Annotated in this window: 53 protein-coding genes (2 of these 53 cut by a window edge); 28 read left to right on the forward strand and 25 right to left on the reverse strand. The window is 58.8% G+C overall.

Translation table 11 applies throughout. The features are described 5' to 3' along the window. The 4 genes in view from E6W33_RS06250 to E6W33_RS06265 are tightly spaced (at most 43 nt apart) and all read right to left on the reverse strand, a layout consistent with a single transcriptional unit that may run on beyond the window. Positions 1-209, reverse strand: the start of a protein-coding gene (locus E6W33_RS06250; RefSeq protein ID WP_136415426.1) for a DHA2 family efflux MFS transporter permease subunit. The gene continues 1,372 nt to the left of window position 1, outside the view; the window shows 209 of its 1,581 coding nt (coding positions 1-209); the start codon lies at positions 207-209; its stop codon lies beyond the left edge, outside the window. 9 nt (positions 210-218) lie between these two features. After that, positions 219-1,421, reverse strand: coding sequence for an HlyD family efflux transporter periplasmic adaptor subunit (locus E6W33_RS06255; protein WP_136415428.1), 1,203 nt, complete (start codon positions 1,419-1,421; stop codon positions 219-221). A gap of 27 nt (positions 1,422-1,448) precedes the next feature. Continuing rightward, positions 1,449-2,948, reverse strand: coding sequence for an efflux transporter outer membrane subunit (locus E6W33_RS06260; protein WP_136415430.1), 1,500 nt, complete (start codon positions 2,946-2,948; stop codon positions 1,449-1,451). Between the two features lie 43 nt (positions 2,949-2,991). Continuing rightward, positions 2,992-3,435, reverse strand: a complete 444-nt coding sequence (locus tag E6W33_RS06265; RefSeq protein WP_136415432.1) for a MarR family transcriptional regulator — start codon at positions 3,433-3,435, stop codon at positions 2,992-2,994. 175 nt (positions 3,436-3,610) lie between these two features. Here E6W33_RS06265 and E6W33_RS06270 point away from each other — a divergent pair, with 175 nt between their 5' ends. From E6W33_RS06270 to E6W33_RS06280, 3 genes are all read left to right on the forward strand, one after another. Next, entirely contained in the window at positions 3,611-4,996 is a 1,386-nt protein-coding gene (locus tag E6W33_RS06270; protein WP_136415434.1) for a replicative DNA helicase, read from the forward strand. Between the two features lie 70 nt (positions 4,997-5,066). Beyond that, positions 5,067-5,693 carry a DUF47 domain-containing protein gene (locus E6W33_RS06275; RefSeq protein ID WP_136415436.1) on the forward strand — a complete coding sequence of 209 codons (627 nt, stop codon included), beginning with the start codon at positions 5,067-5,069 and terminating at the stop codon, positions 5,691-5,693. 55 nt (positions 5,694-5,748) lie between these two features. Then, positions 5,749-6,756 (forward strand): inorganic phosphate transporter, encoded by a 1,008-nt coding sequence (locus E6W33_RS06280; protein WP_136415438.1) that lies wholly within the window; start codon positions 5,749-5,751, stop codon positions 6,754-6,756. Positions 6,757-6,828: 72 nt separating this feature from the next. On the opposite strand, the gene E6W33_RS06285 is transcribed toward E6W33_RS06280, so the two are convergent. From E6W33_RS06285 to E6W33_RS06330, 10 genes are all read right to left on the reverse strand, one after another. Next, positions 6,829-8,484, reverse strand: coding sequence for a PhoH family protein (locus tag E6W33_RS06285; RefSeq protein WP_211097241.1), 1,656 nt, complete (start codon positions 8,482-8,484; stop codon positions 6,829-6,831). Positions 8,485-8,687: 203 nt separating this feature from the next. Further along, complete coding sequence (locus tag E6W33_RS06290; RefSeq protein WP_136415440.1) at positions 8,688-9,164, reverse strand: peroxiredoxin; 477 nt, start codon at positions 9,162-9,164, stop codon at positions 8,688-8,690. A gap of 96 nt (positions 9,165-9,260) precedes the next feature. Next, positions 9,261-10,220, reverse strand: coding sequence for a polysaccharide deacetylase family protein (locus tag E6W33_RS06295; protein WP_136415442.1), 960 nt, complete (start codon positions 10,218-10,220; stop codon positions 9,261-9,263). Beyond that, positions 10,220-11,275, reverse strand: coding sequence for a bifunctional UDP-4-keto-pentose/UDP-xylose synthase (locus E6W33_RS06300; RefSeq protein ID WP_136415444.1), 1,056 nt, complete (start codon positions 11,273-11,275; stop codon positions 10,220-10,222). Before E6W33_RS06300 ends, E6W33_RS06295 begins: the two co-directional genes overlap by 1 nt. Continuing rightward, on the reverse strand, positions 11,272-12,222 hold the full coding sequence (locus E6W33_RS06305; protein WP_136415446.1) for a formyltransferase: 951 nt from the start codon (positions 12,220-12,222) through the stop codon (positions 11,272-11,274). Before E6W33_RS06305 ends, E6W33_RS06300 begins: the two co-directional genes overlap by 4 nt. Further along, positions 12,219-13,193: a glycosyltransferase gene (locus E6W33_RS06310; protein ID WP_136415448.1), complete on the reverse strand. Its 975-nt coding sequence runs from the start codon at positions 13,191-13,193 to the stop codon at positions 12,219-12,221. Before E6W33_RS06310 ends, E6W33_RS06305 begins: the two co-directional genes overlap by 4 nt. Before the next feature lie 13 nt (positions 13,194-13,206). Beyond that, positions 13,207-14,334, reverse strand: a complete 1,128-nt coding sequence (locus E6W33_RS06315) for a DegT/DnrJ/EryC1/StrS aminotransferase family protein (protein WP_136415450.1) — start codon at positions 14,332-14,334, stop codon at positions 13,207-13,209. Positions 14,335-14,371: 37 nt separating this feature from the next. Continuing rightward, a complete protein-coding gene (locus E6W33_RS06320; protein ID WP_136415452.1) occupies positions 14,372-14,743 on the reverse strand; it encodes an EamA family transporter in 372 nt (123 codons plus the stop codon). After that, positions 14,740-16,413 carry a glycosyltransferase family 39 protein gene (locus E6W33_RS06325; RefSeq protein ID WP_136415454.1) on the reverse strand — a complete coding sequence of 558 codons (1,674 nt, stop codon included), beginning with the start codon at positions 16,411-16,413 and terminating at the stop codon, positions 14,740-14,742. Before E6W33_RS06325 ends, E6W33_RS06320 begins: the two co-directional genes overlap by 4 nt. 21 nt (positions 16,414-16,434) lie before the next feature. After that, positions 16,435-16,806, reverse strand: coding sequence for an Mth938-like domain-containing protein (locus E6W33_RS06330; RefSeq protein ID WP_136415456.1), 372 nt, complete (start codon positions 16,804-16,806; stop codon positions 16,435-16,437). A 189-nt stretch (positions 16,807-16,995) separates the two neighbouring features. Between E6W33_RS06330 and E6W33_RS06335 the strand changes: the two genes are divergently transcribed. Continuing rightward, a complete protein-coding gene (locus E6W33_RS06335) occupies positions 16,996-18,225 on the forward strand; it encodes a pyridoxal phosphate-dependent aminotransferase (RefSeq protein ID WP_136415458.1) in 1,230 nt (409 codons plus the stop codon). A 73-nt stretch (positions 18,226-18,298) separates the two neighbouring features. Next, entirely contained in the window at positions 18,299-19,609 is a 1,311-nt protein-coding gene (locus E6W33_RS06340; protein ID WP_136415460.1) for a homoserine dehydrogenase, read from the forward strand. A 122-nt stretch (positions 19,610-19,731) separates the two neighbouring features. Here E6W33_RS06340 and E6W33_RS06345 read toward each other — a convergent pair whose 3' ends face one another. Beyond that, a complete protein-coding gene (locus E6W33_RS06345; RefSeq protein WP_136415462.1) occupies positions 19,732-20,307 on the reverse strand; it encodes an XRE family transcriptional regulator in 576 nt (191 codons plus the stop codon). A 166-nt stretch (positions 20,308-20,473) separates the two neighbouring features. Between E6W33_RS06345 and kbl the strand changes: the two genes are divergently transcribed. From kbl to crcB, 7 genes are all read left to right on the forward strand, one after another. Next, positions 20,474-21,682 (forward strand): glycine C-acetyltransferase, encoded by a 1,209-nt coding sequence (gene kbl, locus E6W33_RS06350; protein WP_136415464.1) that lies wholly within the window; start codon positions 20,474-20,476, stop codon positions 21,680-21,682. A gap of 12 nt (positions 21,683-21,694) precedes the next feature. Further along, positions 21,695-22,681, forward strand: a complete 987-nt coding sequence (locus E6W33_RS06355) for an NAD-dependent epimerase/dehydratase family protein (RefSeq protein ID WP_136415466.1) — start codon at positions 21,695-21,697, stop codon at positions 22,679-22,681. A 117-nt stretch (positions 22,682-22,798) separates the two neighbouring features. Further along, positions 22,799-24,259 carry a threonine synthase gene (thrC, locus tag E6W33_RS06360; RefSeq protein WP_136415468.1) on the forward strand — a complete coding sequence of 487 codons (1,461 nt, stop codon included), beginning with the start codon at positions 22,799-22,801 and terminating at the stop codon, positions 24,257-24,259. Between the two features lie 21 nt (positions 24,260-24,280). Beyond that, positions 24,281-25,522 carry a gephyrin-like molybdotransferase Glp gene (glp, locus tag E6W33_RS06365; RefSeq protein WP_136415470.1) on the forward strand — a complete coding sequence of 414 codons (1,242 nt, stop codon included), beginning with the start codon at positions 24,281-24,283 and terminating at the stop codon, positions 25,520-25,522. A 6-nt stretch (positions 25,523-25,528) separates the two neighbouring features. Continuing rightward, the gene (moaD, locus tag E6W33_RS06370) at positions 25,529-25,786 is read left to right on the forward strand and encodes a molybdopterin converting factor subunit 1 (RefSeq protein ID WP_136415473.1); all 258 of its coding nucleotides are present in this window, start codon (positions 25,529-25,531) and stop codon (positions 25,784-25,786) included. 4 nt (positions 25,787-25,790) lie between these two features. Beyond that, entirely contained in the window at positions 25,791-26,270 is a 480-nt protein-coding gene (gene moaE, locus E6W33_RS06375) for a molybdopterin synthase catalytic subunit MoaE (protein WP_136415476.1), read from the forward strand. Then, the gene (gene crcB, locus E6W33_RS06380; RefSeq protein WP_136415478.1) at positions 26,267-26,641 is read left to right on the forward strand and encodes a fluoride efflux transporter CrcB; all 375 of its coding nucleotides are present in this window, start codon (positions 26,267-26,269) and stop codon (positions 26,639-26,641) included. The genes moaE and crcB overlap by 4 nt, the downstream gene beginning before the upstream one ends. On the opposite strand, the gene E6W33_RS06385 is transcribed toward crcB, so the two are convergent. Further along, positions 26,638-27,180 carry a hypothetical protein gene (locus E6W33_RS06385; RefSeq protein ID WP_136415480.1) on the reverse strand — a complete coding sequence of 181 codons (543 nt, stop codon included), beginning with the start codon at positions 27,178-27,180 and terminating at the stop codon, positions 26,638-26,640. The genes crcB and E6W33_RS06385 overlap by 4 nt on opposite strands. Before the next feature lie 99 nt (positions 27,181-27,279). Between E6W33_RS06385 and clpB the strand changes: the two genes are divergently transcribed. Then, positions 27,280-29,877 carry an ATP-dependent chaperone ClpB gene (gene clpB / locus E6W33_RS06390; protein ID WP_136415482.1) on the forward strand — a complete coding sequence of 866 codons (2,598 nt, stop codon included), beginning with the start codon at positions 27,280-27,282 and terminating at the stop codon, positions 29,875-29,877. A gap of 60 nt (positions 29,878-29,937) precedes the next feature. On the opposite strand, the gene E6W33_RS06395 is transcribed toward clpB, so the two are convergent. Then, the gene (locus E6W33_RS06395) at positions 29,938-30,729 is read right to left on the reverse strand and encodes a helix-turn-helix transcriptional regulator (RefSeq protein WP_136415484.1); all 792 of its coding nucleotides are present in this window, start codon (positions 30,727-30,729) and stop codon (positions 29,938-29,940) included. 116 nt (positions 30,730-30,845) lie between these two features. On the opposite strand from E6W33_RS06395, the gene E6W33_RS06400 reads away from it, so the two are divergent. The 4 genes from E6W33_RS06400 (at position 30,846) to E6W33_RS06415 (ending at position 33,641) form a co-directional block, all read left to right on the forward strand. After that, positions 30,846-32,081 (forward strand): MFS transporter, encoded by a 1,236-nt coding sequence (locus tag E6W33_RS06400; RefSeq protein ID WP_136415486.1) that lies wholly within the window; start codon positions 30,846-30,848, stop codon positions 32,079-32,081. A 104-nt stretch (positions 32,082-32,185) separates the two neighbouring features. Beyond that, on the forward strand, positions 32,186-32,680 hold the full coding sequence (rraA, locus tag E6W33_RS06405; protein ID WP_136415488.1) for a ribonuclease E activity regulator RraA: 495 nt from the start codon (positions 32,186-32,188) through the stop codon (positions 32,678-32,680). 8 nt (positions 32,681-32,688) lie between these two features. Next, positions 32,689-33,348 carry a Crp/Fnr family transcriptional regulator gene (locus E6W33_RS06410; RefSeq protein ID WP_136415490.1) on the forward strand — a complete coding sequence of 220 codons (660 nt, stop codon included), beginning with the start codon at positions 32,689-32,691 and terminating at the stop codon, positions 33,346-33,348. 92 nt (positions 33,349-33,440) lie between these two features. Then, positions 33,441-33,641, forward strand: coding sequence for a DUF2892 domain-containing protein (locus tag E6W33_RS06415; RefSeq protein ID WP_136415492.1), 201 nt, complete (start codon positions 33,441-33,443; stop codon positions 33,639-33,641). A 2-nt stretch (positions 33,642-33,643) separates the two neighbouring features. Here the strand turns inward: E6W33_RS06415 and E6W33_RS06420 are convergent, their stop codons facing one another. Beyond that, complete coding sequence (locus tag E6W33_RS06420) at positions 33,644-34,567, reverse strand: LysR family transcriptional regulator (RefSeq protein ID WP_282183683.1); 924 nt, start codon at positions 34,565-34,567, stop codon at positions 33,644-33,646. A 99-nt stretch (positions 34,568-34,666) separates the two neighbouring features. Between E6W33_RS06420 and metE the strand changes: the two genes are divergently transcribed. Next, entirely contained in the window at positions 34,667-36,970 is a 2,304-nt protein-coding gene (metE, locus tag E6W33_RS06425; protein ID WP_136415496.1) for a 5-methyltetrahydropteroyltriglutamate--homocysteine S-methyltransferase, read from the forward strand. 8 nt (positions 36,971-36,978) lie between these two features. Here the strand turns inward: metE and E6W33_RS06430 are convergent, their stop codons facing one another. Next, a complete protein-coding gene (locus tag E6W33_RS06430; protein WP_136415757.1) occupies positions 36,979-38,037 on the reverse strand; it encodes a DMT family transporter in 1,059 nt (352 codons plus the stop codon). Positions 38,038-38,517: 480 nt separating this feature from the next. Between E6W33_RS06430 and aceA the strand changes: the two genes are divergently transcribed. Further along, positions 38,518-39,828 (forward strand): isocitrate lyase, encoded by a 1,311-nt coding sequence (gene aceA / locus E6W33_RS06435; RefSeq protein ID WP_136415499.1) that lies wholly within the window; start codon positions 38,518-38,520, stop codon positions 39,826-39,828. Positions 39,829-40,013: 185 nt separating this feature from the next. Here the strand turns inward: aceA and E6W33_RS06440 are convergent, their stop codons facing one another. Both E6W33_RS06440 and E6W33_RS06445 read right to left on the reverse strand, forming a co-directional pair. Then, complete coding sequence (locus E6W33_RS06440) at positions 40,014-43,238, reverse strand: MASE3 domain-containing protein (RefSeq protein ID WP_136415501.1); 3,225 nt, start codon at positions 43,236-43,238, stop codon at positions 40,014-40,016. 136 nt (positions 43,239-43,374) lie between these two features. Then, positions 43,375-43,638 carry a hypothetical protein gene (locus tag E6W33_RS06445; protein ID WP_136415503.1) on the reverse strand — a complete coding sequence of 88 codons (264 nt, stop codon included), beginning with the start codon at positions 43,636-43,638 and terminating at the stop codon, positions 43,375-43,377. A gap of 128 nt (positions 43,639-43,766) precedes the next feature. On the opposite strand from E6W33_RS06445, the gene E6W33_RS06450 reads away from it, so the two are divergent. The 6 genes from E6W33_RS06450 to E6W33_RS06475 all read left to right on the forward strand — a co-directional run bounded on the left by E6W33_RS06450 (position 43,767) and on the right by E6W33_RS06475 (position 50,014). Continuing rightward, positions 43,767-44,210 (forward strand): MarR family transcriptional regulator, encoded by a 444-nt coding sequence (locus E6W33_RS06450; protein ID WP_247869538.1) that lies wholly within the window; start codon positions 43,767-43,769, stop codon positions 44,208-44,210. Positions 44,211-44,233: 23 nt separating this feature from the next. Further along, positions 44,234-45,442, forward strand: coding sequence for a multidrug effflux MFS transporter (locus tag E6W33_RS06455; protein WP_282183681.1), 1,209 nt, complete (start codon positions 44,234-44,236; stop codon positions 45,440-45,442). A 111-nt stretch (positions 45,443-45,553) separates the two neighbouring features. Beyond that, positions 45,554-46,471 (forward strand): 23S rRNA (adenine(2030)-N(6))-methyltransferase RlmJ, encoded by a 918-nt coding sequence (gene rlmJ / locus E6W33_RS06460; protein ID WP_136415505.1) that lies wholly within the window; start codon positions 45,554-45,556, stop codon positions 46,469-46,471. Between the two features lie 182 nt (positions 46,472-46,653). Further along, positions 46,654-47,934, forward strand: a complete 1,281-nt coding sequence (locus E6W33_RS06465) for an EAL domain-containing protein (RefSeq protein WP_136415507.1) — start codon at positions 46,654-46,656, stop codon at positions 47,932-47,934. Between the two features lie 52 nt (positions 47,935-47,986). Next, complete coding sequence (greB, locus tag E6W33_RS06470; RefSeq protein WP_136415509.1) at positions 47,987-48,538, forward strand: transcription elongation factor GreB; 552 nt, start codon at positions 47,987-47,989, stop codon at positions 48,536-48,538. 138 nt (positions 48,539-48,676) lie between these two features. Next, complete coding sequence (locus E6W33_RS06475) at positions 48,677-50,014, forward strand: DUF3422 domain-containing protein (RefSeq protein WP_136415511.1); 1,338 nt, start codon at positions 48,677-48,679, stop codon at positions 50,012-50,014. 18 nt (positions 50,015-50,032) lie between these two features. Here E6W33_RS06475 and E6W33_RS06480 read toward each other — a convergent pair whose 3' ends face one another. The 4 genes from E6W33_RS06480 to E6W33_RS06495 are packed head-to-tail and all read right to left on the reverse strand — an operon-like array spanning position 50,033 to position 54,144. Beyond that, complete coding sequence (locus E6W33_RS06480; RefSeq protein WP_136415513.1) at positions 50,033-52,303, reverse strand: bifunctional (p)ppGpp synthetase/guanosine-3',5'-bis(diphosphate) 3'-pyrophosphohydrolase; 2,271 nt, start codon at positions 52,301-52,303, stop codon at positions 50,033-50,035. A gap of 37 nt (positions 52,304-52,340) precedes the next feature. Continuing rightward, entirely contained in the window at positions 52,341-52,544 is a 204-nt protein-coding gene (rpoZ, locus tag E6W33_RS06485) for a DNA-directed RNA polymerase subunit omega (protein ID WP_136415515.1), read from the reverse strand. Positions 52,545-52,566: 22 nt separating this feature from the next. After that, a complete protein-coding gene (gene gmk, locus E6W33_RS06490; protein WP_136415763.1) occupies positions 52,567-53,211 on the reverse strand; it encodes a guanylate kinase in 645 nt (214 codons plus the stop codon). An 18-nt stretch (positions 53,212-53,229) separates the two neighbouring features. Continuing rightward, positions 53,230-54,144: a YicC/YloC family endoribonuclease gene (locus E6W33_RS06495; protein ID WP_247869539.1), complete on the reverse strand. Its 915-nt coding sequence runs from the start codon at positions 54,142-54,144 to the stop codon at positions 53,230-53,232. 97 nt (positions 54,145-54,241) lie between these two features. Here E6W33_RS06495 and E6W33_RS06500 point away from each other — a divergent pair, with 97 nt between their 5' ends. The 3 genes in view from E6W33_RS06500 to rph are tightly spaced (at most 12 nt apart) and all read left to right on the forward strand, a layout consistent with a single transcriptional unit that may run on beyond the window. Beyond that, positions 54,242-55,249 (forward strand): serine/threonine-protein kinase, encoded by a 1,008-nt coding sequence (locus tag E6W33_RS06500; RefSeq protein WP_136415517.1) that lies wholly within the window; start codon positions 54,242-54,244, stop codon positions 55,247-55,249. A gap of 12 nt (positions 55,250-55,261) precedes the next feature. Further along, positions 55,262-56,194, forward strand: coding sequence for a PP2C family serine/threonine-protein phosphatase (locus E6W33_RS06505; RefSeq protein WP_136415519.1), 933 nt, complete (start codon positions 55,262-55,264; stop codon positions 56,192-56,194). Between the two features lie 9 nt (positions 56,195-56,203). Further along, positions 56,204-56,642, forward strand: partial view of a ribonuclease PH gene (gene rph / locus E6W33_RS06510; RefSeq protein ID WP_136415521.1) — the 5' portion only. Its footprint extends 296 nt past the window's final position; only the first 439 of its 735 coding nucleotides appear in the window; its start codon is at positions 56,204-56,206; its stop codon lies off the right edge, out of view.

Raw genomic sequence — 56,642 nt, forward strand, 5'->3', positions numbered from 1 at the left:
CATGTGCCCTGGCTGGGTGCCACGCCGAGTGCGCCGGCGATGGTCGGAATCGAGACATTGGCAATCGTAATGTCAAGAATTTCCATGAAGGTGGACAGCGCCGCCGCAATGGTCAGCAGCGCGAGCGCAGGGCCTGTCAGCGGCGCGATTGCTGGAGGCGGCGCTGGCGGCCCGCCCGGGGAATGACTGGAGTTTGTTGGCGACGACATCCGCGTTCCTTATTTCAGATTGGCGGCGACGATCGCGTCGATGCGCGCTTTTGCCTTGGCTTCGACCGCATCTGCGGCTGCGACATGAGCAGTCATCGCATTTGCCGTTCCCGTAGCGCTGCCGACGGGAGCTCCTTGCTGATCGTGCAAATCGACCTCGGCACGCATGGAAAGTCCGATACGCAACGGATGTTCAGCCAACTGCTTTGGATCAATCGAAATGCGTACCGGAACGCGCTGCACCACCTTGATCCAGTTGCCGGTTGCATTCTGTGCCGGCAGCAAAGCGAAGGCGGAGCCGGTACCGGCGGCGAGACCAACGAGCTTGCCGTCATATTTGACCTTGCTGCCATACAGGTCCGATGTCAGCGCGACCGGTTGACCGACGTGCATCTCGCGCAATTGCGATTCCTTGAAATTGGCGTCGACCCAGAGTCGGTCGAGCGGCACGATCGCCATCAACGGCGCGCCGGGCGTGATACGCTGGCCGACCTGCACGCTGCGCTTGGCAATCTCGCCCGAGACGGGTGCATACAAAGTGGAGCGCGACTGTGCCAGCATGGCCTCATGCACGCGTGCGGCGGCGCGTTGCACGTTCGGATGACTGGCAACACTGGTGCCCTCCGTCAGTGCGCGGCCCGAGGCGAGCTGCTCCTTGGCAGCATCAAGCGCTGCCTGCGCGGCATTGACTGCGCTTTCGGCGTGGCGGATCTCTTCTCCAGAGACGGCTCCCGAGCCAGCCAGTGCCTTGCGGCGGCTGAGGTCGTCTTTGGCTCTTGCCAACTCCGCTTCGCGCACCGACAGATTGGCCTTCGATTGTGCCTGTGCTGCAAACAGGGTACGCACCTCCCGCACCGTCTGCGCGAGCTGTGCTTCGGCCTGCGCCAGTGCGACCTCCGCATCCGCAGTGTCGAGGCTGATGAGCGGCTGTCCGGCCTTGACGATATTGGTGTCGTCAGCATGGATCTTGGTGACGGTGCCGGCGACTTGTGGAGTGACTTGCACGACATTGCCTTGCACGTAGGCGTTATCCGTGTCCTCGTAATAGCGCGATACCAGCGCCCAGTAACTGCCATAGGTGATCGCGGCAATGGCGAACACGGCGGCGATCGTCAGCAGAATTTTCTTGCGCTTTGGCGAGCCCGCGGGCTGTGCAGGCGAGGCTGGCGGGGAAGCTTGGGCGTTGCTTGATGAATTGGGTACTGCGCTCATGATTTCTCCTGATTTCGTATCTCGTTGTTATTGCTTTTGCGACTGCTGCGCACTCGATAGCTGCGGCGCACGCGCATCGTCGGAAAAACCGCCGCCCAGCGCGCGGATCAGGCCGATATGCAGGTCGTCACGTCGTGCACGAATATTGGCGAGCGCGCGGCGTTGGGCCAGCAGTTGGGTTTCCACAGTCAGCACGGTCAGATAGGGAGACAAGCCGCCTTTGTATCGCAGCATGGCCAGGCGATGCGCCTCCTCGGCAGCTGCCAGGGCTTCCTGTGCCGCCGCTTCCTCGCGGCTCAAATCCGCCACCCGTGTCAACTGTTCCGCGACGTCCTGTGCTGCGGTGAGCACCGATTGGTTGTACTGCGCAACAGCAGCATCGATATCGCTCGCTTTTGCCGCATAGTTCGCACGCAGGCGTCCGCCGTCGAAAATCGGCAAGCGGATCGCCGGGCCGACGCTGTTGATCAGGCTGCCGCTCGTCAGAAGCTCGCCGAGCCCGATGGACTGAAAACCGATCAGTGCATTGAGATTGACGTTGGGATAGAACTGCGCCTTGGCCGCTTCCGCTTCGCCGATCGCTGCGACGATATGCGCCCTTTGCGCAGCAAGTTCAGGGCGACGCCCGAGCAAATCGAGTGGCAAAGTCGCGGGAACGGCAAATGGCGCTGCCTTCAATGTCGGGCGCTTGATGGTTTCGGCCGCGGCGGGCATGTCACCGACCAGCGCGGTAACTTGCAGGCGGGTGACCTTGATTGAAGTAACAAGCTGCTCAAGCTCGATGCGCAAAGCGGCTTCATTGGTTTCTGCCTGTTTGACTTCGACCTGCGTGTCGAGGCCGTTCGCAACGCGCTGGTTGACCAGCCTATGGATTGCACGGCGCTGATCCTGCGTCGCAAGCAGGATATCCTGCAGTTCGTATTGTGCCGCTAGTTGCGCGTAGGCGCGTGCAACGGAGCTTGTCAGCGCAAGGCGCGCCGCGTCACGGTCGAAACTGGCTGACTTGAGTTGTGCTTGCGCCGAGCGGATCAATGCGTCGTTCTTGCCCCACAGGTCGAGATCGTAGCCGAAGTTCAAGGCTGCCTGCCCCTGACTGATGTATTCTCCGCCTTTGCCAAGGGGCGGGCGGGGGATCAGGTAGTTCTCGGATTGGCGGCCGTAGCTGAGGTCGACGCCAGCGTTGAGTTGCGGTGCGCTGCTGGACCGGACGAGATTGGCAGCAGCCTGCGCGCGTACGATACGCGCCTGCGCGACGGCGAGCGTCGGACTGTTGTCCAGTGCGTGTTGCATCAATTGATTCAGCTGCGCGTCGCCAAAGGCGATCCACCAGCCGTCCTGCGGCCAGGCGTCGACGCTTTGCGCAACGTTTGCCCGGTCTCCCAATGCAAGGCTGTCGAGTGGCTTGACTTGCGGCGCCACCGGCTGGAATCCGGCACACGCTGTCAACAGCGAAATTGCAGCAAGGGTGCCGAGCCGGGCATGTCGGTGCGTGATGTTCGGGTGAAGCACGCGGAGAAATCTGGTCATTTGTCTTCTTCTCTGGTTTTGTGATGCAGTAGTCCAAGCTTGCTCACGAATTGGCGGCCATTCGGCGCAGGAAGTCCTTGAACTGGGCGATTTCCGCTGCGGAGAAGCCGCGCAAATGGTGGTTCATCGCATCCACAACCACCTGCGTCATTTGGTCCGCGAGCTGCACGCCTTTTTCGGTCAATGCAACTTCAACCACGCGGCGGTCTTCGCTGCTGCGCGTTCGTCGCACGAATCCTTTTTCTTCCAGCCGATCCAGCATGCGCGTCATTGCGCCGGTATCGGTCATCAACTCACGCGCCAGATCGGCGGCGGTATTGGACAAGCCATGAGCCAATCTCAGGAAAATGCTGAGTTGTGCGTGTGTCATGTCGAATTCCGCGAGAGCACGATCCACAGTCAGGCTTAACTGGCTGCCGGCCCGCTTGAGCAGGTAACCGATGCTTTCACTCGGCGTGAAATTCTTCAGGGTGTATGGGTGAGACATGAGGAAAAGCCAATGAGACAGGATGGCGAAATATAGCTGCCTAGGCAGTCAATGTCAAGGCAGATAGTGCCATATCAGCTAATTAGAAATCTGAAAATAGTTTGTTTCAGGGCAATACCGAATATTCCCGAGTGTGCTGTGCTGCAGCGTAAGGTGAGCAGGTATAATGCGCGCCATGAATACCCGCTCCGATCCTCAACTGGATTCCCTTCGCGTTCCACCCCATTCCATTGAAGCAGAGCAGTCCGTATTGGGTGGTCTGCTGCTGGATAATTCCGCGTGGGACCGCATTGCGGACTTCGTCAGTGAAGACGATTTTTATCGCTATGACCACCGCGTTATTTTTCAGCACATCGTCAAGCTGATTAACGCCACCCGTCCGGCCGACGTTATCACTGTGTACGAGTCGTTGAGCACCAGCGCCAAGGCGGAAGAGGTCGGCGGTCTGGCTTATTTGAACGCGTTGGCGCAGAACACGCCCTCGGCGGCAAATATTCGTCGCTATGCCGAGATCGTTCGTGACCGCGGCGTACTGCGCAAACTGATCACGGTGTCGGATGAAATCTCGACCCAGGCACTCAATCCACAGGGCAAGGAAGTCAAGCAGTTGCTGGATGAGGCCGAATCGAAGATCTTTGCGATTGCGGAAGAGGGCGCGCGCGGCGCCCAGGGCTGGCTGGCAATCCAGCCCTTGCTGACGCAAGTCGTCGAACGTATCGACGAGCTCTACAACCGCGACAATCAGAACGACATTACCGGCGTGCCGACCGGCTTCCTTGACCTTGACCGCATGACCTCTGGTCTGCAGCCGGGCGACCTCATCATCGTTGCCGGACGTCCCTCCATGGGCAAGACGGCGTTTTCCCTGAATATCGGTGAAAACGTCGCCATCGACAGTGGCTTGCCTGTCGCCGTATTCTCGATGGAAATGGGCGGCACGCAGCTCGCGATGCGTATGCTGGGTTCGGTAGGCCGTCTTGATCAGAGCCGGCTGCGTGTCGGCAAGCTGAATGACGAAGACTGGCCGCGCCTCACGCATGCGATCCAGAAAATGAACGAGGCACAGCTTTATATCGACGAGACGCCGGCGCTGAGTCCGATCGAGTTGCGTGCGCGTGCACGGCGGCTGTCGCGTCAATGCGGCCGTCTTGGCCTGATCATCATCGACTATTTGCAGCTCATGTCCGGCAATGGGTCGGGAGAAAATCGCGCGACCGAAATTTCCGAAATCTCGCGAAGCCTGAAAGGCCTGGCGAAAGAACTGAATTGCCCGGTAATCGCATTGTCTCAGTTGAACCGTTCACTGGAGCAGCGTCCCAACAAGCGCCCGGTGATGTCCGATCTGCGCGAATCCGGCGCCATTGAACAGGATGCCGACGTGATCCTGTTCATTTACCGCGACCAGGTGTACAACCCGGATTCCCCGGACAAAGGCACGGCGGAAATCATTATCGGTAAACAGCGTAACGGCCCGATCGGCACAGTACGCCTGACCTTCCTCGGCGAGTACACGAAGTTCGACAATTACACCGGCGGAAACGCAATTTTCGATAACGAGTAAGCGCAGTGTGCTGCCGGCCGCCGATGAAAATCGGAACGATTGAATGCTTTAACCTTAAGAGAGAGCAATTATGTTTGGACGACTGATGCCCACCGAGGGAAAATTTTTTGATCTTTTCAATCAGCATGCCGATTTCTGCGTAAAAGGCGCCAAGGAAATGGTCGCCTTGATGACCAATTTCGATGACCTGGAACATCGCGTGCATGCTATCGAAACTGTCGAAAAGCTCGCTGACAAGGTGACCCACGCGACGCTGGAATTGCTGCACAAGACATTCATTACGCCGCTCGACCGCGACGATATCCACAAGCTGATTACCAGCATGGACGATATCCTTGATCTGCTGGAAGACGGGGGGCAAACAATTTCCCTGTACGACATCAAGGCGATCACGCCGGAAGCCAAGCGTCTGGCGGAGCTGTGCCTGGCATGCACCGAGAAGATGAAGACGGCGGTCGGTCTGTTGCACAGCATGGACAATGCGCATCAGATTCTCTCCATCTGCGAGGAAATTGATCGCCTCGAGTCGGATGCGGATCATGTGATGCGCGCCGCGATGTCCAAATTGTTCCGCGATGAACCGGATGTCCGAACACTGATCAAGCTGAAGGCAATTTACGAGATTCTGGAAACCGTGACGGATCGTTGCGAAGATGTAGCCAATATCATCGAAGGCATCATCCTCGAAAATGCCTGATGCTGCTGGCACTGGCGTCGCTGCAGCAATCCGAAACGAATAAAACAAGAATTCTATGCACACCCTCCAGATCAGTATCTATGTCCTTGTCCTGTTGATAGGACTTGCCTTGCTGTTCGACTTCATGAACGGCTTTCACGACGCGGCCAATGCGATCGCGACAGTGGTTTCAACCGGCGTGCTCAAGCCGCAGACCGCGGTAGCGATGGCGGCCGTGTTCAACGTGGTCGCGGTTTTCTTCTTTCAGCTCAAGGTGGCGAGCACTGTCGGCAAAGGCACGATCGAGCCGATTGTGGTTGACCATTACGTGGTATTCGGCGCCCTGGTCGGCGCCATCTTCTGGAACCTGTTGACCTGGTATTACGGGATTCCATCCTCGTCATCCCATGCTTTGATCGGTGGACTGGTTGGCGCGGCAGTTGCCAAGTCGGGTACCGGGGCGCTGATTTCCGGCGGCCTGATCAAGACCATCGCGTTCATCGTGCTGTCCCCGCTGCTGGGCTTCATTTTCGGGTCGATCATGATGGTGGTGGTGTCCTGGATCTTCGTCGGCTCAACGCCACGACGCGTGGACAAGTGGTTTCGGCGCATGCAGTTGTTTTCGGCATCAATGTACAGCCTTGGCCATGGCGGCAATGACGCGCAAAAAACCATGGGCATCATCTGGATGCTTTTGATCGCCTCCGGTTACCCTGGGGCGAAGGAACACTTGCCGTGGTGGGTCGTCATCAGTTGCTATACCGCCATCGGCCTGGGCACCCTGTTCGGTGGCTGGCGCATCGTCAAGACCATGGGACAGAAGATCACGAAACTGAAACCGGTCGGCGGCTTCTGCGCTGAAACTGGTGGCGCGATTACGCTGTTTCTGGCGACATGGCTTGGCGTTCCAGTCTCGACAACACACACGATTACCGGCGCCATTGTCGGTGTCGGCTCATCACGGAAGATGTCCGCGGTGCGCTGGGGCGTTGCTGGCAACATCGTTTGGGCATGGATACTGACCATCCCGGCTTCGGCCTTCGTTGCCGCAATTGCCTGGTGGATCGGAACGCAGGTCCTGTAAGCAGATTCACACGAAAGCAAAAAAGCCTGCATGGTATCCATGCAGGCTTTTTTGTTGGAGACGAGGCTAGTGTTACAACACGTCGCTTGCGTGATCGGCCAGACGCGAGCGTTCTCCGCGCGCCAGCGTCACATGTCCGCTATGTGACCATCCCTTGAAGCGATCCACAACATAGGTCAATCCGCTTGAACCTTCAGTCAGGTAAGGCGTATCGATCTGCGCGATGTTGCCGAGGCAGACGATCTTGGTGCCGGGACCGGCGCGCGTGACCAAGGTCTTGACTTGCTTCGGCGTCAGATTCTGGGCTTCGTCGATGATCAGGAACTTGTTGACGAAGGTGCGACCGCGCATGAAGTTGAGCGACTTGATCTTGATGCGCGAACGGATCAGATCCTGTGTCGCGGCACGTCCCCATTCGCCGGCGTCCGAATCGGATTTGTTCAGCACTTCGAGATTGTCGTCGAATGCCCCCATCCAGGGCGACATCTTCTCTTCCTCGGTGCCTGGCAGGAAGCCGATGTCTTCACCGACCGGAACCGTCACGCGGGTGACGATGATTTCATTGTAGAGCTTGGTTTCCAGTACTTGCGCAAGGCCCGCCGCAAGGGCCAGGAGTGTTTTGCCGGTACCGGCCTGACCGAGCAGGGTAACGAAATCGCACTCCGGATTCATCAACAGGTTGAGTGCGAAATTCTGTTCGCGGTTGCGCGCGGTGATGCCCCACACGCTGTTCTTGCCATGCGTGTAGTCGCGCAGGGTTTGCAGCACAGCGGTCTTGCCGTTGATCTGCCTGACCTGTCCGTAAAACGGGGCTTCGCCATTGTTCGGTTCCAGGAACACGAATTGGTTGACGAGGAAGGACGGCACAAGAGGACCGGTCACGCGATAGAAGGTATATCCAGTGCCGTGCTTGTTTTCCTGCCACGACTCCATGCCTTTGGCGTGCTTGTGCCAAAAGTCGTCCGGCAACTGCATGATGCCGGAGTACAGCAGGTCGGTATCTTCCAGCACATGGTCGTTGAAATACTCTTCTGCTGGAAGCCCCATCGCACGTGCCTTGATGCGCATGTTGATGTCTTTCGACACCAGCACGATGGGGCGATCCGGAAACTGTGCTTCGAGTGCGCGCACGACGCCGAGAATCTGGTTGTCGGCCTTGCCGATGGGGAGTCCTTCAGGCAGGGCCACGTTTTGCAGCTTGGTCTGGAAAAACAGGCGGCCTTTGGCATCCTTGTTGCCCAGTTTGGAAAGCGGAATGCCTTCCTCGATCGCATGCTCTTCCACGCCGGCCACCAGCGCGTCGAGCGAGCGCGACACCTGGCGTGCGTTGCGCGCGACTTCGGACATGCCTTTCTTGTGGTTGTCCAGTTCCTCCAGCGTCATCATCGGCAGGTAGACGTCATGTTCCTCGAAACGAAACAAGGAGGTCGGATCGTGCATCAGCACGTTGGTATCCAGCACGAACATCTTGGTGACGCCGAGCTTGTCGCCGATGCGGCTGGCGCTTGACTTGATCAGGCTTTCGACGGCCTTGGGTTTCGCTGTGCGTTTTGCTGCAGGAGCTTTTTCGGAGGTTTTGGCGCGTGCTTCTGGGGCGGATTCAATTGCATGCGGTGTGGATTCAACCAGCGTCATGACAGGTTTTACCGATTTCCCTTTCTCTGCCTTCGGATAGTCTTGCGGGGAGAGCAATGTTGCTGGTTTGGTCGGTAATTTGGGCAGTGGCATCAGGACCTCAATCTAAAAATGTGTTGAATTGACTACGCTCAGGGGGCCAAACGAACAGGAGGTGGGTTGGACGACGTGGGAAAAAGGCAATCGGAAAACACAAAAGCCGTTTGAGGGGGAGGTTCGACACCTCTTCCGCAAACGGCTTTCGGTAAGAAAATTCTATTAAATTCAATGTGTTCAGCTTTTGGATTCAGCGAACTCTATGCGAGGGCCTTTACGTACTCCAGAACTTCGTCAACGTGCCCAGGCACTTTCACTCCACGCCATTCTTTCACCAATTTCCCGGTTCCGTCAATCACAAACGTGCTGCGTTCAACACCCCGCACTTGCTTGCCATACATGGATTTCATTTTCATCACATTAAACATGTTGCAAAGTGTTTCGTCGGGATCGGAAATCAGGTCGAATGGCATCTCCAGTTTCGACTTGAAACCTTCGTGCGAGCGAATGCTGTCGCGGCTGATGCCGAAAATCTCGGTATTGGCCTCGATGAATTGCGAGTGCAGATCTCTGAATTGCATGGCCTCCGTCGTGCAGCCCGGCGTGTTGTCCTTCGGGTAGAAATACAACACGACTGTTTTTCCCTTGTGATCGGACAGCCTGAAGGTCTGGTTGCCGGTCATCGCCGCGGAAAATTCGGGAACAATCAAGTTCAATGCAGATGGGCTTTCGGCCACGTTGGTCTCCTGGTCCAGGGTTGGTTGAGCCGGATGGCGATGATCGGTCGCTGCACGGCCGACTATCGCGGCCGCAGTCTCAATGTTAGCTAAAGTTTATTGAATTTGGAAAGTCTGCGCCGGCTGCACGATCAGTTCACCCGAGCGTCCAGGCATCTCTCCCCAACTGACGGGATAGACGGGTAAAGCGGCGGTCTTCACTTTCTGGTGATAATCCCCCATCGATACCAGATCGTAGCCCTGAGCTTGCCATCCTGTCAGCAATTGCTCGAAGATGGGGGCAAGTTTTTGTCCTTCAAGTTCTGCATGCAAAGTGAATACGTGGTCGCGCGGCGCTTCGGTAAGGCTGAGGAGTGCCGCGGCCGCATTCGTCTCGTCGACAACCTGACCCTTGATCTGCCTGCCGAGTAATTCGTCCAGGGTCGGCAGGGTCGTGGGCAACTGAATGCAGGAAACCGTCTTGCCAGCCGCCTTGATGCGATATGGCCCGGCGGCGGGGTCGGACAAGGTACCGTCGTCATTCAATCTTGCGCGGCCATCGGATGCATAACCAAATCCGAATGCGTCAAGCTGCGCAAATGCATGATCGTTCATCTGCCAGCCCGCTGCCCCATGCGTGCGTGGCGCCTCGCCGAAGACGTCGCAAAAACGGTCAAACGCCTGCCGCATCTGCTTCTCGGTCCACGCGGCATTCTGCTTGCGCACATTGTCCTGCCAGTGTACGTGGTCCCAGCAATGAATGCCGCATTCAAATCCGGCGACTTTGACCGATCGGATTTCGACGGCAGCGCTTTTTCCGATGTCCGGCGCAGGCAAAAGGACGCCGTACATCAAGGTTTTCAGCCCGTAGTGTTCCACTACCGAGGTGCGTGCGACTTTCTGGAAGAATCCCGGCCGAAAAGCGCGTCGCAACGCCCAGCCGGTGTGATCTGGGCCGAGCGAAAAAAGGAATGTCGCGTTCGCACGGTGTTTTTGCAGCAAACGAACCAGGTTCGGTACGCCTTCGCGTGTGCCGCGATAGGTGTCGACGTCAATTTTCAGTGTAAGGGACGGCATCAGTCCATCAAGGCCCGGGCCGATGCAACCTGACCCCGATATGCATCAAAGATATGGCGCAACGTGTCTTGCATTGAGGTGGTCGGTTTCCAGTCGAGCTCGGCGCAGGTGTTCGTGATTTTCGGCACGCGGTTCTGCACGTCCTGATAGCCTTTTCCGTAGTATTCGGCGGACGTGGTTTCCACCAACTGCACGTTCTTTGCGGAGTCCGCATATTCAGGGTATTCGGCGGCGAGTTTCAACATCATCGCGGCCAGTTCCCGAATCGAGAAATTGTTCGCAGGATTACCGATGTTGTAGATCTTGCCGCTCGCAATGCCGTCGGAATTGGCGATGATGCGCATGAGTGCATCGATGCCGTCATCGATATAGGTGAACGCGCGTTTCTGATGGCCGCCATCCACCAGCGAGATATTCTCGCCGCGCACGATGTGCCCGAAGAACTGCGTGACCACCCGCGAGCTGCCTTCCTTCGCTGTGTGAATGGAATCGAGGCCCGCGCCGATCCAGTTGAACGGACGGAATAGCGTGAAATTCAAGCCTTGTTCCATGCCGTAGCCCCAGATCACGCGATCCATCAACTGTTTTGCACAGGAGTAGATCCAGCGCGGCTTGTTGATCGGGCCGCAGATCAGCTCGGATTCATCCGGGTCGAATTCCTCGTCATGGCACATGCCATACACTTCGGAGGTCGAAGGAAAGACCAAGTGCTTGTTGTATTTGACGGCGGAGCGGACGATAGGGAGATTGGCTTCGAAATCGAGTTCGAACACCCGCAATGGCTGCTTCACATACGTCGATGGCGTTGCGATCGCGACCAGAGGCAGAATCACATCGCACTTTTTCACATGGTACTCGACCCACTCCTTGTTGATCGTGATGTCGCCCTCGAAGAAATGCATGCGGTTCTTGTATGCATCGTTCTGGAGCAGATCGCTGATGCGGTCGGTCATCATGTCCATGCCGAACACATGCCAGTCGGTTGTTTCGAGTATGCGCTTGGACAAATGATGTCCAATGAAGCCGTTGACGCCGAGGATGAGGATTTTTTTCATTGGTCTTCTTGTATGGCTGCGCCATATGGCTCGGTTGAAGCCGATTTCAGCGCTTGTTGCAGTTGTTGCGGCGACACGGGTCTGCCGCCTTCCAGTAACTCATGAATCAACAAGGCGCGGCCGTCGCCACCAACGCCATAAATGCAATCATCCACGACAGTCAGACCTTGCGGCAGATGAAGATCGGACTGCCGGGCAATACGGGCCTTGCTGATGACAAAGCGTCTTTCGCCGATCGTGGTCCAGGCACCGGGGTAAGGCGGGGCGACTGCGCGATGCAGGTTGTAAATGCTTTGCGCGGGTTGCGCCCAGTCGATACGCCCGTCTTCCGGTTTTCGTCCGCCAAAATAACTGCCTTTGGTCAGATCGTTCGGCAGTCTTGGTGCTTGTCCAGCGAGCATGGCCGGCAAAACGCTCCACAATGCCTGCTCGGCAGCGACAGTCACCTTGCCGAAGACTTCAAAGGCCGTGTCGTCCGGCAGGATCGGCACCGCGACTTGCGCCGCAATGGCACCGGCATCCGGCTTGACCGTCATTTCATGCAGTGTTGCGCCCGTTTCGCTCTCGCCATGCAATACGGCCCAGTTGACCGGCACGCGACCACGATATTTGGGGAGCAGCGAGCCGTGCATGTTGTAGGCGCCATGTTTTGCGAGGGTGAGCAGTTCCGCCGGCAGCATGTGGCGGTAATAAAAACTGAAGATGAAATCCGGCTGCGCCGCGCGCACTTTCTCCAGCAGTTCCGGTGTTGCCGGATCGTCCGGCGTGAGATAGGGAATGTTGTGCTCGTCGCATAACGCGGCGACCGACTCGAACCAGATATTTTCGGATGCATTGTCGCGATGCGTCACGACGAATGCAACGTCCACACCGCGCGCGAGCAATACCTTGAGGCAGCGCACCCCGACGTTGTGATACGCGAAGACGACGGCGCGTGCGCTACTCATTCGCGCGCATTCGAGATGGACGACACGGTGCCGAATTCATCCTTCTGTTCAAGGATGGCCTGGACGACATAGCGAGGGCGCCCGCGTACCTGCTGGTAAATCCGGCCGACATATTCGCCGACCAGTCCGATGCCGAACAGGATGACACCCATCAGGAAGAAGTCGAGTGCAAACAGCGTGAAAACGCCTTGCACTTCAGAGCCGAGCAAGAAGCGCCGCACGATCAGCGCAACGAATAGTGCTCCGGACAGGAAGGATAGCGCGATGCCGAACAGGGAAAAGGCTTGCAGCGGCAGTAGCGAAAATCCGGTGATCAGGTCGAAATTCAGCCGGATGAGGCTGTACAGGGAATACTTCGACTCTCCCGCGGCCCGTTCCTCATGCTCGACGATGATTTCGGTCGGTTTGCGGGCAAAGGTGTAGGCGAGTGCGGGAATGAACGTGTTCACCTCGCTGCATTGGTTGACCAGGTCGATGACGTTGCGGCCGTAGGCGCGCAGCATGTTGCCTTGATCGGTCATCTTGATATGGGTCAGCTTTTCGCGCAGGTGATTCATCGCACGCGAAGCATGCTTGCGCCAGGCGACATCCTGCCGTTCGCGGCGGATCGAGCCGACGTAGTCGTAACCTTCGCGCATCTTCGCGATCAGGTTGCCGATTTCTTCCGGAGGATTCTGCAGGTCGGCGTCCAGGGTGACGACGATATTGCCGCGCGTTGCCTGGAAGCCGGCGAGGATCGCCATATGCTGGCCGTAATTGCCGTTGAATAGCACGACGCGCGTGACGTCCGGCCGCGCGCGGAACTGATCGGCAAGAAGCTGGGCCGAGCGGTCGCGGCTGCCGTCATTGACGAACAGGATTTCGTACGAGATGCCGAGTTTGTCGAGAGCCGGGTAGAGTCGCGCGAACAGCGTCGCCAACCCCGCTTCTTCGTTGTACACCGGAATGACGACGGAGAGTTCTGGTTTCATCAATCGCTGCATCTTATTCTTGTTGAAGAACTGATTTTACCGCGTTGACGACGCGATCTACATCGCCTTCCGTCATTGCATTAAACATCGGCAAGGTCACGATTTGACGGCCGATTCTCTCCGCAATGGGAAACATGCCTTCAGTAAATCCGCGCGCACGATAAAGCTTGAACAGATGGATCGGCGGATAGTGGCAGCCGGTGCCGATCTTCAGCGCAGCCAATTGCGCCATGAAATCTGCGCGCTTGATGCGATCGGGGAGCACAATCTGGAACATATGCCAGTTGCTATGCTCGAAGTCGGCGGCTGGAAGCTGTGCGCCATATTTCATTTCGAAGTCAGTGCCGAAAGCGGCAAAATAGTGGCGCGCCAAGTCCTGTCGCTTGGTTGTGATCGTTTCGATCTGCGCGAACTGACCGAGCCCGATGGTCGCGGCGATATCGGTCATGTTGAATTTGCCGCCGAGGACATCGACCTCGATACCGTCGAAGCCGATGCGCGTGACCCCTTGCAGCCGATACTTTTCGGCCAGTGTCGCTTCTTCCGCATTGGTGAACACGAGGCATCCGCCTTCGGATGTCGTGATGTTTTTGTTCGCCTGAAAGCTGAACGAAACAAAATCGCCGAAGGCGCCGATGCGTTGACCGCGCCAGGAGGCTCCCAATGCCTGCGCTGCATCTTCCACCACGCGCAGTCCGTGATTTCTGGCAATCGCGTAGAGGCGATCCATGTCCACCGGCAGTCCCGCCAGGTACACCGGGATGATTGCCTTGGTCCGCGGCGTGATGGCGGATTCAAGCCGGTTCAAATCGATATTGTGGGTAATCGGATCGATATCCGCGAAAACCGGTGTCGCGCCGACCTCGAGAATGACATTGGCTGTCGCGACCCAGGAAATGGGTGACGTGATGACTTCATCGCCGGGACCGATGCCTGCGATGCGCAAGGCAATCTCCATGGTGCATGTGCCGGAGTTGAATGCACGCACCGGTCGGCCGCCGAAATATGCCGAAAGCTGTGTCTCGAACAGCTGGACCTTCGGACCGCTGGTGATCCAGCCGGAACGCAGCACATCCGCCACTGCGGCGATCGTTGCTTCATCGATGGTCGGCCGCGTGAATGGGAGAAAGGATTCGATCATGAAAAGAGAATCTTTTGTCTGTTAAGTCGCATGCGGATCAACTGCGTGCGAGCAATGCCACACCCACGATTATGATGCCGATCGCGAGCATGCGCTGCGTGGATACCGCTTCGCCAAGAAAATACCAGGCACCAATTGCATTGACAATGTAACCGAGCGAAAGCATGGGATACGCAATGGTGACGTCGACCCGCGACAGCCCGATAATCCAGACGACGACTGAAAGAACATAGCATGCCAGCCCGCCGACGATGGGCAGTTGCGTGGCGACCTTCACGCCGGTTGCAAACCAGTTCGCCGCAGTCAGGTGAATTTCCCCCACGGCGTTGGTCCCCGCCTTGAGAAGCAACTGCGCGGTCGCATTCAGGAGAATGCCGGTAAGTATGAATCCGAACGTGGAGAGGTTCATGAAGCAGGCTTTTCCTGGGGCATATTGGTCACGATGACCCGCCTGGGATCCTCGGCGATCACGCGGATCGGCAGATTGTCGTTTTGCATCTTTGCAAGCATATCAGGTCGCAGGATCGCCAACGATTTTTTCCCGGCACGGGTGTTGGCCTTCCATTTTTCCGCAAAGCCTTGATACGTCGGTATCCAGAGCTGCGGTTCCTGTTGCAATCCGAAGTCCATTTCATCCGCGTGCTCGACCAGGATCAAGGTGTGCCTGAGATAGAACGGGAGTGATTGCTCGTAAAGCCCTACGGCATAGATCGGTGTTTCCGGCGTCAACTCCGCCTTGATGGCTGCCAGATGTTCTGTGCCCGCCTTGTAGCGTCCCAATGGCGCGTGTCCGGCCATCAGCAGTTGGACAAGGAGAAAGCTGGTCACGGCCAGTACGGCTATCGACCATTCCCTTTTCTGCTTTGTCCAGTTGATGGCCAGCAGCCCGCCAACCAGTCCGATCAGCGCCGCGGCAATCATCCACGGAACATAGGCCTGAAACAGCGGCCGGTCATAGGCCTCGGATGCGAGTGACGGAAAACGTGCGGCAAGCGCCAGTCCGATTGCGGACAAGAGCGCGATCAGCCCGGCATTGACCGTCAAGGCCTTGCGCGATGCTTCGTCGAGATGACACGCGATCAGAAGTGCCATTGCCGGAAAGATCGGCAGGATATAGGACACCAGCTTCGAGTTGGAAATGCTGAAAAAAAAGAAGATGAACACGCTCCAGATCAGCAACATGAGCTTCGGCTGGAAGCCCGGAGCGCGTTCGCGCCACGCTTTCCACAAGCTCTGTGGCAGCATGGTGACCCATGGAATGCTGCCGAGCAACACGACCGGGATGAAATAGTGCCACGGGCCGGTGCGGTGATGCACTTTGGTCGTGAAACGCGCAAAGTGTTCGTGCACAAAGAAGAAATACGGAAACTCCGGATTTTTCAGCGACACCAGAACGAACCACGGCGCAGTGATCGCAAGAAAAAGCGGGATGCCCGCAAGGAGATGCAGGCGTTTCCAGATAACCCAGTCGCGGGAGAGCAATGTGTAGAGCACGAGCACCGCGCCGGGCAGGACGACACCGATCAGGCCCTTGGACAAGACGGCCAGTGCCATGCCGACCCAGCAGGCGAGCATCCAGCGGCGACGCTCCTCGGGATTCGCATCCTTGCGCTGCGCCATCAGAAGGCCGCACATGGAGAGATTCATCATGGCCGCCAGCCCCATGTCGAGCGTATTGAAGTGGCCGAGTGCGGTCCACAGCAGACTGGAGCCGAGCACCAGGCCGGCATTGAAGCCGACGCGCGGGCCGAACAGCCGCCGCCCGGTATAGGCTGTCAGAAAAATGCCGAACAGGCCGCAGAGTCCGGTCCATAACCTGGCTTGCCATTCACCCAGGCCGAATGCCTGAAAGCTGAGTGCCGTCATCCACGTCTGCAGAGGCGGTTTCTCGAAGTATTTGATGCCATTCAGGCGCGGAGTGATCCAGTCGCCTGTCGAGACCATCTCGCGAGCCATTTCGGCATAGCGCCCTTCGTCGGTCGGCGTCAGTGGACGCACGTCGAGCATGAGGAACCAGATTGCACAAAAAAGCAGGAGCAGGGCCCAGACGGCCGGTTTCGGTCGGTGCAATTCGGTCATGAGGTGCTTGCGCAGTGAAGATCAATCGAAAATGAGTGCGAGCGCGACTCGTCGGCCCTCGGTCATCAGGATGTTGTAAGTGCGGCAGGCGGCCTGGCTGTCCATGCACTCGACGCCGATCCGGCGCGTCGTGAGATTGGCGATCAGGCGAGGATGGATGAAGCGCTGGCGTTTGCCGGTGCCGAGGATGACCACATCCGGGCTGGCCGCCTCGATCTGCGCGAAATTCTCGGGCGTCAATGCATCGAACGATGCCACCGGCCATGCTGTCGGGACAACTTCAGGCATGACGACCAGGTTGTAGTCGAACCTTACTGCGTTAATTTCTACCGCGTTATCGAAATAAGCGGTAACGGTTTGGTAATGCCGGGTCGTGGTGGAATGCAGCTTCATGATCCTGTAGACATGCGAGAAAGCGTGAATTTCCGACAATCTGAAGAAAAAAGATGGGGCATTGTAGCCTCTCCGATATTAAAAGGCCTTGTTTCAGATTGATAAAACGGGTTGCTTTCGGCAAAATGGGTATTTTGGCGGTGCAGCATTGCATCCCAATTCTTGCCTTTACTACAAGGAATTGCACGCGTGCGACCGATTCAGAAATCCAGAAAATTAGCAGACGTTTGTTATGACATCCGTGGCCCGGTGCTGGAAAAGGCCAAGCAGATGGAGGACGAAGGCCATCGGATCATCAAGCTGAATATCGGTAACCTGGCCGTGTTCGGCTTTGATGCGCCGGATGAGATCGTGCAGGACATGATTCTCAACATGCCGAATGCTGCGGGCTATACGGACTCCAAGGGCATGTTCGCGCCGCGCAAGGCTATCATGCATTACACCCAGGAAAAGAATATCGAGGGTGTCACCATCGACGATATTTATATCGGCAACGGCGCGTCCGAGCTGATCGTCATGGGCATGAATGCATTGCTGAATTCCGGCGACGAAGTGCTTGTCCCTGCGCCGGATTATCCCCTCTGGACGGCTGCGGTAAGCCTGTCAGGCGGCAAACCCGTGCATTATATTTGCGACGAAGAATCAGGCTGGTTGCCCGATATCGATGACATCAAGAAAAAGATCACGCCGAACACCAAGGCCATTGTGGTGATCAACCCGAACAATCCGACTGGCGCGCTGTATCCGGTGGAGTTGCTGCAGCAGATTGTCGAGGTCGCGCGCCAGCACCAGTTGATCGTGTTTGCCGACGAGATTTACGACAAGACCTTGTATGACGGCGAGACGCACACATCGATCGCATCGCTCGCGGACGATGTCCTGTTCCTGACGCTCAACGGGCTGTCGAAGAACTACCGCTCCTGCGGTTATCGTGCGGGATGGATGGTGGTGTCGGGCAACAAGAAGCCGGCGAAGGATTACATCGAAGGCTTGAACATGCTGGCGTCCATGCGCTTGTGTGCCAATGCCCCCGGCCAGTATGCGATCCAGACCGCGCTCGGTGGGTACCAGAGCATCAATGACCTGGTGAGTCCCGGTGGGCGCTTGCTCAAGCAGCGCGACCTGGCACATCGGTTATTGACCGATATTCCCGGTGTCAGCTGTGTGAAGCCGAAGTCGGCGCTGTACATGTTTCCACGGCTCGATCCGAAGATCTATCCGATCGCGGACGACCAGCAGTTCGCCTACGAATTGCTGGCGGAAGAAAAGGTCCTGATCGTGCAGGGCACGGGCTTCAACTGGATTGCGCCGGATCACTTCCGTGTCGTGTTCCTGCCCAACTCGGACGATCTGACCGAGGCGATCGGCAGGATTGCCCGCTTCCTCGAGAGCTATCGCAAGCGGCACGCGATCGCGTAAGCTTTCATCGTTCGACAGGTTTTTCCATTCCGGCGCGAGCCGGATCCCGGCAGCATTTTATTTTTCGAAAACTATGAAACCCATCAAAGTAGGCTTGTTAGGCATCGGTACCGTCGGTTCCGGCACGTTCAATGTATTGAAGCGCAACCAGGAAGAAATTACGCGCCGCGCCGGCCGCAGCATTCAGATCACGATGGTGGCCGACCTGAACACCGCTCGCGCGAAGGAATTGACCAACGGCGAATGCGAGGTGGTGAGCGATGCCAACCTGGTGGTGAACAACCCGGAAATCGACATCGTCATCGAGCTGATCGGCGGCTACGGCATTGCCAAGGAGCTGGTGTTGAAAGCGATTGCCAACGGCAAGCACGTGGTGACCGCCAACAAGGCGCTGCTGGCCACGCACGGCAATGAAATCTTCAAGGCTGCGCAGGACAAGGGTGTCATGGTCGCGTTCGAAGCCGCGGTGGCTGGCGGGATTCCGATCATCAAGGCATTGCGCGAAGGCCTGACCGCAAATCGCATCCAATGGCTGGCCGGCATCATCAACGGCACTACCAACTTCATCCTGTCCGAGATGCGCGACAAGGGGCTCGATTTCGACGTCGTGCTGAAGGAGGCGCAGCGTCTCGGCTATGCGGAGGCCGATCCGACCTTCGACATCGAAGGCATCGACGCCGCGCACAAGGCGACCATCATGTCCGCGATCGCATTCGGTATTCCGGTGCAATTCGACAAGGCCTACGTGGAAGGCATCACCAAGCTGCAGGCGACTGATATTCGCTATGCCGAGCAGCTCGGCTATCGCATCAAGCTGTTGGGCATCACCAAGCGCACGCCGAAGGGCATCGAGTTGCGCGTGCACCCGACCCTGATCCCGGCCAAGCGCCTGATTGCCAATGTGGAAGGCGCGATGAACGCCGTCGTGGTGCAGGGCGATGCCGTGGGCGCGACGCTGTATTACGGCAAGGGCGCCGGTTCGGAACCGACCGCGTCGGCCGTGATTGCGGATCTGGTCGACATCACGCGCCTGGCGACGGCCGATCCGGAACACCGCGTGCCGCATCTGGCGTTCCAGCCGAATGCCATGGACAACACGCCGATCCTGCCGATCTCGGAAGTCACTACCAGCTACTACCTGCGCATGCAGGTGGCAGACCAGCCGGGCGTGCTGGCGGATGTCACGCGCATCCTGGCGGATTCGACGATTTCCATTGATGCGATGCTGCAGAAGGAGCCGGCCGAAGGCGAGACCAAGACCGACATCATCATGCTGACGCACCAGACGCAGGAAAAGAACATCGAAGCGGCGATTGCCAAGATCGAGGCACTGTCCACGGTGGTGGGCCAGGTAACCAGGATTCGTCTCGAGGAACTGAGCTGAAACTGAGTTGATATTTCGCTGCGCCGGCAGATTCAGCCGGCGCGTCGCTGCACTTCAAGGCGTGCCGACCGTTCTGGTCCGCACGCTTTTTTCTTGTCTTGCCGGGGGCAAAGTGGGTAACGCTAGCGGTGGATCACCACCAGCAATGCTTTCGCCTCGCTCTTGCCGGCGTTCAGAATCGCGTGCGGCTTGTCGGCATGGTAGCGCGCGGTTCCACCCGCTTTCAGCTTCTTCGTGACGCCATCCACTTCAACATCCACAGAACCGTTGAGCAGGGTCAGGTGCTCAATCGTGCCCGGGTCATGCGGACTCGATTTCAGCGCACCCTCCGGCGCGAGCGTCAACTCGTACCACTCGAACTTCCCGGCCAGGTCCATGGGACCCAGGATGCGCAGGACGTAGCCGGAATGGTTGCCGGGCAGCGTAGGTGTTTCATGCGGCTCGAGCAGGTGAATCGCTTCGGATTCCTGCGTGTTTGCAGCGAGCAACTCCTCGATGCCGATTCCCAGTGCATTGGCCAGCCGCCATGCGACGGCGATCGTCGGATTCGCCTTTTCCCGCTCGATTTGGGAAAGCATGGATTTCGACACGCCCGCCGCACGCGACAGGTCTTCCAGTGTCAAACCACGTTTCAAGCGGATTTTTTGCAGCGTGGCACCAACTTCCGGCGGCGAACTGGGGGCGAGGGCTTTTTTCATGAACAAGGCTTGCAATGTTTAATGAGAATGTTAATATTCGATATATTGAACTTAAGTTCTTTATAGTGAATATGCGCGAAATTATTGAACTTCGATCGTACCAGAAGCATGGCAATAAAAGTAAGGATTCGCTGCGTGCGGCGCCATCCACACACGGAAGACAAGGATGACTGTGGTCAATGCAAAACAGGATTTTTACGAGGGGCTGACGCGCAACCTGGACAGCCTGCGCGAACAAGGCTTGTACAAGCCGGAACGCGTGATTTCTTCCCGTCAGGGCGCCGAGGTGGTTTGCGACGATGGTCGAAAACTCATCAACCTGTGCGCCAACAACTATCTCGGGCTATCGGGCGACGAAGCAACCGTGCGCGCCGCGATTGCGGCAACCGAAAAATACGGCTACGGGCTGTCGTCGGTGCGTTTCATCTGCGGTACGCAAACCGTGCACAAGCAGCTGGAACTGGCGTTGTCGGAATTTCTCGGCATGGAAGACGCCATTCTGTATGCGGCGGCTTTCGATGCGAATGGCGGCCTGTTCGAGCCCTTGTTCGATGAGAACGACGCGATCATTTCCGATGCGCTGAACCACGCCTCCATCATCGACGGCATCCGGCTGTGCAAGGCCGCGCGCTATCGCTACGAGCACAATGACATGGCCGATCTCGAGAAGCAGTTGCAGGCGGCCGAGGGCAAGCGCCACAAGATTATCGCCACCGATGGCGTGTTCTCGATGGACGGCACCATTGCGCAGCTGGGCAGGATCTGCGACCTCGCTGACCGCTACGGCGCGCTGGTCATGATCGATGAATGCCATGCTACCGGCTTCATGGGCAAGACCGGGCGCGGAACGCATGAACACCACAATGTGATGGGTCGTATCGACATCATCACCGGCACGCTTGGCAAGGCGCTCGGCGGCGCGATGGGCGGCTTCACTGCGGCACGGCGCGAGGTGGTGCAGACCTTGCGCCAGAAGTCGCGTCCCTATCTGTTTTCCAACTCACTGGCCCCGGCGATTGCCGGCGCCTCGCTATCTGTGCTGGAACGGCTGTCGTCGTCGACGGAACTGCGCGACCGATTGCATGCGAATACCGCATATTTTCGCAAGGCCATCAGCGAGCTTGGTTTCACCATCAAGCCGGGCACACACCCGGTCGTGCCCGTGATGCTGTTCGATGCGCCGCTCGCGCAGAAGTTTGCGCAGCGACTGTATGAACTCGGCGTGCTGGTAACCGGCTTCTTCTATCCGGTGGTGCCCATGGGGCAGGCGCGCGTCCGGGTGCAATTGTCGGCGGCACATACCACGAAACAACTGGATCGCGCCTTGGCGGCGTTCAGGCTGGCGGGGCAGGAGCTCGGCCTTTTGAAGAATTGAAGGAGAGGCAGCATGGAACGGATTCTTGTCATTGGCGCCAACGGGCAAATCGGCAGCGAACTGGTCGAGGCGCTCGTCGCACGGCATGGCGCGGATAACGTCATCGCGGCGGATATCGGGCCGCGCAGCCTGTTTGGCGCGGCCACTTATGAAACGGTGGATGTGCTTGATAGCAACAGGGTGGCCCAGGTGGTTGATCACCATCGTATTACGCAGGTCTATCAGCTCGCAGCGCTGCTGTCGGTGACGGGCGAGCAAGCGCCGCTGAAGGCCTGGACGCTGAACATGAACGGTTTGCTGAACATCCTCGAACTGGCGCGCGAACGCGGGCAGGCAGGCAAGCCGCTGAAGGTATTCTGGCCGTCGTCGATCGCCGCCTTCGGCCCGCATACGCCGGCAGTCGATACGCCGCAATTGGCTGTCATGGATCCCACAACCATCTACGGCATCAGCAAGCAGGCCGGCGAACGTCTTTGCGAGTACTACTTCACCAGGTTCGGCGTGGACGTGCGCAGCATCCGTTATCCGGGCATCATCAGCTACAAATCCCCGCCGGGCGGCGGCACCACCGATTATGCGATTGCGATCTTTCACGCGGCGCGGGACGGCGAGTCGTACACTTGCTATCTCGGCCCGGAAACCACGCTGCCAATGATTTACATGCCCGATGCGATCCGAGCGACCATCGAACTGATGGATGCGCCGGCCGGGCAGATCCGGGTCCGCTCGGCTTACAACGTGGCCGGGTTGAGCTTCAATCCGCGGGAATTGGCTGATGCAATCCGGCGTCGCGTGCCGCACTTTGACATCCGCTATCAACCCGACCATCGTCAGGCGATCGCCGAAACCTGGCCGCATAGCCTCGACGACACCTACGCCCGCGCCGATTGGGGCTGGAAGGCGAAAATCGGGCTCGACGAACTGGTGGAGGACATGCTCAAGCATATTCCCGCAAGACGGCGCGCCGCGGCACGGGGAGAACTGCATCACGCCGCTTGAGCAAATTGCCGATCCGATGCAAGGCCGCAGTTATAATGAGAGGTTAAACGTCTGTTCGTCCGGCGCGCTGGTGCGGAGGGCGGCATGGCACTCACATTATTAAATTTTCAAGAATTTATGCAATACGTCTCTACACGCGGTCAAGCCCCGGCACAGTCGTTCTCCCAAATCCTGCTCGGCGGGCTCGCCCCCGACGGCGGCCTGTATCTGCCGGTCGAATATCCGAAGGTCAGCGGCGCGGATCTCGACGCGTGGCGCAAGTTGTCGTACGCGGATCTGGCGGTGGAGGTATTGAAGAAATTCGCGACTGACATTCCGGAAGCGGACCTGAAGGCTCTTGCGCACAAGACCTACACGGCCGATGTGTATCGCAACGTGCGGGAAGGCGAAGACGCGTCGCAGATCACGCCCCTGCGCGTGCTGGAAGAGAAGAACGGCAGCAAGCTGGTATTGCAGGCCTTGTCCAATGGTCCGACGCTGGCATTCAAGGACATGGCAATGCAGTTGCTCGGCAATCTCTTCGAGTATGCATTGGCCAAACAGCATGCCGAACTGAACATTTTCGGCGCGACCTCGGGCGATACCGGCAGTGCAGCGGAATACGCGATGCGCGGCAAGAAGGGCATCCGGGTGTTCATGCTCTCGCCGCACAAGAAGATGAGCGCATTCCAGACTGCGCAGATGTTCAGCCTGCAGGATCCGAACATTTTCAACATCGCGGTGGACGGCGTATTCGACGACTGCCAGGACATGGTGAAGGCGGTCTCGAACGATCTCGAATTCAAGACGCGTCAGAAGATCGGCACCGTCAACTCGATCAACTGGGCGCGCGTGGTGGCGCAGGTCGTCTACTACTTCCGCGGCTACCTGGCGGCGACAACCAGCAACGATCAGAAAGTCTCGTTCACCGTTCCGTCCGGCAATTTCGGCAATATCTGCGCCGGTCATATTGCGCGCATGATGGGTCTGCCGATCGACAAGCTTGTCGCTGCCACCAACGAGAACGATGTGCTCGACGAGTTCTTCCGCACCGGCGTGTACCGCGTGCGCAAATCGTCCGAGACCTATCACACCACCAGCCCGAGCATGGACATCAGCAAGGCATCCAATTTCGAGCGCTTCGTCTTTGACCTGCTCGGCCGCGATGCGGAGCGCGTGCGCGCCTTGTTCAAGAAGGTGGATACGCATGGCGGCTTCGACCTGTCCGGCAAGCCCGGCAGCGATGGCGACGAATTCAAGAAGGTCGTGCAATACGGTTTCTTGTCGGGCAAGTCGGTGCACCAGGATCGCGTCGCGACCATTCGCGACGTGCATGCGAAATACGGCGTGACGATCGATACCCACACCGCAGACGGCGTCAAGGTCGCGCGCGAGTACCTGACGCCCGGTGTGCCGATGATTGTGCTGGAGACCGCATTGCCGGCCAAGTTCAATGAAACGATACGCGAGGCGCTGGGCCGTGATGCCGAGCGTCCTGCCGGGTTTGAAAATATCGAGTCCTTGCCGCAACGCTTCGACGTGATGCCGGCCGATGTCGCAAAGGTGAAGGCCTTCATTGCGAAGCACACCGGTTTGTAATCAAGAACTGTCATTGCAAACATGACTGAAAAGAAACCGATGTTGAGCGCCGCCGAGGCGCTCGATTTTCTTCTCTCCGCGGTTCGTCCGATCGCGGAAACGGAAACCCTGGCAACGCTGTCCTGCAACGGCCGGGTGCTTGCCGCTACCCAGACATCGCAGCTGAATGTCCCGCCGATGGACAACACGCAGATGGATGGCTATGCGGTACGTGCCGCCGACTGCGCGAGTGGCAGCGCCAGGCTGAAGGTATCGCAGCGCGTTCCTGCCGGGCATGTGGGGCAGCCCTTGCAGCCGGGGACCGCAGCGCGCATTTTCACTGGGGCGATGATTCCGCAGGGCGCGGACGCCGTCGTGATGCAGGAGCAATGCGAGCTGGAAAAGGCCGCGGATGGCGATCTGGTCACGATCAAGCATGCGCCGCAAGCCGGGGAATGGATACGGCGCGCCGGCGAGGACATCCGGGCCGGCAGCATCATTCTCGCAGCCGGGACGCGGCTGCGCGCGCAGGAACTCGGCATGGCGGCATCGGTCGGCCTTGCGACTCTGCCGGTGGTGCGCAAACCGCGCGTCGCGGTGTTCTTTACCGGCGACGAACTGGCGATGCCGGGCGAGTTCTTGAAGCCGGGTGCCATCTACAATTCCAACCGTTTCACCTTGCGCGGCATGCTGGAAAACCTCGGCTGCGACATCACCGATTACGGCATCGTCCCGGATTCATTGTCTGCCACGCGCGACACCTTGCGGCAGGCCGCGGCCGGTCACGACCTGATCATCACCTCGGGCGGCGTGTCGGTCGGCGAAGAGGATCACATCAAGCCGGCAGTCGAGGCGGAAGGGCGCCTGAGCATGTGGCAGATCGCGATCAAGCCCGGCAAGCCGCTGGCGTTCGGCGAGGTTAACCGTGCCGAGCGCAAGGAGCCCGCGTTTTTCATCGGCCTGCCCGGCAATCCGGTTTCCAGCTTCGTCACCTTCCTTCTGTTTGTGCGCCCGTTCCTGCTGCGGCTGCAGGGCGTGACCGACGTCGCGCCGAGGACATTCAACATGCGTGCCGATTTCGCGGTGCCGAAAGCCGATAGGCGTAATGAATTCCTGCGCGCCCGCATGAACGCCTCGGGCGGCCTGGACCTGTTCAAGAACCAAAGCTCGGCGGTACTGACGTCGACCGTTTGGGGTGACGGACTGGTCGACAATCCCGCCGGGCAGACGATCGCGCCGGGCGATACGGTACGCTTTATTCCTTTCAGTGAATTGCTTTTTTAAGACGACATGAATATCCAGCTCCGCTTTTTTGCCAGTGTGCGTGAAGCCTTGGGGACGGCGCAGGAAACCGTCGCATTACCGGACAATGTGCAGACGGTGGGCGACGTACGCAGCTACCTGCGTGCACGAGGCGGCGTCTGGGCCGAGACACTGGCCGAGGGACGCGCCTTGCGCATGGCTTATAACCAAGTGATGAGCGGTGCCGACACCCGCCTCGGCGAAGGCGGTGAAGTCGCCTTTTTCCCGCCGGTCACAGGTGGCTAGGAATATGCCGATCCGCGTTCAAACCCAGGATTTCGATCTCGGCAAGGAAGTCGCCGAACTTCGTGCCGACCAGCCACAGGTCGGCGCCGTGGTGGCCTTTGTCGGTACCGTGCGCGACATGAATGAAGGCGCGGGCGTCAGCGAGATGGAGCTGGAGCATTACCCGGGGATGACCGAGAAGGCCCTGGAAGGCATCGTTGCGCAGGCGAGGACGCGCTGGTCGCTGTTCGACGCGCTCGTGATCCATCGAGTCGGGCCGCTGAAGCCGCTGGACCAGATCGTACTGGTTGCTGTGACCTCGGCGCATCGCGGCGAAGCGTTTGCAGCCTGCGAATTCATCATGGATTATCTCAAGACGCAGGCGCCGTTCTGGAAGAAGGAGCAAACGCCGCAGGGCTCGCGCTGGGTGGATGCCCGCGTCACCGACGACAAGGCGATGGCCAAATGGGGCATCCAGTCGGATAACACCGGCGACAAGGCATGAGCTGGCTGGCGGTCGGTCTCGGTGCGGCGGTCGGCGCATGGCTACGCTGGGGCTTGGGCCTGTGGCTGAATACAATTCACCACAAATTGCCCTGGGGAACGCTGGCTGCCAACTTTAGCGGCGGCTACCTGATCGGAATCGCTGTCGGCTTCTTTGCCTCGCATCCCGATTTGTCGCCTGAATGGCGCCTGCTGACGGTAACCGGATTCCTGGGCGGGTTGACGACCTTTTCTTCCTTTTCCGCCGAGGCTATGGTGCTGCTGCAACGCGGAGACTATGGATGGGCACTTTTTCATAGCGCCATGCATCTGGTTGGCTCGATCGCTTTCTGTTTTGCCGGCTTCGCGTCCTATCGCGCCATCAGCGGTTAGTTCAACACGCGTGCCGCGTTGCCGCTCGGGGCAAGCATGCCGGGCATGGTGAGATCCAGATCCCATTCCGCGATTTTCACGGCATCCTTCAGCAAGGAGCAAAAGCCGTGCAGCACCGTCTGCGTAAAGGCTATCTCGAAGCCGAAGCCCTCCGCGGGGGCCAAATTCATCCTGATCGGCTGATCGGGATTGAGCGTGAAGTTGACCGTCTTGACCAGGATCGGCGTTTCCCCCAGCGGAAAACTCTCTATTGTCGACTCGTAGGGGCTGCTGAAGCTGCCGCTGCCCCTGATTTCTTCCACGCTGGCAAAGTGGTCCATGCCGACGATATCGGCGCTCGCATGCGCGGCCAGCGGCTTGTCCAAGGCCACCTGTTTTTCCAGTGCATCAATAATGCCCGGCCACAGCTTCGCGACCATGCGCCGCGTCAGCCAGGCACGAATCTCCTGCAAGCCATCGCCCGCGCCCTTGAACGAGGTCCGGCACAGGATGCGGTCCTCCTCGGCCATATAAGTCACTTGAATTTGATGCAATTCCATCCCAATCTGATTCTGAAGCGCGCAGAATCAAATGTCCTTTCTTGAAATGTTGTCTGTCGCCCTTACCTTGGTAGCAACTCGAATTCTGGAGAACATTCAATGCGTCTCGACAAACTGACAACCAAGTTGCAAGAAGCTCTTGCCGATGCCCAAAGCCAGGCAGTCGGCAATGATAACCAATACATTGAGCCGGCGCACGTGCTGATCGCCCTCCTGAACCAGGAGGACGGTAGCGCGCGTTCGCTGCTGCAACGTGCCGGCGTAAACGTCGGCGGTCTGCAGAGCGGACTGAAAAGTGCGCTGGGACGCATGCCCAAGGTGTCCGGCACCGGTGGCGAAGTGCAGATCGGCCGCGAAACCGCGTCATTGCTGAATCTGGCCGACAAGGAAGCGCAAAAGCGCGGCGACCAGTTCATCGCCAGCGAAATGATCCTGCTTGCCCTGACCGAAGACAAGTCGGAGGCGGGTCGCCTGGCGCGCGAAAACGGTTTGACGCGCAAGGCGCTCGAAGCCGCGATTACCGCCGTGCGTGGCGGCGGCAACGTCAATTCGCAGGATGCCGAAGGCCAGCGCGAAGCCCTGAAGAAATACACGCTCGACCTGACCGAGCGCGCACGCGCCGGTAAGCTGGACCCGGTGATCGGCCGCGACGATGAGATTCGTCGTGCGATCCAGGTCCTGCAGCGTCGCACCAAGAACAATCCGGTGCTGATCGGCGAGCCGGGCGTAGGCAAGACTGCGATCGTGGAAGGACTGGCGCAGCGCATCGTCAATGGCGAAGTGCCCGACAGTCTGAAATCGAAACGCGTGTTGTCGCTCGACATGGCCGCATTGCTGGCCGGTGCGAAATACCGCGGTGAATTCGAAGAGCGCCTGAAAGCAGTGCTCAAGGAAATCGCGCAGGACGAGGGGCAGACCATCGTCTTCATCGACGAGCTGCACACCATGGTCGGCGCAGGCAAGGCCGAGGGGGCGATCGACGCGGGCAACATGTTGAAGCCGGCGCTCGCGCGCGGCGAGCTGCATTGCATCGGCGCAACCACTCTAGATGAATATCGGAAGTATGTTGAAAAGGACGCGGCGCTGGAGCGTCGTTTCCAGAAGATCCTGGTTGGCGAGCCGAGCGTGGAGGCGACCATCGCGATCCTGCGCGGCCTGCAGGAAAAATACGAAGTGCATCATGGCGTTGATATCACCGACCCGGCGATCGTTGCCGCGGCCGAACTGTCGCATCGCTACATTACGGACCGCTTCCTTCCGGACAAGGCCATCGACCTGATCGATGAAGCCGCGTCCAAGATCAAGATCGAGATCGACTCCAAGCCGGAAGTCATGGACAAGCTCGACCGCCGCCTGATCCAGTTGAAGATCGAGCGTGAAGCCGTGAAGAAGGAAAAGGACGAAGCGTCGCAGAAGCGTCTCGGCTTGATCGAGGAAGAGATCCACAAGCTGGAACGCGAATACGCCGATCTGGAAGAAATCTGGAAAGCCGAGAAGTCGGCGGTGCAGGGCAGCCAGCAGATCAAGGAAGAAATCGAGAAGGTCAAGCTGCAGATGGAAGAAGCCAAGCGCAAGGGCGACTGGCAGAAGATGTCCGAGCTGCAGTACGGCAAGCTGCCGCAGCTGGAAGCGCAGCTCAAGCAAGCCGACAAGGACGTTGGCGGGGAAGAGAAGAAAAGCGAGCGCAAGCTGGTGCGCACCCAGGTCGGCGCGGAAGAGATCGCCGAGGTGGTGTCGCGCGCAACCGGCATCCCGGTCTCCAAGATGATGCAGGGCGAGCGCGACAAGCTGCTGCACATGGAAGCGGAATTGCACAAGCGCGTGGTGGGCCAGGACGAGGCGATCGTTGCGGTATCGGATGCCATCCGCCGTTCGCGCGCCGGTTTGTCGGACCCGAATCGTCCGTACGGTTCCTTCATGTTCCTCGGCCCGACCGGCGTCGGCAAGACCGAGCTGTGCAAGGCGCTGGCTTCCTTCCTGTTCGATACCGAAGAGGCCATGATTCGTCTCGACATGAGCGAGTTCATGGAGAAGCATTCCGTCGCACGTCTGATCGGCGCGCCGCCGGGCTATGTCGGCTATGAAGAGGGCGGCTATCTGACCGAAGCGGTGCGGCGCAAACCGTACAGCGTGATCCTGCTCGACGAGATCGAGAAGGCGCATGCCGATGTGTTCAACGTCTTGCTGCAAGTGCTGGATGATGGCCGCATGACCGATGGACAGGGACGCACGGTAGACTTCAAGAACACGGTGATCGTGATGACTTCCAACCTTGGGTCGCACAGAATCCAGTCGATGGAAGATAGCGACCCGGCCTTGGTGAAGCTCGCGGTGATGGCAGAGGTGAAGAGCCATTTCCGTCCCGAGTTCGTCAATCGCGTCGACGAGATCGTCGTGTTCCATGCGCTCGACGAAAAGCATATCGGCTCGATTGCACGCATCCAGCTGCAAGTGCTGGAGCAACGGCTCGCCAAGATGGATATGAGGCTGCAAATCTCGGACGCGGCGCTGCAAAAGATCGCCGAGGCCGGCTTCGATCCGGTGTATGGCGCACGCCCCTTGAAGCGCGCGGTGCAGCAGCAGATCGAGAACCCGCTGTCGAAGCTGATCCTCGAAGGCAAGTTCGCTCCGAAGGATGTCATTTCGGTGACGGTGCGCGGCAGCGATCTCGCATTCGAAAAGGGCAATGTCGCGTAATCTCGGCGAATGATTGCGGCATGAGGAAGGGCCACCTGCGGGTGGCCTTTCTTTTTGGAGCTATGCCACTTTATTGGCAAAGAAAGCGGTGGGCGATTGTCCGAAGGTCTTCTTGAACATGGCGGAGAACGCGGATTGACTGGCATAGCCGAGTTCGGCGGCGACGTGCGACAAGGGCAGGCCGCGCGCGATGAGCGGCGCCGCATGTGCGAGACGCACCTGCTGTCGCCACTGACTGAAACTCATGCCGAGCTCCCGTTCAAACAGGCGCGCCAGCGTCCGGCCGGAGGCGCCGACCCGCGCGGCCAGTTCATTCAGCGTGAGTGGTGAGGCCGGATCGGCAATCAGCAATTCGCACAATGCCTTCAAGCGCTTGTCGTCCGGCAGCGCAACCCTGATCGGTTGCGTTCCCGAGCGGGCCAGCTCATCGAGGATCAGCGACGACAGCATGGTTTCGCGCTCTTCGCCTGAATGCACCTGCGCGAAGGAAAGGATCAGTTCGCGCAGCAGTGATGACACCTCCAGGACTTCGCATTCTTCGCCTTTGAACGGGGAGGCATCGGCATGCACGTATAGTGCGCGCAGCTTTGCCTTTTCGAGGGTGGCGACTTCATGCAGCGATTTGGGCGGGATCCAGATCGCGCGCATCGGCGGCACGATCCAGGTGCTGTTGCCGACCGTGACGCGCACGACGCCGTCCAGCGCGTAGGTAACCTGTCCCCACACATGACTGTGCGCGGCGAGCAGTTCCGATGCGTCGAGGTCGCGCGCTACCAGACGCACCGGCCGCTTCGGCGTCGGCGCCGTGCCGGGGAGATGCAGACGGGTATGGGTGACAGGCAGCGTTGCCATGGCTATACGAGGAATTCCGGTTTGGCTGAAATTCGATAAAAGTTGTCTTTCTATCTTAAAACAGACGGATCTATTTTGCATAGACTCTTGTCATCCCAGAACCGAAAGAGAGTGTCATGACGACTGCCGCCGTTCCTAATTTCCGCCAGGATGCCCAGGTGATCGGCCTCGTCGGCCTCGCCCATGGCGTATCGCATTTTTTCCATTTGATTCTTGCGCCGCTGTTTCCCTGGTTGAAGGAGGCATTCAGTTTGTCGTATGCCGAGCTTGGCCTGCTGATGACGGTCTTCTTCATTGTCTCCGGCGTCGGTCAGGCACTTGCCGGTTTCGTGGTCGACCGTGTCGGCGCCCGCAATGTGCTGTTTGCGGGAGTCGGCTTGCTCGGCGTGTCGGCACTGGTGCTATCGCAAGCGTCGAATTACCCGATGCTGTTGGCGGGCTCCATGCTCGCCGGCCTGGGTAACAGCGTGTTTCACCCGTCCGACTACACGCTGTTGAACAAGCGTGTTTCGACGGCGCGACTCGGCCATGCTTTTTCCATGCACGGCATCACGGGTAATCTCGGCTGGGCTGCCGCACCGGTATTCCTGACCGGCATTGCCGGATTCGCCGGCTGGAACATGGCGCTGCTGGCGGCGGCCTGCGTTCCGTTTGCCCTATTGCTGCTGCTCTTCGTCTACCGCGACGTATTGCGTACTGACGACATCAAGCCGACGGCATCGAAGCATGCAGAAGCGCCCGGCGGTCATGTGCTCGATTTCATGCGTCTGCCTGCGGTATGGATGTGCTTTGCATTTTTCCTGATTACCGCGATGGCGCTGGGCGGAATCCAGAGCTTCTCCTCGCCCAGCCTGCGCGCCTTGTACGGCATGTCGCTCGCTTCTGCCACCGCCGGCTATACCGCCTACATGCTGGCCTCGGCGGCGGGGATGATCTGGGGCGGGTTCCTGGCGGCGAAGACCTCTCGGCACGAGCGCACCATTGCCTTCGCATTTACTGCGGCCGGCGTGTTCGCCGTGGTGATCGCGGCCGGCGTGGTGCCGCCCATGATGGCGGTTGTACTGATGGGCGCGGTCGGTTTCGGCGCAGGGATCGCCGGGCCGTCGCGCGACTTGCTGATCCGCGCCGCGTCACCGAAGAACGCGACCGGCCGCGTGTACGGCGTGGTGTATTCCGGCCTCGATATCGGACTGTCGATGGCGCCGCTGCTGTTCGGCGCATTGATGGATGCGGATCATCCCGCGTGGGTGTTCATCGGAATCGGCGTCTTCCAGTGCATGGCCATCGTGACCGCGGTGGGCGTGGGCACCAATACCGCAAGAAAGGCGGTCAAGGCTTCACTCGCAGCCTGATCGCAAAAAAATCATCCTAAAAGCCATCGCACGCGCGGTGGCTTTTTTGTTGCCCGGCTCGCTTACAATTCTGTTTATTTGCTTTTCAATGACGGGAGAAGTCGATGAGTTTTGCAACATGTGACATTTGCGATGCCAACGAAGACAAGATCGCTGCCGGCACGCTGGCCGTGCTGCCGCCGGTATTCCAGAAATTCGGCAAGCGTGCCGCGTTTTCAGGACAGGCCGTGACGCTGAAGGTATTTGAAGACAACGTGCTGGTGCGTTCCACGCTGGAGACGCCGGGCAATGGACGCGTACTGGTGGTGGACGGCGGCGGCAGCCTGCGTTGCGCGCTGGTCGGCGGCAATCTCGGCGTCCTGGCGGAGAAAAACGGCTGGGTCGGCATCATCGTCAATGGCTGCATCCGCGATTCGGAGGAAATCAACGCCTGTGACATCGGCGTGCGCGCGCTGGCAACCCATCCGCAACGCAGTATCCGCAAGGGCGTCGGCGAGCGCGATATCGCCGTATCGATCGCCGGCGTGACCGTCAGGCCGGGCAACTGGATTTACGCCGATGCAGATGGCGTGCTGGTTTCTGCCGAGGATCTGGCCTGAGCCGAGAGATGAATATCACGCCGAGCGTGCTGTCCCAGCCTTTGCTGCAGTCGCTGCCGCCGCAGGTGCTGCAGCAGTTGTCGTCCCAACCCTTGATCGAATTGCCATCCGGAACGCAGGTGTTCGAGAAGAGTTCGGACTGTGCCGGCTTGCCGATCATCCTGACGGGCAGTGTGCGGGTGTTCAAGCATCTCGCCAACGGCCGTCGCATCGAACTGTATCGGGTGACGCCGTCGGAACCCTGCATTCTTTCGCTGGGATGCCTGCTCGGTGGCGGCCAATATCCGGCCAGCGGCATTACCTTCGGGCCGACGCACATGATCATGATGCCGTCCAGCCTGTTTTTGGAGTGCATGGCCTCGCATGCCGCATTTCGCACTGCCATGTTCCGTGCACTGGCAGATCGCCTGGTCAACACCATGGAGCTGGTCGAGGAAATCGCGACCTTGCGGCTGGATGTGCGACTGGCGGCGGCCTTGCTGGCCTACGAGGGCGGCACGCAGATCACGGTCACGCATCAGCAGCTTGCCGATGAGCTGGGCACGGTGCGCGAAATGATCAGCCGCGTGCTTGACGATTTTGCGCATCAAGGACTGGTGATATTGGGACGAGGAAAGATTCAAATCGCCGATCCGGCCCGCTTGCGCGCGCTTGCCGGCGCCCGCTGATCGTCGCAAGCCGCGCTATGTAACCTGAGTTACATACAAATCGCACTCACAGGCCTATTCTGGCCGGGTTCCCTCAATGAATGGAGAAAGCCATGAATGCGAATGTCGGAAAAGCGGACAAGACGATAAGGCTGGTGCTTGCGGTCGCGCTGTTCAGCCTGTTTTTCTTCCTGCAAGGCGATGCCAAATGGTTCGGCCTGCTGGGATTCGTCCCGCTGCTCACCGCGCTGATGGGCTGGTGTCCGCTCTACACGCTGCTGGGAATCAACACCTGCAAGAGGCAGCTGCAATAGCCTCACAACAGTTCGATGCTGCGCAGATTCAGATAGCAGCTTTCCCTCGTGGTGCTGACAAAGTCGGCCAGGAAGGGCTTGGCCGACAGTTCCGGCAGGCAGGCGGCGTGCAGATGCCCGGTCAGGCCATCCGCGGTGATGCGCCGGGCCAGCACGTAATTGCGATCGAGGTAGTTCTGCGCTGCCCAAACAGGGAGGGTAGCGATGCCGCGCTTGCTCGCGACGAGCTGCAGCATCGCGACTGTCAATTCCGTCGTGCGGCGTTCCGCATTGACGCCGGCCGGCTTGAGTACCTGGCGCACGATATCGAGCATGTCGTCCGGCACCGGGTAGGTAATGAGCGTGTCCGTCGCGAAGTCTTCAGCGCTCAGATACTCGCGCGTGGCGAGCGCATGGTCCTTGGCCAGCAGCGCGATAATCTCAAAACGAAACAGCGGATGATAGTCCACCGTCTCATCCGGATCGACATCGGACACAATGGCCACGTCTGCCCGGCGGCTGTACAGCAAGCCCACCGGGTCGGCGTGGAAGCCTGACACGATATCCAGTTCCACCTCAGGCCAGCGACTGCGGAATACATCCATCGCGGGCATCAGCCAGTCGAAGCAGGTGTGGCACTCGACTGCGATCCGCAATTGCCCCGCCACTCCTTGCGCCATGCGTACCAGATCGCGCTCCGCATTTTCCACCTGCGGCAGCACGGCATCCGCCAGCTTCAACAGCCGTTCGCCGGCGGGCGTAAAGCGGACCGGCACCGATTTGCGCTCGAACAGCGGCACGCCGTGGTGATCTTCCAGTTGCTTGAGTTGATGCGACAAGGCCGATTGCGTGACGTTGAGCAAGGTCGCTGCTCGCAACAGATTGCCCGCTTCGCGCAGCGCTAGCAGGGTTTTCAGGTGTCGCAGTTCAAGGATGGATTGCATTATGAATAAAATTCAAGATGATTCTTAAAATATATCGTTTGAATCATAAATGAGCATGCGTCAACATGGCAAGCCTCAAGATCACTTATTGGAGAGCATGTCATGGCATTGGCGCATACCCTGGGTTTTCCGCGCATCGGCGCGCAGCGCGAGCTGAAATTCGCCTTGGAGTCGTTCTGGCGCGGTGAAACGGATGAAGCCGCCTTGCAGGAAGCCGGGCATATGCTGCGCGAGCGCCACTGGACTGCGCAAGCCGGGGCCGGGCTGGATTGGGTCAGCGTCGGCGACTTCGCCTGGTACGACCAGATTCTGAACATGCTGGCGCTGCTCGGTGCGATTCCGTCGCGTTTCGGGCTCGATCCGGCGCGCCTGAGTTTGTCCGACTATTTCACGATGGCGCGCGGCAGCAGCGAACACTTCGCGATGGAAATGACGAAGTGGTTCGACACCAATTACCACTATCTGGTCCCGGAGTGGACGTCCGACCTGCGCTTTGACGGCGGCGTCGATTGGCTGTTCGATGAAATCGTCGAGGCGCGGGCGCAAGGGCATCGCGTCAAGCCCGTGCTGGTCGGGCCGCTAACGCTGCTGTATCTCGGCAAGATCAAATCCGGGCTGACGCACAAGCTTGACCTGTTGCCGCGCGTGGTCGCCGCTTACCAGAAGGTCTTGCGTCGCTTGCAGAGCATCGGCGTGGAGTGGGTGCAGATTGACGAGCCCATTCTCGCGCTTGAACTGGATGCGTCATGGCGTCATGCGTTTGCGCCCACCTATGCGGCACTGAAAGCCGCATCGCCCTCCATGTTGCTTGCCACGTACTTCGACGATGTGAGCGAGCATGCAGAACTGTTGCGCGATTTGCCGGTCGACGGCGTTCACCTCGATTTCGTGCGCGGACCCGAGCAGTTGCAACGCTTTCTGACCGATTGGCCGTCGGACCGTGTGCTCTCCGCCGGGATTGTCGACGGACGCAACATATGGCGTGCCGATCTCGACGCCGCACTGGCAAAGCTGGAGTCCCTGCACAGCGCGCTGGGCGAGCGTCTCTGGGTGGCGCCAAGCTGTTCGCTGCTGCACGTACCGGTCGATCTGGCGCAGGAAACCGCGCTGGATGACGAACTCAAGGGCTGGCTGGCGTTCGCCACGCAAAAGCTGGATGAGGTCGTCGTACTCAAGCGCGCACTGAATGAAGGGATCGAACCTGTCGAATCACAGTTCGCTGCTGCGCGCGCTGCGATTGCTACTCGCATGACATCGCCGAGGACTCGAAATGCGATCGTGCAAAAGCGACTTGCTGCCGTGACAGACGCCGATGCACAACGCCAGTCCGCGTTCGGCACTCGCGCGCCAAAGCAGCAGGCGAGATGGAAGCTGCCGCTGTTTCCCACCACGACCATTGGCTCCTTTCCACAAACGAAGGAAATCCGGCAAGCGCGCGCCGCATATAAACGCGGTGGCATTGGACATCTCGATTACCTGAATCGGATGCGCGAAGAAATCCGCGTGGCCGTGCAGGAGCAGGAGGAGCTGGGGCTCGACGTGCTGGTGCATGGAGAGCCTGAGCGCAACGACATGGTCGAATATTTCGGCGAACAGTTGTGGGGCTTCGGCTTCACCGCCAACGGTTGGGTGCAGAGCTACGGCTCGCGCTGCGTGAAGCCGCCTTTCATCTACGGCGATGTGTATCGACCCGAGCCGATGACGGTCGGCTGGAGCCACTTCGCGCAATCTCTCACCGAAAAGCCGATGAAGGGCATGCTGACCGGACCGGTCACGATGCTGCAATGGTCGTTCGTGCGCGATGACCAGCCGCGCGAAACGACGGCATTGCAGATTGCGCTGGCCTTGCGTGAAGAAGTGTGCGACCTGGAGCAGGCCGGCATCGGCATGATCCAGATCGACGAACCGGCCTTCCGCGAAGGGCTGCCGCTGAAGCAGCGCAATTGGCCGCACTATCTCGAATGGGCGGTGCGGGCATTCCAGGTCAGTGCATCGGGCGTATCGGATGAAACGCAGATCCACACCCACATGTGCTATTCCGAGTTCAACGACATCCTTCCGTGGATTGCCGCGATGGACGCGGACGTGATCACCATCGAGACTTCACGCTCGGACATGGAGTTGCTCGAAGGTTTCGGCGAATTCGCCTATCCGAACGATATCGGTCCGGGGGTGTATGACATCCATTCGCCGCGCATTCCTCGCGCCGAGGAAATGATGTGGCTGTTGCGGAAGGCGAGGGAAGTCATTCCGGATGCGCGTCTGTGGGTCAACCCGGATTGCGGACTCAAGACGCGTGGCTGGCCTGAAACGCGCGAGGCTTTGTCGTGCATGGTCCGCGCCGCGCGGGAACTTCGACAAATGGTTGACGCGGGGCAGGGCGAAGCGCTTGCCGGATCGGCCTGAACGCGCAGTCAATGAGGATGCCGATGGTGAATATCCGGAAAGTGGGAATGGCTATGCACCAGCGGCTCGTGTTCATGCGGATGCGTATGCGGCTCCTTGCCGTCCCAAGAGAAGTCATGTAAATGCTGATGATGCGCATCGTGGCTGTGCGCATGCGTGTGCGACAGCCGCGTGTGGGTGTGCATGTGATTGTGGGTTTCGGTCAAATGCAGCCAGATGCCGATCACCATCAGCGCGGCCGCTATCCAGAAAGTCGGTTCCGGCCGTTCGCCGAGCATCAGCATGGCAATCAACGCACCGGCAAATGGTGCGGTTGAAAAGTACGCGCCAGTGCGTGCGGTGCCCAGATGACGCAGCGCCAGCACGAACAGGACGAGGCTGAGCCCGTAGCCGGAAAAGCCGATGACGCCCGCTGCGGCAAACTCGACTGGCGCGGGAAAGGGCAATCCGAGCCACCACAATGCGAATGACAGATTGACCGCGCCCGCAGCCAATCCTTTCACTGTGGCGATCTGAACCGCATCGCTGGCCGACACCTTGCGCGTCAGGTTGTTGTCGATCGCCCAGCACAGGCAGGCTGCCACCACGCACAAGGCTCCCCAGGACGCATCCAGCGATTGCCCGAACGCGCTTCCGCCTGTCAGCAACGCGCCGGCGCAAATGATCAATATCATGCCGATGAAGATGCGCCGGTCGAAGTGCTCGCGGAAGACGAACCAGGCAAGCAATGCCGTGAACACGCCTTCCATGTTCAAAAGCAGCGACGCCGACGCACCGCTCACATAGCGGAGTCCCGTCATCAGCAGCACGGGACCGACTATTCCACCGGCAAATACTGCGCCCGCCAGCCAGGGCAGGTCGGTTGCCGTAAGCGAAGCGCCTGCTCCGCCAGCGCGCCGGAGCAGGCGGCGCACCATGAGCCACGCACTCAAGCCGATGCCGCTGCCGAGGTACAGCAGCGCGGCCAGCAAGACCGGCTCAATCTGCCCGATCATCAGCTTGGCAAATGGCGTGCTGGCGCCAAACAAAAGCGCGGCAAGCAATGCGTAAGGAATGCCTGGGTTCATGGTATAGGGGGGCGGTCGTTCTGTCGGCTTCCATTGTATTCGCATCAAGAATCCATGCCGTGAAGAAGGCTGCCTACGATAGATGTGAGGCGGCGCAACGGACGCAGTTCCCTTAATGTCATGGTCTGGCGGCGCGGCCAGCACCGAAGACCAGTGCCGACAGGAATCGGAATATTGAAGCGGAGATGCGTATTCAAGAAGGCATGTACCCGAGCATGAGCTTAATTCAGGTCAAGTTTTCATATTGCGAAATTTACGTTTCGTATCGCGAAAAACTCCGACGCAGAGCATCACAATCTTGTTTCATTTTAAGAAAAAACATTTCATATCGCAAAACACAACAATTAAGCCATTGAAAAGTAAAGAATTAATTTTGGTTATATGTCTTATATAAGACCTTGTTGCCTCGCAAAAAAGCGCATATTATTCCCCCATCGAGTTTTCTTTTTCTTTTCACCGGTTTTACCAAGGAGAATAACCATGGCATCTCGCGAACAGCAAATTCAGGCATTGCTCAAGGACTGGGCTGAAAACCCGCGCTGGAAAGGCATCAAGCGTAACTACACCGCGGAAGACGTTGTCCGTCTGCGCGGATCCATGCCGATCGAGCACACGCTGGCCAAGCGCGGCGCAGAGAAGCTGTGGGAAAAGATCAACGGCGGCGCCAAGAAGGGCTATGTGAACGCCTTCGGTGCGATCAGCGCCGGTCAAGCGATGCAACAGGCCAAGGCTGGCCTGGAAGCTGTGTACCTCTCCGGCTGGCAAGTCGCTGCCGACGGCAACACCTCTGAAACCATGTATCCCGACCAGTCGCTGTACGCCTACGACTCCGTGCCGACCATGGTTCGCCGCATCAACAACACCTTCAAGCGCGCAGACGAAATTCAATGGTCGCGTGGCGTGAACCCGGGCGATGAAGGCTTCATCGACTACTTCCTGCCGATCGTGGCTGACGCTGAAGCCGGTTTCGGCGGCGTGCTGAACGCCTTCGAACTGATGAAGAACATGATCACCGCTGGCGCAGCCGGCGTGCACTTCGAAGACCAGCTGGCTGCAGTGAAGAAGTGCGGCCACATGGGCGGCAAGGTGCTGGTTCCGACGCAAGAAGCAATCGAGAAGCTGGTTGCTGCACGTTTCGCAGCCGACGTCATGGGCGTGCCGACCATCGTTCTGGCACGTACCGATGCTGAAGCAGCAAACCTGATCACGTCCGACCACGACGCCAACGACAAGCCGTTCCTGACCGGCGAGCGTACCCAGGAAGGCTTCTACCGCGTCAAGAACGGTCTGGAGCAAGCCATCAGCCGCGGCGTTGCCTACGCTCCGTACGCTGACCTGGTATGGTGCGAAACCGGCACGCCGGATCTGGGCTTTGCCCGCGAATTCGCGCAAGCCGTGCACGCTGCATGCCCGGGCAAGCTGCTGTCCTACAATTGCTCGCCGTCCTTCAACTGGAAGAAGAACCTGGACGACAAGACGATCGCTCAATTCCAGGACAAGCTGTCCGAACTGGGCTACAAGTATCAGTTCATCACGCTGGCAGGCATCCATATCAACTGGTTCAACACCTTCCAGTTCGCGCATGCATACGCTCGCGGCGAAGGCATGAAGCACTACGTCAACATGGTGCAGGAGCCGGAATTCGCAGCACGCGAAAAGGGTTACACCTTCGTGTCGCACCAGCAGGAAGTTGGCGCTGGCTACTTCGACGAAGTGACCACCGTGATCCAGGGCGGTTCGTCTTCCGTGAAGGCACTGACCGGTTCGACCGAAGAAGAGCAGTTCCACTGATCTGCCTGATCTTCCTGAGGGGCGGCCGCTTCGGCGGCCGGAATAAGCCTCGGGTGTGGCCAGGTTGTACAAAGACCCCGTCTTTTTCGAAAGGCGGGGTCTTTTGTTTTGGGGGTGGGATATTCGCCTGCCGTTCCAGGCGCATGGCGGGATTGCCCGGCTTGCTGCTTGAGACGCCAGGCCGGTCAGTGCTTGTCGATCCCGTCGAACGAATATCGCTTTTCACGGAACAAGCGTATGCAGGCATCTACCGCCTGCGGGTCATACCAGCTTCCTCGATTGGTTTCGATCTGTTCCAGCGCTGCCTCAAGCCCGAGCCCTGGGCGATACGGACGATGCGAGGTCATCGCCTCCACCACATCGGCGACCGTCACGATGCGCGATTCGAGCAGAATCTCGTCACCCTTCAGATGATTCGGATAACCCGAGCCGTCGAGGCGTTCATGATGCTCGAGGATGATGCGCGCAATCGGCCAGGGAAAGCGGACGTCCTTGACGATATCGTGTCCCGCCTGCGGGTGCGTCTTGATCAGCTCCAGCTCGATCGGGCTGATCTTTCCCGGCTTGTTCAGGATTTCTGACGGAACCTGGATCTTGCCGACATCATGGATCGACGCCGCGAGGTGCATGCCCTCGATTGTCGACTCGGGCAGACCCATTTCGCGGCCGATGGCGCTTGCAAGCAGCGCCACCCGGCGCTGATGGCCGGCGGTGTAGGGGTCGCGCAATTCGAGTGTCGTGGCGATGGCCTGAATCGATTCCATCAGGCTCTGGCGCAGGATGGCGTCGTATTCCTGCTGCACTTTTGCCATGCGGTCACGATCCGCACGCGTGCGCAAAGTGGTGATGCCAAATGCGAGATCATCGGCCATTTCCTGCAGCAATCTGACTTCGTCCGGGCTGAAGGCATCCGGCTCGGAGGCGTAAATCGTGAGCGAGCCGTGCACGCAGAAGGAATCGCCGAGCGGGAAGGATATGCTCGACTGGTACCCGCGTTTCAATGCTTCCTCGCGCCAGGGTTTCATGAGCGGGTTGGTTGCGAAATTGTGGTTCACCTGGGTGACGCCGGTTCGAATGGCGGTGCCGGTCGGTCCGCGACCGTTCTCGCTGTCCGACCAGAAAATCCGGGAAAGCGCGAGAAAGCCCTCGTCCCGTCCGAAGTGCGCAACAGGCTGTACCGTCTTTGATGCGTCGTGCAAGGCTTTTCCGACCCATGCCATGGGATATCCGCCGATCTCGACGATGACGCGGCAGACCGCATTCAGGAGCGAGGTTTCGTCCCGCGCATGGATCAGCTTGTCGTTCACCGCGGAGAGTGTGCGCAGCGCCCGGTCGGCGCGCTCCAATGCGAGCTGATCTTCCTTGAGTCCCGTAATGTCGCGGCCGACACCCGACATCTTCAACGGCTTGCCGTCGCTGTCGAAGCTGACGCTGCCGTTGACGCCGATCCAGTGAATGCTCTTGTCCGGCCAGATTACCCGGAATTCGGCTGAATAATCTTCGTCGCCGTGAAGTGCACGGTCGATTTTATCGGCGAGCATGGTTTGGTCCTGCGGGTGAACCAGCTGAAAGAATGTTGCGCGATTCGCTTCCGATTGCTCCTTTGGCAATCCGAGCAGTGCGATGAAATCGCCGGAATATTTGACCTTGTCGCGCGTCACGTCCCAGGTCCAGGCACCCATATGCGCTGCGCTCATGGCTTGCGCCAGACGCTCTTCGCTGGTGAGCAGTTTTTCCTCTGCCGCCTTGCGTTGCGTGATGTCGTCGAGCGTCGCGACCACGCCTTCCAGCCTTCCGCTGGCATCGCGTAGCGGGGATGCGTTGACGGAAAGCAGGATGCGCTTTCCGTCGCGTCCTTCGATCGCCAATTCGCAGTCGTACACCGGGTGCTTGCTTGCCAGCACCCGGTGGAAGGGCAGATCGTCATCGGACAAAGCCTTGCCGTGCAGGTCCGTGATTCGCCAGCTTGCGGGGTTGTAGGGCAGCCGCATCAATTCTTCCTTGCTGCACTTCAGGATCTGCTGCGCTTCGGCGTTGACAAATTTCATGTGCCCGTCGAGATCCCACACCGTGATGCCGATCGGGCTGGTCGCCGTGATGTTTGAGAGCAGCGCGTGCGCCTGCTCAAGTGCGCGTTCCGCCTTCTTGGTTTCGGTGACGTCACGCGCAGCGACGAAGATGCCGGCAATCCGGCCCGCTTCGTCAAAGTGCACGCTGCCGTTGCAGAGCACATGCGTTGCCCTTCCGTCGGTGTGACGGATTGCCAGCGCGTAGTCGCGCGCCAGGCCATGCTCGAGCACGGCCTTGAATATCGCACGCGCCTTTTCCGGTTCGACGAAGTAAGTGCTGAAATCGCTTCCGATCAATCTCGCGCGAGGTATGCCGGTCACTTCCTCCATGGCGTGATTGGCCCCGGTCACCTTGCCACCCATGCCGACAGTAACCAGCGGGTCGAGGCTGGCTTCGATCAAGCCGTGCACATAGGCGGAAGCGGCGCGAGTTTTCGCTTCCGCCCGCACCAGTCGCTCGAACGGCTCGCGAACGCTGCTGATGAATACGGCGTGGTAGATGAAGCCGAACGACACCACGGTATAGACATGGCCGAGGAGATTGAATACATCGGTCACGTCGGCGTACAGGGTAAAACACAACTCGCCAAGTATCGAGACAGCAGCGGCGGAGAAAAGGCTGGGGATGTTGTATGCCGGGTCCTGTCGCGGTATCCGGAAAAAGGCGATGGCGGCAATGGCGAAGAGGGCGACAAGAATGTATTCGGCACCGACTTTTATTTCTGTCAGGCCTTGTCCGGGGATAAAGGTGCGCGGAAGCAGATCGCGATGAAACAGGCCGACCCAGCCGACCAGCAGCGCGACGGCCAGGCCACTGCCCAGCTGCATATAACGCACGGATGGCCGGGAAAGCGGCTTCCATGGGCGGAACGCCACGTACAGGAGCAATGCCGCGAACAGGTAACGTGCCGCGAGCCAGAAGTTGATCGCCTTTTCCGGATCAGCCGATGTGACGAACTCGGGCATGCCGGCAAAGGACAGCATATGGAAGGCATGAATAATGCCGGTGGCGAGCAGACCGGTCGCAAGCAGAATCGTGTTGCCCGGTCGCTCGCGGCTGTAGGCATTCCATGCGACGCCAAACACCATGCCGCACACCACGATCGCGAATGTCTCGAGTGTCGTGTGCAACCAGGCATAGTGAGATACGCCGGCGAATGCATGTTGGGGCGGCGCTTGCCAGACGATCAGGAAAATGACTGCAAGGGCGAACAGAAAGATGGCCTGACGCCGCTTGAGACGCTTCAATTCGGGAATATGCGGATGCGAGGACTGAGCGCTCGCGGCCTTGCCAGTTTGACCGGTGCCGGACAGCGGAATGGAAGAATTTTCTTGACTCATTGCTACGTATATCCGCGCGTATGCACGCTCGTCATCCAGTTCGTGCACCGGCACGATCCTTTTGATGTATGCAACGCTATATTGCTTAATAGTACTACTGTTTAACGCCTTGCAGAGCCGCCTGAGTTTTTCCAAGTCAAGAAATTTCCACGCCTCGGCAAGAAGCTGTTTTTCTTGCAATCATGCTGCCGGGGCCAATGAGACAGGCTCGTAAATCGCGCATGATTTGAACCGAGGTGCGCTGCCGGCCGTCTTTATCATTTAGGTTTGCATAGGCAGAGGAGCGGCGAAGAGAGTTAGTGAACCAGCGGGACGGGTCGACTGCGAAGTCGGGACGATCCGCCATCAGGAACGGGATAACAAAGTTGGCGCCGAACGTATTCACCTGAACAACTTCCATTCTTCGGTGCCTCATTTTATGACGGTACCCTTGCACGCGCCGCAGGGAGCGAAAAAGGGTTCATTGTTTTTTCAAATTGGTTGATAATGTCATCTATTGTGTGAAAACAAATTGATATTGCTAACCAAATGGCTGCCATGCTTTCAGACGAGGTGTTCGAGTCGATCCACACCATCATGCATCTCTATCGCTCCCGTCAGTACCGTGGTTTGCGCGATGGGCCTCACGACATCACGCACATGGAAAACAAGGTGCTGGGTTTCTTTGCAAGGCATCCCGGCGCAACCCAGAGCGACCTTGCCACGCACTCGGGACGCGACAAGGCGCAGCTTGCGCGCCTGATTCGCGGCCTGCGCGACAAGGGATTGCTGGAGGCCCGCGTCGATGAGGACGACCGCCGCAGCACGCATCTGCAACTGACGCAGGATGGTCGGGCCATTCACAGGAGCCTGCACAAACAAGGATCTCGTCTGTCCGGTGTCGCAGTGAAGGGGCTGAGCGCAGAGGAATGCGGGCAGCTTGTGTCCTTGCTTCAGCGGGTGCGCGCCAATCTTGAATCCGAGCCCGAATAGCGAACCGCCCGAGGAGCCACGTTTTGCCGTCCTGGATACTTACCGCCACGCTTGCCGGGCTTGCAATGCTCGGCGCTTTCGCAATCGACACCTTCCTGCCGTCCTTTCCAGCGATTGCCGGACAGTTTTCGGTCAGCCTCGCCGTCGTGCAGCAGACCTTGAGCGCGTACCTGCTCGCCTTTTCCGTCATGAGCCTGTTTTATGGAACGCTGTCCGATTCCTTCGGGCGCCGTCCGGTCGTCCTGGCGTCCTTGCTGCTCTTTACTGCAGCCTCCATTGGTGCCGCACTCGCTCCCAGTTTCGGATGGCTGTTGACCTTTCGCGTGCTGCAAGGATTGTCGGCCGGCGGAGGGCGTGTGGTCGGCCAGGCGATCATCCGCGACCATTTCACAGGCGCGGCAGCACAACGCCTGATGTCGCACGTCACGATGGTATTCGGACTGGCGCCGGCCATTGCGCCCGTGCTGGGGGGATATTTGCATGTCGCTTTCGGCTGGCGCTCGGTCTTCGTTTTCATGACCGTGTTCGGGCTGGCATTGCTCCTGGCATGTTTTCGCTTCTTGCCGGAGAGCTTGCCGCCGCAATCCCGTATTCGATTTCATCCGGTCACGCTGGCGGCAAATTATTGGAACGCGTTGCGGCATCCGCAATTCGTGGCCAGAACACTGGCCGTCGGACTCGCCTTTGGCGGAATGGGACTCTACATCGCCTCTGCACCGAGTTTCGTAATCGGGATTTTGCATCTGCCCGAGACTGCTTTTGCCTGGCTGTTTTTGCCGATGATTGGCGGGATGGTGATCGGTTCCGCGCTCAGCGGCAAGCTGGCGCATCGCATGCGGCCAAGCGCCTTGCTGCGGACCGGATTTGCCTGCATGGGAGTTGCTGCTGCCGGCAACTTGGCCTACAACGCGCTTTTCGTTGCCAAGGTGCCTTGGGCCGTCCTGCCCCTCATGCTCTACACATTTGGATTGGGTCTGACGATGCCAGTGATGAGCCTCATGACGCTTGACCTCTTTCCGAGGACGCGCGGACTGGCGGCATCCCTGATGAGCTTCGTGCAGATGCTGATTTTCTCTCTCGTGTCTGGCGTGGTTGCCCCGATGCTCTTTGATAGCGCAATTCAATTGGCGCAAGGCGTTCTTGCCTTTTTCATGCTCACTCTCGCTTGCTGGGCGATCGGTGCGCGAACTCGTAAAGAGCGAGAAATGACGAAACGGGAGAACCGAAGTTGAAGCGCTCGCCAGTCTGCATCAAATGCGGTCGACATGACAAGCAGGCGGGGGAATAGTGGTGCCGGCTGTTAAAATGGGCGCCCTCACCAATCATCACTGCCGGGCATCCCCATGTTGAGTTACCGCCACGCCTTCCATGCAGGCAATCATGCCGACGTGCTGAAACACGTCGTGCTTATCCAGCTGCTGCGCTACCTCGGACAGAAGGACGCGCCGTACATGTACATCGATACGCATGCGGGCGCCGGCGTCTATGCGCTCGACACCGGATATGCAGCCAAGAACACCGAATACGAATCCGGTATCAGCCGCTTGTGGGATCGCACCGATTTGCCGCCGGTCCTGGCCGATTACGTCGGCCTGATCAAGGAAATGAACCCGAGCGGCAAGATGCGCTATTACCCGGGGTCTCCTTACTGTGCAGACAAGATCGCGCGCGAGCAGGACAGGATTCGCCTGTTCGAATTGCATCCGAGCGAGAGCAAAATTCTGGAAGAAAACTTCCGCAAAACCGAGGCCCATGCCGCTGCGCAAGGCCAGCGCCTGAACGCGCGCGGCAAGCGGACAATGATTCAGAAGACGGACGGCTTCACCGGCCTGAAGTCCTTGCTGCCGCCGCCGTCGCGTCGCGGACTTGTCCTGATCGATCCGCCCTATGAAGTGAAGGATGACTACCGGCGTGTGAAAGACACGCTGGTGGATGCATTGGACCGCTTCCCGACAGGCACCTATGCGGTCTGGTACCCGGTGCTCAACCGTATGGAGTCGCGTCAGTTGCCGGACAAGCTCAAGCGTTTACCCGTCAAGGAATGGTTGAACGTCACCTTGTCCGTGTGCACGCCGTCACCCGATGGCTTCGGCTTGCACAGCAGCGGCATGTTCATCATCAACCCGCCGTGGACGCTGGAGCCGATGCTGCGCGAACTGATGCCGTATCTGGTGAAGGCGCTGGAACAAGACCCGGGCGCCGGGTTTACATTGGAAACCGGCACCGGGCTCAGCACCCAGAGCGGCGTGCGCCGCGGCTGATCACGTGCTTATTTTCTGGAAAAATCGATCCTGCACAAGGCAAGACCTGTAACCATTTGAATCATTGAAACGATTTTCGATCATAGAGGGAGAAAATCAATTCAAGTTCGTCCGTGCTGTGCCGACCTCGTTTGAGCATGCGGCCCCGCCGGAGCGGCGTTCAAGGAAAAAGTACCGTGCCAATGGACGATTTCGTAGCCAATATTTCACCGGAGATTTTCACTCGCGCGCATCCTGGACGGGAGTTTTTCCTCGCGCGACAACCCATCCTCGATCGCGATCAAGAACTCATTGCGTACGAACTCCTGTTTCGCAGTGCCGCAGCAGGACCCGCCAACGTCACCGACGATGTTGCAGCGACAGCCACGGTTATCGCCCATGCTTCGGAGCTCGGCATGGAGAACGTCATCGGCGTTTCCCGCGCTTTCATCAACGTGGACGCCGTGGTCCTGATGAGCGACTTCATCCAGTTTCTTCCACGCGAGCGCGTTGTGCTCGAGATCCTCGAGACCGTGAAGGTCACGGACCGGCTGGTCGGGCGTGTGCAGGAACTCGTTCGCGAGGGATACATATTTGCGCTGGACGATGTGGTCGCCGATTCGGATGGCGTGCAGAAGCTCTTGCCGTTGGTCGAAGTGATCAAGGTGGATATCAAAGGGGTAGAGCAAGGGGACTTGTCCCGACTGAGCGCCAGATTCAAGCAGGCAGAAAAGAAGTTGTTGGCAGAAAAAGTGGAGAATCTTGCGCAGTTCCAGATCTGCCTCGATCTTGGTTTCGACTATTTCCAGGGGTATTACTTCGCAAAGCCGCTGGTGCTGACGGGCAAAAAGCTGTCACCGTCACAGATGACTATCATGCGATTGATGGCGCAAATCATTTCCAACGCGGATAACGCCGAGCTTGAACGCAACATCAAGCGGGATGCTTCACTTGGCCTGATGCTCTTGCGACTCGCTAACGCGGCGGAAGGGCAGCGTATCGATTCGCTGGGACAGGCACTGACCGTCCTGGGGCGGGCTCAGCTGCAGCGCTGGCTGCAAATCCTGCTCTATGCCGAATTCGGCAAGCCGCGAGGCGTGGTGTCGCCGCTGTTTGTCCTGGCAACGACACGCGGGAAGCTGCTTGAACTGATGGCGGAGAAGATCCGGCCGGGGGATCAGGCGATGGCCGATACCGCATTTACGGTCGGCATCATGTCGCTGATGGATGCCTTGTTCGGACTGCCCATGGAAAAAGCACTGGCGCGCTTGCATGTGGCCGACCAAGTCAAGGATGCGCTCTTGTGGCGTAGCGGGGTTTTCGGCGACATGCTCATTCTGGTGGAATGCATCGAGCACATCGAGGAGTCCGGCGAACAGGCTCACGCGCTGCTGCAAAAACTGCAACTGTCGAGCGAAGACTTGTACGAACTGCAGCTTGCCGCCTTTGAATGGAGCAATGCGATTTCGCATAGCGCAAACTGATTGCCGTGACCGTCTGTCTCGAATGCGCCGCACAGGGCTACAATAGCCAATTATGAGCAAAGCATTTGTCAAAGAATCGGACGACGATGATGACGTCGACGCCGCCTTGCCCGCCATACCGGCCGGCACGAAAAACTACATCACGCCGGCAGGGCACAAACGCCTGAAGGACGAGTTGTTGCATCTGATCGACGTCGACCGGCCCGAGGTGGTCGGCATCGTGTCGTGGGCCGCATCCAATGGCGATCGCTCGGAGAACGGCGACTACATTTACGGCAAGCGCCGCCTGCGCGAAATCGACCGCCGCATCCGCTTTCTGACCAAGCGCCTGGACAATGCCGAGGTGGTGGATCCGACCGTGCATCACGGCAGCGATCAGATCTTTTTCGGCGCGACCGTAACCTATGAGAATCAGGCAGGCGACGAATTTACCGTCACCATTGTCGGCATCGACGAACTCGACCCCCTCAATGGCAAGATCAGCTGGATTTCCCCCGTGGCGCGCGCCTTGACCAAGGCCAGAGAGGGCGACTCGGTGGTGCTGAAAACGCCTGCCGGTATCGATGAACTCACCATCCTCGAAGTCAGCTATCCGGCGCCATAAGCGATCGGTGGTTGACTTGATTCGTGCCATGACAGGGCGCGAACAAATTGCACTGTTGTCACTGCTCGTCAAGGTGTCGTCATTTTCGCGGCACACAATGTGGCGAGCCAGCGTAGCTTAAAGAACACGAACGATTTCATGACCATGATCTATTCCAGCCTGAACCATGCTCTGCGCGTTCCGCTTGCCGCGGAAGTGCATTCCCGCCCCTTTCTGAGTCTCGACGCACCGGAGAGCCTGACGCATATGGCGGTCTACGCGCGCGATGACGCCAATCCGAATGTCTCCAACGCCGCGCGTCAGCACGTCTTGCTGTCCGCCTTATGCAAGCATTTCGGTGTCACGGCGCCCGGCGCCGATGCCAAGTACTTCTTTCACGACTTCGGTCGATTCCGTCTCAAGTGGGAGTGCCACACCGAATTCGCGACTTATACCTTCGCCGAGCGCCATGATGAAAGTCCGTCGCTTGCGGAAGCTTTTGAACGCGTGCCGCTGTTCCAAATTCCGCAGGAATGGCTGCTGGGCCTGCAAGGCAAGATCATGGTGGCCGCGCATGTCGTGCTGGACAAAACCCGAGGTTCGGCCGAAGCCTTCGCAAGCGGCCTGCGCCGCGTCTTCGAGGGCAACAATCTGGTCGGCAGCCAGGTCCTGCAAGGCGGCGAGATCTGGACCGATTTCCTGATCCAGTCGGACGGCTTCAGCCGCTTCGTGGTGCGCGACGTCGGCTTGCATGAACAACAGGCCGGGCGCCTGGTGCAGCGTTTGCTGGAGATCGAAACCTACCGGATGATGGCATTGCTCGGCCTGCCGCATGCGCAGCGCGCGACACCTGTGCTGAACGCGATTGAAGGCGAGCTGGCGACACTGACGGAAGCCATGGTTGATACGTCCAATGTTCCGCAACTTTCGGATACCGACGATGAGCAGGCGCTGCTCGGCAACATCACCGGACTGGCGGCGCGAATCGAAAAGCTCTCGCTGAACAACAGCTATCGCTTCTCTGCCTCGCAGGCGTATTTCCGTCTTGTTCATGCGCGCATCGAAGAGTTGCGCGAAACGCGCATCGAAGGATTTCCGACTGTGGGCGAGTTCATGGATCGGCGATTGACGCCGGCAATGAGCACTTGTGATGCGACGGCTCGCCGCCAGGAAGCGCTGGCCGAGCGGATCGCGCATACCAACGATTTGTTGCGCACGCGCGTGGGCATCGTGCAGGAAAAGCAGAACCGGCAGATACTGCAATCGATGAATGCGCGCGCCGCGCAGCAGTTGCGGCTGCAGCAGGCCGTGGAAGGTTTGTCGGTAGTGGCGATCTCGTACTATACGGCGGGTTTGTTCAGCTATATCGGCAAGGCCGCGAAGGCGGTGGGTTGGCCGGTCAATCCGGACGTATCGACCGGGCTGCTGCTGCCGCTGATTGCAGCGGGCGTGTGGCTGGGCTTGCGTCGGATGCACAAGAGCATCCATGCGGCATAGATCGGTTTTAACAGAGCTCTAGGTTCGTTCGCGGAGAATGCGGGCGACGCCGCGGATTCTGCGGACGTTGCGCATCAGGCGCGCGAGATGGACGCGGTCCTCCACCTGGACGGTGAAGCGCAGCTGTTTCATCATCTGGTCCCGGTCGTCGTCCATGCCGACGTAGGTGATGTTCGCATCCGATTCGCCGATTTCCGCCGCAACGCGCGCCAGTACACCTTTTTCGTTATCGACCAGCACCTTGATGCGGCAGTCGAAGCGGCGCGTCAGTTCCGTATCCCATACCAGCTCGATCCAGCGGTCAGGCTCCTTCGCATGCTGGCGCTTGGCGACGTCGCAGTCGGTCGCATGCACGACGATGCCCTGGTCGCGCTTGAGCTGGCCTATGATGCTGTCGCCGGGAATCGGCTGGCAGCAGGCGGCCAATTGCACGGAAACGCCTTCGTTGCCATTGATGGCAACCGGATCGAGTTTGCCCGAGGATTTTTCGATCGCAGGCGGTTGCGGCGAATTGGGATCGCTCTCCATCAGCCCGCGAATATGGCGCGCAACCAGGGTCGCCATGCGCTTGCCGACGCCGATGTCGGCATAGAGTTCATCGAGCGATTTCGCGCTCGACTCGTTCAGCAGTTTTTCCAGCATCGTGTCCGGCAGTACCGGATCGATCTGCAGCGTCGTGAGCGCCTGCGCCAAGAGGCGCTTGCCGAGTTCGGTCGATTCGGCCAGGTTAATCGTGCGCAGATGGTGCCGGATTGCTGAACGCGCCTTGCCGGTGCGAACGAACGTAAGCCAGTTGGGGCTGGGACGCGAAGCGGGCGCCGTGATGATTTCCACGATGTCGCCGTTGCGCAACTCGGTGCGCAGCGCCGCCTGTTCGTGATTGATGCGCGCGGCAATCGCCTGGTCGCCGATATCGGTGTGGATGGTGTAGGCGAAGTCCAGCACGGTCGCGCCGCGCGGCAAGGCAATGATTGTCGACTTCGGCGTGAACACGTAGACCGAATCCGGGAACAGGTCGACTTTCACGTGCTCAAGGAATTCGGCGGAATCGCCCGTCTGCTTCTGGATATCGAGCAGCGATTGCAGCCATGCGTGCGTGCGTTGCTGCAGATCGGTCAGGCTGGCTTCTTCGTCCTTGTACAGCCAGTGCGCGGCGACACCGGCTTCCGCGACGCGGTGCATTTCCTGGGTGCGGATCTGGAATTCGACCGGCGTGCCGTAAGGGCCGATCAGCGTCGTGTGCAGCGACTGATAGCCATTGAGTTTAGGTATGGCGATGTAATCCTTGAACTTGCCAGGCATCGGCTTGTACAGCGCGTGCAAGGTTCCCAGTGCGACATAACAATTGGCAAAGCTGTCGACCACGATGCGGAAGCCGTAGACGTCGAGCACTTGCGAGAACGACAAGTGCTTGTTGCGCATCTTGCGGTAGATGCCGTACAGCGTCTTTTCCCGTCCGTACACTTGTGCCTGGATACCGGTCGCCGCCAGCGTGTTCTTGACCGACTCCATGATCTTGCTCACCACTTCGCGCCGGTTGCCGCGCGCGGCCTTGACCGCTTTCGACAGCGTTTTGTAGCGCAATGGATACAGATGCGCGAATGCCAGGTCTTGCAGTTCGCGATAAATATTGTTCAGGCCGAGACGATGCGCAATCGGCACATAGACTTCCATCGTCTCGCGTGCGATGCGTCGCTTTTTCTCCGGGATCATGAACCCGAGCGTGCGCATGTTGTGCAGGCGGTCGGCCAGCTTGACGAGGATGACACGCACGTCGCGCGCCATGGCCAGCAGCATTTTGCGGAAGTTTTCCGCCTGTGCTTCGATCTGGCTCTGGAATTCGATCTTGTCCAGCTTGGAAAGACCGTCGACGAGTGTGGCCACCGGCGCGCCGAAGCGCTCGATCAATTCATCCTTCTTGACGTCCGTGTCTTCCATGACGTCGTGCAAGAGTGCGGCCATGATGGCCTGCGCGTCGAGCTTCCAGTCGGCACAGATTTCCGCGACGGCGATCGGATGGGAGATGTAGGGCTCGCCCGACTTGCGAATCTGACCCAGGTGGCGTTCATCCGAAAAGCGATACGCTTCCTTTACCTTCTTCATTTCCGAAGGCGTTAGATACTCGGCCAGCTTGTTGTTGAGATGGGTAACGGAAGCGACGCTAGCGTTCTGTCCCGCGGTGGGATCGGACTTCAAGGCGGGGTCGGCGTTCTTGGTGACCGGGCGATCGGGTGTCGCCCGGCTATTTGGAGCAGCTGATAGTGTTGAATCTGCAGGTGTCAGGTTCATACTTCAAGCATATCAGCCGCATGGCGTTTGGTGTGACTTAACTCGGGACTTTCTTCAGCATTTCGATCCCGACTTTGCCTGCTGCGATTTCACGCAAGGCGATGACCGTAGGTTTGTCCTTTGCGTCGACCTTTGGCGTGTGGCCTTGCAGCAGCTGACGGGCGCGATAAGTCGCAGCGAGAGTCAGTTGAAAGCGATTCGGAATTTGTTTGAGGCAATCTTCGATAGTGATGCGGGCCATGAATACTCCTAAAAATGCGGTATCAGCTCAAACTGGCATGAATGCCAAGCTGGGTGAACAGGGAAGCGTTGCGTGCAGCCTGCTGCGGGAACCGGCAACGGGTCGCTTTGACGATTGCGGTCAATTCGGACAAAGCGGTCGCAAACTCTTGATTAATAATAACATATTCGAACTCCGGCGCGTGCGCGATTTCGCCTCCGGCGGCCAGAATCCGGCGTGTAATCACATGCGGCTCGTCCTGTCCGCGCTTCTTCAAACGTTCTTCCAGTGCGGCGATCGACGGTGGCAGGATGAAGATGCCGACCGCGTGCGGAAACTGTTTTTTTACCTGCTGCGCGCCTTGCCAGTCGATTTCCAGCAGAACGTCGGTCCCGGCTTTCATTTCTGCTTCGATCAGCAGCCGCGATGTTCCGTAATAGTTACCGTGGACTTCAGCGGATTCCAAAAATTCCCCGGCTTCGCGCCGTTTCAGAAAATCCTCGACCGACGTGAAGTAGTATTCGCGGCCATGCTGCTCAGCCGGGCGCGGCGCGCGTGTCGTAAAGGAAATCGAGAGCTTGATCGTCGGTTCCTGCGCCAGCAGCGCGTTGACCAGGGTTGATTTGCCCGCGCCGGAGGGCGCGACCACCATGAACAGGCTTCCGGACGAGGGGTGCGATTCGGACATGAGATTCTCGGTCAAGGCTTACTCCAGATTCTGAACTTGTTCTCGCATCTGCTCAATCAGCAGCTTCATTGCCATCGAGGCGTCGGACAGATCCTTGATTGCAGCCTTGGATCCAACCGTATTGGCTTCGCGATTGAGCTCCTGCATCATGAAATCGAGACGCTTGCCGACCTGTCCACCTTTCTTGAGGATCTGGCGGGTTTCGGTCAGATGCGCGGACAGGCGCGACAATTCCTCCGCCACGTCAATGCGAATGCCATACAGGGTCACTTCCTGACGAATACGTTCCAACGCGTCTTCCGAGGACACGCTTTGCGATGGCATGGCGCCGTTCTGCGTGGCAAGGCCGAGCGCTTCCTTCATGCGTTCGGTCGCTTTCTGCTGGAATTGCGCGATCGCCTGGGGAATGAGCGGCGTGATGCGCTGCACGATGGCTTCCATGTCATCAATGCGGGTGAGCAGCATTGCTTGCAGGGCAGCGCCTTCGCGGGCACGGGTATCGACAAAGGCGTCAAGTGCTTCCGCCAGGACGGACTGGATATCGGCCTGCAGGGTTTCCTGGGTGATTTCAGGCTCTTCGATCACGCCGGGCCAGCGCAACAACTCATTGACCGACATGACCGGCGCGTTCGCAAAGACTTGGCGTACTTGGTGTTGCATTTGCGACAATGTTGTCAGCAGTGTCGCATTGAGGTTGAGCGCGCTTCCGGTGCCCGATTTACGACCAAAGCTGAGGCGGCATTCAACTTTGCCGCGGTTGATGCGGCCCATGATGGCCTCGCGCAATGCCGGTTCTACGGCGCGCAGCTCGTCGTTGATACGAAATTGCAAATCCAGAAAGCGGGAATTGACGCTTTTCAGCTCCACGGTGAGGGTTCCGGCGGCAGTTTCGCGTGTGGCTACTGCGTATCCGGTCATGCTGCTAATAGTCAAAGTGCAGTCCTTTTGCTTTACAAATCACTGATTTCTCAAGACAATCAATCCGGAAAGAATGCTTATGGCATTCGCATGTACATATGGTAAGGACAAGATGGCTGCGCAAAACAATGCACCATTGCCGGACGGACTCGAAATTGCTGGATACCGCATTGTAAAGAAGATTGCGTCCGGCGGGTTCAGTATTGTCTATCTGGCTTACGACGAAGATGGCAACGCCGTCGCAATCAAGGAATATTTGCCCAGTTCGTTGGTATTGCGACAGCCAGGCGAGCTCGTCCCTGCGATTTCCGCGGAAAACCTGCCGGTTTTCCGTATCGGCCTGAAATGCTTCTTCGAGGAAGGCAGGGCACTGGCGCGCATTTCCCACCCCAATGTGGTCAGCGTCATCAATTTCTTCCGCGCCAACGACACCGTGTACATGGTGATGGCCTATGAATCGGGACGTTCCTTGCAGGATCATATTCTGCGCCGGCGCGACAAGGGCGAGCGACCTTTGGTGTCGGAACGATTCATCCGCAAAATGTTCAATCAGGTGATGAACGGCCTGCGCGAAGTGCACGCAAACAAGCTGCTGCATCTGGATCTCAAGCCGGCAAACATCTATCTGCGCATGGACGGCACGCCCATCCTGCTCGATTTCGGTGCTGCGCGACAGACCCTGAAAACCGACATGCCGAAGCTGTACCCGATGTACACGCCCGGCTTTGCGCCGCCTGAACTGTATGCAAAGAACGGCAGTCTCGGCCCGTGGACCGACATCTACAGCATTGGCGCGTCGATGTTCGCCTGCATGGTCGGCGCGCCGCCGCAACCGGCCGACCAGCGCAAGACCAACGACAAGATGGAAGATCACTTCCGCAAGCTCGAAGGCATGTACTCGCGTGAACTGATCCAGGTCATTCGCTGGGCGTTGCGCATCGAGCCGCTGGAGCGGCCGCAAAGCGTGTTCGCCTTGCAAAAGGCCTTGCGTGAGCCGGTGCCGGAGAAAAAGGAAGCGGACCTGATGGAGAAAATGAGCAGCAAGCTGCGCGGCCTGTTCAGCGGTCTCGGCAAGCATCCTCATGCCGGTAACACCACGATCCAAAACAACACACGCTAAGTCGACAAGCGCATGCGATTTTCTGTCTACCAAGAAAGCCACATCGGCGGCCGCAAGAACAACCAGGACCGCATGGGCTACTGTTTTACCCGCGATGCGCTGCTGCTGGTGCTGGCCGACGGCATGGGCGGGCATATCCAGGGTGAAATGGCCGCAACCATCGCCTTGCAGACCATCGGGTCGTTGTTCCAGCAGAATGCCAATCCGTATGTGAAAAAACCGGAGAAGTTTCTCGAAGACAGTTTCTTCGCAGCGCATCGCGAAATTCATCGCTATCGCGCGATCAACAACTTGCCGGAAACGCCGCGCACCACGATTGTTGCCTGCCTTATCCAGCACAACAATGCGTTCTGGGCACATTGCGGCGATTCGCGGCTGTACTGGATGCGACGCGGACAGATTCTTGCGCGGACCCGCGATCATTCACGCATCGAAACCCTGATCGCACAAGGCAAGGTCGATCCCTCCGAACGCGACACGCATCCGGAACGCAACAAGCTGTTCAACTGCCTCGGCGCGCCCAACATGCCCATCGTCGAACTGTCGCGCCGCGCGAGCCTGCAGCCGGGGGATGTCATCCTCTTGTGTTCGGATGGTTTGTGGTCGGTGCTGCCGGACCACGTGCTTGCAGAAAACCTGGCCACCAATACCGTCGTGCGCGCGGTGCCGGAGTTGCTGGCAACCGCTACCGGCATCGCCGGCAAGAGCAGCGACAATGTCACCGCGCTGGCAATGATGTGGGAAGGCGCGACCACGCTGCAGGAATCACCGAACACCATCATCACGCATACCCTGCCGATCGGCAGCGTCACCACAACCATCCAGGCGCCGCGCCATGCCGACCTGGAGGGCGCCGATGTCTTCAACGACATGGAAATCGAAAAAGCGATCGAAGAGATCCGTGGCGCCATCGAAAAGACTTCCCGCGTAACTTCCAAAAATTAAGGCATACCCATGTTGTTTGAAAATCGTCCGAGCGGACGTCCCGCCGATGCATTGCGTCCTGTCCGCCTGACCCGTCATTACACCAAGCACGCCGAAGGTTCCGTCCTGGTCGAGTTTGGCGACACCAAGGTGATCTGCACGGCAAGCATCGAAGAAAAAGTCCCGCCCTTCCTGAAAGGAAAAGGGCAGGGCTGGCTGACGGCGGAATACGGCATGCTGCCGCGCTCGACGCATTCGCGCATGGACCGCGAAGCCGCGAAAGGCAAGCAGTCCGGCCGCACGCAGGAAATTCAACGCCTGATCGGCCGCTCGCTGCGCGCCGCGTTCGACCTGGAAGCATTCGGCGAGCGCACCCTGCATCTGGACTGCGACGTGATCCAGGCCGATGGCGGCACGCGTACGGCAGCGATTACCGGCGCCATGGTGGCTGCGTACGATGCATTCAGCA

The organism is Herbaspirillum sp. ST 5-3 (assembly GCF_004804275.1).
GTDB lineage: Bacteria > Pseudomonadota > Gammaproteobacteria > Burkholderiales > Burkholderiaceae_D > Noviherbaspirillum.

What these genes read in the sequence shown, in the direction of transcription:
- gmk (WP_136415763.1), bottom strand. Translation starts at nt 53,211, where the DNA reads ATGTCCGAATCGCACCCCTCGTCCGGAAGCCTGTTCATGGTGGTCGCG.
- E6W33_RS06505 (WP_136415519.1), top strand. Translation starts at nt 55,262, where the DNA reads ATGCGATTTTCTGTCTACCAAGAAAGCCACATCGGCGGCCGCAAGAAC.
- kbl (WP_136415464.1), top strand. Translation starts at nt 20,474, where the DNA reads ATGACTGTGGTCAATGCAAAACAGGATTTTTACGAGGGGCTGACGCGC.
- E6W33_RS06270 (WP_136415434.1), top strand. Translation starts at nt 3,611, where the DNA reads ATGAATACCCGCTCCGATCCTCAACTGGATTCCCTTCGCGTTCCACCC.
- E6W33_RS06280 (WP_136415438.1), top strand. Translation starts at nt 5,749, where the DNA reads ATGCACACCCTCCAGATCAGTATCTATGTCCTTGTCCTGTTGATAGGA.
- thrC (WP_136415468.1), top strand. Translation starts at nt 22,799, where the DNA reads ATGCAATACGTCTCTACACGCGGTCAAGCCCCGGCACAGTCGTTCTCC.
- E6W33_RS06400 (WP_136415486.1), top strand. Translation starts at nt 30,846, where the DNA reads ATGACGACTGCCGCCGTTCCTAATTTCCGCCAGGATGCCCAGGTGATC.
- E6W33_RS06325 (WP_136415454.1), bottom strand. Translation starts at nt 16,413, where the DNA reads ATGACCGAATTGCACCGACCGAAACCGGCCGTCTGGGCCCTGCTCCTG.
- E6W33_RS06415 (WP_136415492.1), top strand. Translation starts at nt 33,441, where the DNA reads ATGAATGCGAATGTCGGAAAAGCGGACAAGACGATAAGGCTGGTGCTT.
- metE (WP_136415496.1), top strand. Translation starts at nt 34,667, where the DNA reads ATGGCATTGGCGCATACCCTGGGTTTTCCGCGCATCGGCGCGCAGCGC.
- E6W33_RS06355 (WP_136415466.1), top strand. Translation starts at nt 21,695, where the DNA reads ATGGAACGGATTCTTGTCATTGGCGCCAACGGGCAAATCGGCAGCGAA.
- E6W33_RS06450 (WP_247869538.1), top strand. Translation starts at nt 43,767, where the DNA reads ATGGCTGCCATGCTTTCAGACGAGGTGTTCGAGTCGATCCACACCATC.
- crcB (WP_136415478.1), top strand. Translation starts at nt 26,267, where the DNA reads ATGAGCTGGCTGGCGGTCGGTCTCGGTGCGGCGGTCGGCGCATGGCTA.
- E6W33_RS06265 (WP_136415432.1), bottom strand. Translation starts at nt 3,435, where the DNA reads ATGTCTCACCCATACACCCTGAAGAATTTCACGCCGAGTGAAAGCATC.
- E6W33_RS06430 (WP_136415757.1), bottom strand. Translation starts at nt 38,037, where the DNA reads ATGAACCCAGGCATTCCTTACGCATTGCTTGCCGCGCTTTTGTTTGGC.
- moaE (WP_136415476.1), top strand. Translation starts at nt 25,791, where the DNA reads ATGCCGATCCGCGTTCAAACCCAGGATTTCGATCTCGGCAAGGAAGTC.
- E6W33_RS06260 (WP_136415430.1), bottom strand. Translation starts at nt 2,948, where the DNA reads ATGACCAGATTTCTCCGCGTGCTTCACCCGAACATCACGCACCGACAT.
- E6W33_RS06345 (WP_136415462.1), bottom strand. Translation starts at nt 20,307, where the DNA reads ATGAAAAAAGCCCTCGCCCCCAGTTCGCCGCCGGAAGTTGGTGCCACG.
- E6W33_RS06440 (WP_136415501.1), bottom strand. Translation starts at nt 43,238, where the DNA reads ATGAGTCAAGAAAATTCTTCCATTCCGCTGTCCGGCACCGGTCAAACT.
- E6W33_RS06320 (WP_136415452.1), bottom strand. Translation starts at nt 14,743, where the DNA reads ATGAACCTCTCCACGTTCGGATTCATACTTACCGGCATTCTCCTGAAT.
- E6W33_RS06295 (WP_136415442.1), bottom strand. Translation starts at nt 10,220, where the DNA reads ATGCCGTCCCTTACACTGAAAATTGACGTCGACACCTATCGCGGCACA.
- E6W33_RS06255 (WP_136415428.1), bottom strand. Translation starts at nt 1,421, where the DNA reads ATGAGCGCAGTACCCAATTCATCAAGCAACGCCCAAGCTTCCCCGCCA.
- E6W33_RS06285 (WP_211097241.1), bottom strand. Translation starts at nt 8,484, where the DNA reads ATGCCACTGCCCAAATTACCGACCAAACCAGCAACATTGCTCTCCCCG.
- E6W33_RS06385 (WP_136415480.1), bottom strand. Translation starts at nt 27,180, where the DNA reads ATGGAATTGCATCAAATTCAAGTGACTTATATGGCCGAGGAGGACCGC.
- moaD (WP_136415473.1), top strand. Translation starts at nt 25,529, where the DNA reads ATGAATATCCAGCTCCGCTTTTTTGCCAGTGTGCGTGAAGCCTTGGGG.
- E6W33_RS06465 (WP_136415507.1), top strand. Translation starts at nt 46,654, where the DNA reads ATGGACGATTTCGTAGCCAATATTTCACCGGAGATTTTCACTCGCGCG.
- aceA (WP_136415499.1), top strand. Translation starts at nt 38,518, where the DNA reads ATGGCATCTCGCGAACAGCAAATTCAGGCATTGCTCAAGGACTGGGCT.
- clpB (WP_136415482.1), top strand. Translation starts at nt 27,280, where the DNA reads ATGCGTCTCGACAAACTGACAACCAAGTTGCAAGAAGCTCTTGCCGAT.
- rlmJ (WP_136415505.1), top strand. Translation starts at nt 45,554, where the DNA reads ATGTTGAGTTACCGCCACGCCTTCCATGCAGGCAATCATGCCGACGTG.
- E6W33_RS06275 (WP_136415436.1), top strand. Translation starts at nt 5,067, where the DNA reads ATGTTTGGACGACTGATGCCCACCGAGGGAAAATTTTTTGATCTTTTC.
- E6W33_RS06340 (WP_136415460.1), top strand. Translation starts at nt 18,299, where the DNA reads ATGAAACCCATCAAAGTAGGCTTGTTAGGCATCGGTACCGTCGGTTCC.
- E6W33_RS06475 (WP_136415511.1), top strand. Translation starts at nt 48,677, where the DNA reads ATGACCATGATCTATTCCAGCCTGAACCATGCTCTGCGCGTTCCGCTT.
- E6W33_RS06410 (WP_136415490.1), top strand. Translation starts at nt 32,689, where the DNA reads ATGAATATCACGCCGAGCGTGCTGTCCCAGCCTTTGCTGCAGTCGCTG.
- E6W33_RS06500 (WP_136415517.1), top strand. Translation starts at nt 54,242, where the DNA reads ATGGCTGCGCAAAACAATGCACCATTGCCGGACGGACTCGAAATTGCT.
- E6W33_RS06395 (WP_136415484.1), bottom strand. Translation starts at nt 30,729, where the DNA reads ATGGCAACGCTGCCTGTCACCCATACCCGTCTGCATCTCCCCGGCACG.
- E6W33_RS06445 (WP_136415503.1), bottom strand. Translation starts at nt 43,638, where the DNA reads ATGGAAGTTGTTCAGGTGAATACGTTCGGCGCCAACTTTGTTATCCCG.
- glp (WP_136415470.1), top strand. Translation starts at nt 24,281, where the DNA reads ATGACTGAAAAGAAACCGATGTTGAGCGCCGCCGAGGCGCTCGATTTT.
- E6W33_RS06315 (WP_136415450.1), bottom strand. Translation starts at nt 14,334, where the DNA reads ATGATCGAATCCTTTCTCCCATTCACGCGGCCGACCATCGATGAAGCA.
- rraA (WP_136415488.1), top strand. Translation starts at nt 32,186, where the DNA reads ATGAGTTTTGCAACATGTGACATTTGCGATGCCAACGAAGACAAGATC.
- E6W33_RS06310 (WP_136415448.1), bottom strand. Translation starts at nt 13,193, where the DNA reads ATGAAACCAGAACTCTCCGTCGTCATTCCGGTGTACAACGAAGAAGCG.
- E6W33_RS06480 (WP_136415513.1), bottom strand. Translation starts at nt 52,303, where the DNA reads ATGAACCTGACACCTGCAGATTCAACACTATCAGCTGCTCCAAATAGC.
- E6W33_RS06300 (WP_136415444.1), bottom strand. Translation starts at nt 11,275, where the DNA reads ATGAAAAAAATCCTCATCCTCGGCGTCAACGGCTTCATTGGACATCAT.
- rpoZ (WP_136415515.1), bottom strand. Translation starts at nt 52,544, where the DNA reads ATGGCCCGCATCACTATCGAAGATTGCCTCAAACAAATTCCGAATCGC.
- E6W33_RS06330 (WP_136415456.1), bottom strand. Translation starts at nt 16,806, where the DNA reads ATGAAGCTGCATTCCACCACGACCCGGCATTACCAAACCGTTACCGCT.
- greB (WP_136415509.1), top strand. Translation starts at nt 47,987, where the DNA reads ATGAGCAAAGCATTTGTCAAAGAATCGGACGACGATGATGACGTCGAC.
- E6W33_RS06305 (WP_136415446.1), bottom strand. Translation starts at nt 12,222, where the DNA reads ATGAGTAGCGCACGCGCCGTCGTCTTCGCGTATCACAACGTCGGGGTG.